We start from the raw sequence: 51,990 nt of genomic DNA, 5'->3' as shown, positions 1-51,990 counted from the left end.
CCACGCACCCGCCTCCTTCCCGTCGGCAACCAGCTCCCGGCGTACCTGGGCGATGCGCTCATCAACCCGCTCATCCCAGCGGCGCGCCAGGTGCAGCGGCGCCCTGGAATGGGCGACCAGCGCCGCCCCCGGGCCCTCCTGCTTGGCCCGCTTACGGATCCGGTAGAACGAGGACTTCGAGACCCCCACCTGCCGGCAGAACTCCTCCACGCTCACACCCGCAACCCGCGAGTCGAACTCAATGATGCGCTGACGCTTGAACGGCGAAACTGCATAACCCATCCCCCAACCCAACCCCACCCACACCGCCCCAGAATCTCACGACTTCTGACACTCCCAGAAGTCATGAGATCCAACAGTCCCAGAAGTCATGAGACAACACAGTGGGGTAGGTGTACGTACCGTCGTGGTTCATGCCGAATCGTTGGTGCTACCTGACGAACCGTCAACCAAACACACGAACCGTCCGCCCCGCGACGCCGCCCTGACGCCGCACCATGACGGCCCGCGAGTCAGAGTCCTCCGACGCCGCACTCGGCAGTCCACCTGGTCCGCGGCCGGCGGTGTGGGCCGGGCTTCAGGTACGGGGACCTGGCCCTGTGCCCCGGGGTTGGTGGGGCCCGTGTTCTTCGGCCGGCTGTGCTTCGCAAGACGGCCGTCATGTCGATTTACGACCTTGGGGTGCGATTCACGACCACCCCGGGGGTCGTAAACCACACCCCAAGGTCGGAAACCAGCACTGACCAGCGCTTCGCACTTGAGCTTGAGGATGCGGCCGCACGGAACAGCGCTGCCAAATCGGAACAATCGGTTGAGGCTCGTGTCTTGGCGCTCCACTTCGACCGACCTCGGCACGTAACTTCGACCGACCTCGGTACGTAAGATCTACCGACCTCGGTGGGGTGCGGGAGCCGGTCCCGGCAAGGCTAGGCGAGCAGGTCCCGGCAAGGCTAGGCGAGCAGGTCCCGCAGGGCGGGAGTCAGGGCACGCAGGGCCTGGCCGCGGTGGGAGATGGCGTTCTTCTCCGCCGCACTCATCTGCGCCGTTGTCCGCCCGGAACCGCCCGGGGCATCCTCCTGAACCGGCACGAAGATCGGGTCGTAGCCAAAGCCGCCGGCACCGACCGGTGCGTGCAGCAGCCGACCGGTCATGGAGCGCTCCACCACGGTCACTGATTCCGGCTCGCCGTCCCGGCCCGGCACTACCAGCACCGCGGCACAGGTGAAGCGCGCCGTACGATGCGGGTCGGCGACGTCGGCGAGCTGTCCCAACAGCAGTTGCAGGTTGGCCTCGTCGTCGCCGTGGCGGCCCGACCAGCGGGCCGAGAAGATGCCCGGCGCGCCACCTAGCACATCCACGCACAGCCCGGAGTCGTCGGCTACCGCAGGCAGCCCGGTGGCCTGGGCCAGGGCGCGCGCCTTGAGCGTGGCATTGGCGGCGAAGGTCAGTCCGTCCTCCACCGGCTCGGGGGCGCCGAGTCCGGCCGAGGAGATGATCTGCTCGGGAGCCAGTCCGTCCACCAGCGGCGTCAGGATTGCGCGCAGTTCGGCCAACTTGCCGGGATTGTGACTGGCCAGCACCAGCCGGGCACCTGCGGGCACGGCCACCGAACCGTCGGCCGACGGCGTCGCGGCCTGCGCCGGGTCGAGCTGAGGCGCCACGGTCAGCCCTCCTCGACTCCGGCCACCGGGCCGGTCCCGGCGGGGGACTGCACCGCCCGCTCGGATGTGGACACGGTGAAGGGAACATCGTCGGGACCGGCCAGCACGCGGGCCTGCAGCGCGGCCAGCTCGGCGTTGCCCTTGGTGGCCAGGTCGAGCAGGGTGCCGAGCTCGGTGCGGTCGAAGGGAGCGTGCTCGGCGGTTCCCTGCACCTCGATGAAGTTGCCGGCGCCGGTCTGGACCACGTTCATGTCGGTCTGGGCGCGCACATCCTCCTCATAGGGCAGGTCAAGGCAGGGGACGCCGTCGATAATCCCCACCGACACCGCCGAGACGGAGTCGGCAATGACCGGCTTACCGGCGCGAGCCTTGACGTAGCCGCGGCGCGTGCCCCAGGCGACGGCGTCGGCCAGCGCCACGTAGGCGCCGGTGACGGCGGCGGTGCGGGTGCCGCCGTCGGCCTGCAGCACGTCGCAGTCCAGGGTGATCGTGTTCTCTCCCAGCGCGGCCACGTCCACCACGCCGCGCAGGGAGCGGCCGATCAGCCTGGAGATCTCGTGCGTGCGGCCGCCGATCTTGCCGCGCACGGATTCGCGGCCGGAGCGTTCGGAGCCGGCGCGCGGCAGCATCGCGTACTCGGCCGTTACCCAGCCCTCGCCGCCGCCCTTGCGCCAGCGCGGCACGCCCTCGACGAATGAGGCGACGCACAGCACGCGCGTGCGGCCGAACTCGACGAGGACCGAGCCCTCGCCGTTGACCTGCCAGTTGCGGGTGATGGAGATGGAGCGCAGCTCGCTGGGGGAGCGGCCGTCCTTACGGGTCTTGGTGTCAGTCACGCGCCCCAGGTTACCCGGGCCTGGATTCGGGCCCGGGACCGGCGTCCGGCCGGCACGGACGAGCGGCAGCCCGGCATTTGTCACCGCTCGGCCGACACCGCTGGTCGAGGTAGGCAACCGGTGCGCGAGAAGGGACTCGAACCCTCACGCCCGAAGGCACCAGAACCTAAATCTGGGGCGTCTACCAGTTCCGCCACTCGCGCTCGCAGCCGCATCCGGCCGAACGTGCCCGGCACCGTGCGGTGCCAGTCGGAGCGTTCGGTCGACGGCCGGGCACAGCCTAGCAGTGGCCGGGCCCCGGATGAGACACGGCGCCGCCGGCGGTGCCGGGCTCGTCATCGGCCCCGTCGGCGCCATCGGGCTCCACACGCACCTGCAATCGGCGGCGCCGGTCCCGCAGCGGGTGTGAGGTATGGCGCTGAGGTTTCGGCGCGGCCTAGAGTTTCGACATGGCGCAAGACAAATCCATCCGTACCACCGATCAACTTCCCGCCATCCCCACCCCCATACGCGACGCCCTGGTCGCGGCCGGCGCCCCCTTCAACCCGGCCGCCGCCGTCCCCGAGCCGCAGGACGCGCCCGCACTGCGCTGGGGCATTCTCGGCGCGGGCGGCATCGCCGCCACCTTCGCCACCTACGTGCCCGCCTTCTCCTCCGGGCGGATCGTCGCCGTCGGCAGCCGCGATCGGACTCGGGCACAGGCCTTCATCGACGCCCACCCCGACGCCGGCAAGGGGCAGTCGGTGCGCGCCCACGGCTCCTACGAGGCGCTCGTGGGCGACCCGGACGTGGACGCCGTCTACATCGCCACCCCGCACAACTTCCACTGCGAGCAGGCGCTGCTGGCGCTGGAGGCGGGCAAGCCGGTGCTGGTGGAGAAGTCCTTCACCCGCAACGCCGCCGAGGCGCGTCGGGTCTTCGACGCCGCCCGCGCGGCGAACCTGTTCGCCATGGAGGCCATGTGGACGCGCTTCCTGCCCGGGCAGGTGCTGCTGCGGGCACTGGCCGGCAGTGGCGCGCTGGGGGAGCTGCGCTACGTGCGCGCCGAGCACCTCCAGTCGCTGGAGCATGTTGAACGCCTGAACCGGCCCGAACTGGCCGGTGGTGCTCTGCTCGACCTGGGCGTGTACTCGGTCAGCTTCGTGCACTCACTGCTGGGCGCCCCGACGGCGCTGACGGCGGTCGGGCGACTGTCGGAGACGGGCGTGGACTTGGACGAGTCGGTTTCCATGACCTACCCGGGTGCGCTGGCGGTGGCCGTCTCGAGCATGTCCGCCGCCTCGGAGACGGCCGGCGAGGTGGTCGGCACTCGCGGCCGGGTGGTGCTGCCCACGCAGTTCTACCGGCCCGCGCCGCTGGAGGTCGTCCTGGGGGAGGGGCCGGACGCCCAGCGTCACGAGTGGGACGCCACCGTGCCCGGTGGTTTCCAGTTCGAGGCCGCCGAGGTGGCCCGCTGCATCGCCGCCGGCAGGACGGAGTCGGAGACCATGCCTTGGAGCGAGACGCTGGCGGTGCTGGAGACCATGGACGAGGTGCGCCGTCGGCTCGGCGTCACCTACCCCGGGGAGTAGCCGCCGGTCGTCGGGAGTTCAGTCGTCCAGGCCGAGTTCGCGGCGCAGGCGGTCGACGTGGCCGGTGGCGCGCACGTTGTAGCGGGCCAGGGTGACGTCGCCCTCGGCCCCCACGACCACGGTGGAGCGGATCACGCCGGTGGTGGTGCGACCGTAGTTCTTCTTCTCCCCCCACGCGCCCCAGGCCTCCATCACGGCATGGTCGGGATCGGACAGGAGCGGGAAGGGCAGGGACTGCTTCTCCGCGAAGCGCGCCTGCGCGGCGGGCGGGTCGGGGGAGATGCCGACGACGGCGTAACCGGCGCGACGCCACCCCTCCAGCGAGTCGCGGAAGTCGCAGGCCTCCTTGGTGCAGCCGGCGGTGCCGGCCCGCGGGTAGAAGTAGACGACCACGCCGCGCGCGGCGCCATCTCGCAGGGAGGCCAGGGACACCGGGGTGCCGGACTGGTCGGGGAGAGTGAAGTCGGGGGCGGTGTCGCCGACGGATAGCTGAGGCACGGCGTCCTCCTGTTGCCTGCGGAGCTGGTGCGGACCCCGCAAATGTAGTCCGTCGCCGACGCGTTGGGTACGACGAGGGCCGCCACCGCGGTGTTGCGGTGGCGGCCCAGGCGTGTTCAAGGCATATCCGACGGCGTCCGAGGCCTTGCGCCGAGTCGAACGCCGCCGGTTGTTTGAACCGGCCTGTGTGTCACGACAGCCGGTCTTGGCGCGGGATCAGTGCCGGTTTTGTGGGACTGGCGCCCGCGGTTTACGGGCGGCGCGAGAACAGTTCAGGCGGCGAGCGCCAGAGCGTCCTGCGCGGCCTGCAACCGCTCGAGTGCGCGCTCCAGACGCGACGGCGAAGCGGTGTTGTCCAGCGACGCCAGTTCGGTGCGGGCGGCGGCGAGTTCGCGCTCGGCCGCGGCGCGGGTGTTGTTGGAGTTGATCAGGTACATCTCATCCTTCCCTTCATGGCCCCTGTGGGCCCCTCTGTGCCGGGCGGATGGCAGGTGGTTCCTGCGACCCGGCGTTGTGATCTGGTCTGTGCGGTCCGGGGAAGTTGCGCGTCCGCGCGACGGCTTCCGTTCGGCCCGTGGTCGGCGGGCTGCTCGCCTCGCAAGTGGTGCGTGACCGCTCGAAGGGACTTGCCTACCGGCCGACGCATAAGCAACACCGCTGGCGGTGAAGGGTATTCCCACGACCGGGGGACGGAGTGGGCATGGACCGCACGGATCTCCGCGGTGGCGGGAACAATGCTCACCGGATCCGGTACGGCGCCGCAGCCATGTGCTGCTCTGCGTGGTACCCCCTCAGGGACTCGAACCCTGGACACCCTGATTAAGAGTCAGGTGCTCTAACCAACTGAGCTAAGGAGGCTTAGCCGGTCAGGCGCTTCCGCCTGGCGACGAGGAAGACTTTACGCGTCCAGCGTCGCCGAGTCCAACCGAAATGGGCTCAAAACGCCGTTGTGTGCGTGAAGTCTCAGGGCTGTCAGCTGCGTCTCGGCGCTCCGCCGTGCCCGGACGGCGCGGTGAGCAGGGCCGCGAACTGATCGGTGGCGGTGATCAGTGTGGAGAGGGTCTCCGGTTCGGCGAAGGAGTGACCGGCTGCGGCCGAGACGTGCAGCTCGGCCTGTGGCCACGCCCGGTGCAGGGCCCAGGCGGTTCCCATCGGGCAGACGACGTCGTAGCGGCCCTGGACGATCACGCCCGGAATGCCGTGCTCGGCGAGCACGTGCGCGTCGGCGATCAGCTGCCCGTCGTCCATCCAGCCGGCATGGTGGAAGTAGTGGTTCTCGATGCGCGCGAAGGTGATGGCGAAGGCCGGGTCCTGCACCTCGTCGATGTAGGCCTGGTCGCGCAGCAGCGTGGAGGTGGCCGCCTCCCAGGTGGTCCAGGCGCGGGCGGCGGGGCCGTGCACCGCCGGATCCGGGTCGGTCAGCAGCTTGTGGTAGCGGTCGATGAAACCGCCCGGGGCGGCGCCCTCGCCGGCTCCGGCCACATACGCCTCCCACTCGTCGGGCCAGATCATGTCCGCGCCGTCGCCCTCGTAGAACCAGTCGAGCTCGCGCTTGCGCAGCGTGAAAATGCCGCGCAGTACCAGTGCCAGTACGTGGCTCGGGTGCCGTTCGGCGTAGGCCAGCGCCAGCGTGGAGCCCCAGGAGCCGCCGAATACCAGCCAGGACTCGATGCCCAGGTGCTCGCGCAGTCGCTCCATGTCGGTCACCAGGTGCCAGGTGGTGTTCGTGCTCAGGTCGGCATTCGGCTCCCAGGCGTGCGGCAGGGAGCGGCCGCAGCCGCGCTGGTCGAACAGGATGATGCGGTAGCGCGCGGGGTCGAAGCAGCGGCGGTGCTCGGGGGAGCAGCCGCCGCCGGGCCCGCCGTGGACGAATACCGCGGGAATGCCGTCCGGGTTGCCGCAGGTCTCCCAGTAGATGCGCTGCCCGTCGCCGACGTCGAGCAGACCCGAGTCGTAGGACTCAATGGGCGGATAGAAGGTGCGTGGCCGGTCTGCCGTAGAGAGGGACGGTGCGGCGGTGTCGTGCATGGGCTCATTGTGCTTGATCGCCGTCGTGACTGTTCCACGCGGACCCTCGGCGGGCGGTACCGTAGACACGTGAACGCCCCGATCGTGACTCTTGCGACCTCAGCCGACTACGCGGACCTCGATGAAGACGACCGCGGGCTGCCCGACGCGCTACGCGAGCGCGGCATCGAGCCCCGGATCGCGGTGTGGAATGACCCCGGCGTGAACTGGGCCGACGCCGGCGTGGTGGTGCTGCGCTCCGTGCGTGACTACGCCAAGAACCGCAATTACACGGACTTCCTCGCCTGGGCCCACTCAATCAAGCGGCTGATCAACCACGCCGACGTCGTCGACTGGAACTCGGACAAGCACTACCTCAAGCGCATGGCCGAGCTGGGCGTCCCCATGATCCCCACCACCTGGCTGGAGCCGGAAGCCGGCTACTCCAAGCACCAGGTCCACACCCGCTTCCCTGCCCACGGTGACTTCGTGGTCAAGCCCGCCATCTCCTCCGGCGGCCGCGGCACCGGCCGCTATACCGCCACCGACGCCAAGTCCCGCGCCGACGCCATCAACGACACCATGCACCACCTCGGTCGCGGCCGCAGCGTCATGGTGCAGCGCTACCTGGAGGAGGTCGACCGCAAGGGCGAGCTGTCCCTGGTGTACTTCAACGGCGTGCTGTCACACGCTGTGGAGAAGGCGCCCATGCTGCACCCGTCCTTCCGCTCCGTGGACGAGGTGCACGAGGAGATTGTCACCGCCCGCGAGCCCAGCGAGCAGGAGTGGCTGTGGGGCGAGCGGGTCCGCAAGGCCATCCACACGATCATCAAGGAGCGTTCGGGTCGGGACATCCAGCTGCTGTTCAACCGGGTCGACGTCGTCGGCGACGGACAGGGCGGCTTCTACCTGATGGAGGTCTCCCTCATCGACGCCGGCCTCTACCTCGGTTCTGCGCCCGCCGCCCTGGACAACTTCGCCGACGCCATCGCCCAGCGCGTCTTCTGGTAAGGCCGCGGCCACTTGGGCGGCGGCCGCGCGGCCGCCTAGGGGTGAATTCGGGGGTGAATCAGGGTCGTCTCCTGCGTGAGGATGAGGCGCCGGCGGTTTGCGTCGGGTAGACATGGGTTCATGCGCACACTGCTCAACATCATCTGGGTGGTTTTCGGCGGTTTCTGGCTGTGGCTGGAGTACATGTTCTTCGGCATCATCGCCTGCCTGTTGATCGTGACGATCCCCGCCGGCATCGCCTCCTTCCGCATCGCCTCCTACGCCCTGTGGCCCTTCGGCCGGGAGGTCGTGGAGATGCCGCATGCCGGGGTGATGAGCGGGCTGTCCAACGTCATCTGGTTCCTCGTCGCCGGGATCTGGCTCGCCATCGGGCACATCACCACCGCGGCCGCGCAGGCGGTCACGATCGTCGGCATCCCGCTGGCCGTCGCCAACCTGAAGATGATCCCGGTGACCTGCTTCCCCTTCGGCAAGCAGATCGTGCCCGGCCGCGGCATCATCTGAGCCGCCGGTATTGCCGCCTCTCAGCTCTGCGGGCCGACCCGCAGCAGATGCACAACGGCGGTATCGGCCTGGTCGCATTCGGCCAGGTCCACCAGGGCCGTCAGCCGCCAGTCGTGGTCGCCCGCCGAGTCCTCCAGGATCTGGGTGGCCAACCACACGCGCCGCCCCGAGCCGGCCAGCGCCTCGCGCAGCCGCTCCGACACCCCGGCCGCCGCCAGGGCCGCCTCATCCGGCGCCTCATCCAGCGGCGCCAACGCCACCGCCCGGGCCGATGTATCCGTGCTGATCCAGTCGTACTCGTCCCAGTAGCGGCCCAGCGCCTCATCCCAGCGGTCCTCGCCCCAGCCGGAGGCGGCATCCAGCCGTCCCAGCCCCTCGACGTCGTCGCGCGCCATGAGCTCCACGCGGCGGAACATCTCCCGGCGCACCGCCACTCGGAAGGCGTGCAGGTTGCGGGTGAACGGCAGCCTGCCGTCGGCGTCGGCCCCGAAGGCCCGCTCAGCCCCGGCCGCCCCGTCGGCGGCCTCCCGCTCCAACAGCGCCGCGCCCTCCTGGGCGTGACCGGCCTGGGCGGCACCCAGCGCCTCCCATTCGTCCAACAGGGAGGAGTCCACGGCGCGCACCAGGTCGCCCAGCCAGTCGGTCAGTTGCTCCACCTCCTCGGTGCGGTGCTCCTCGGGCACCACCTGCCGCAGCGCCCGGTAGGCGTCGGTCAGATAGCGCAGCACCACCCCCTCGCTGCGGCCCAGGTCGTAGCGGGAGATCAGGTCGGAGAAGGTCATGGCGCTCTCCACCATGTCCCGCACCACCGACTTCGGGCTCAGCTCGTACTCGGCCGCCCACGGGTTGGACTGCTTATACATCTCCAGCGCCGGAGCCAGCAGGTCCGCCAGCGGCTGCGGCCAGGTGATGTCCTCCAGGGCCGCCATGCGCTCCTCGTAGTCCATCCCCTCGGCCTTCATGGCGGCCACCGCCTCGCCGCGGGCCTGCCGCTGCTGGGCGTACAGCAGCGGCCGTGGATCGTCCAGGGTCGACTCCACCACCGAGACCACGTCGAGCGTGTGCTCGGGCGAGTCCAGGTTCAGCAGGTCCATGGCCGCCAGTGCGAACGGGGCCAGCGGCTGGTTCAGGGCGAAGTCGTCGGGCAGGTCCACGGCCAGGCGCAGCCGGGGGCGGCCGTCGGCGGCGGCCTGGGCGGAGGAGACGTGCTCCAGCACCCCGGCGGTGCGCAGGGACAGGTAGATCTCAATCGCCCGGCGCACATGCCTGCGTCGGGCCGCCTCCGGCTCGTGCACGCGCTCCAGCAGCTGCGCCATGGCCCGCACCGGATCGCCGTCGCGCTCCATCAGGTTCAGCACCATGGTGGTGGTGACCTGGAACTGACTGGTCAGCGTCTCCGGGGCGGCGTCGCGCAGCCGCTCGAAGGTCTTGTCCGTCCAGTTGACGCGCCCCTCGGGCGCCTGCTTGCGCACGATCCGGCGGCGCTTGCGCGGGTCATCGCCGGCCTTGGCCAGGGCGCGGGCGTTCTCGATCACGTGCTCGGGCGCCTGCACGATCACATACCCGTGAGTGTCGAAGCCGGCCCGCCCGGCCCGCCCGGCGATCTGGTGGAACTCACGGGCGGTCAGGTGCCGTTCCTTGGCGCCGTCGAACTTCACCAGGCTGGTCAGCGCCACCGAGCGGATGGGCACGTTGATGCCCACGCCCAGGGTGTCCGTGCCGCAGATCACCGACAACAGGCCGGTGCGGGCCAGGCGCTCCACCAGCCGCCGGTAGCGGGGCAGCATGCCGGCGTGGTGCACGCCGATGCCGGAGCGCAGCAGCCGCGACAGGGTGCGCCCGAAACCGGGCCCGAAGCGGAAGTCGCCAATAGCCGCCGCCAGCTCCTCCTTGCGCCGCTTGGCACCCAGGTCCACGCTCAGCAGCGCGGAGGCCCGCTCCACCGCCTCCTTCTGGGAGAAGTGCACCACGTACACGGGCGCCTTGTCCTGCTCCACCAGCCGCTGCAGCAGGTCGCCTATCGGCTCAATCGCATACTCCCACTCCAAGGGCACCGGCCGCACGGCGTCGTCGACGACGGCGACCTCCCGGCCCGTGCGCTCGCGCAGGTCCCGCACGAAGAACGACACGTCCCCCAGCGTGGCCGACATGAGCACCATCTGTGCCTGCGGCAGCTCCAGCAGCGGCACCTGCCAGGCCCAGCCGCGCTGCGGGTCGGCGTAGTAGTGGAACTCGTCCATCACAACCGTGTCCACATCCAGCGCCTCGCCCTCCCGCAGCGACTGATTGGCCAGGATCTCCGCCGTGCAGCAGATGATGGGCGCGGCCGCATTGATTGAGGTGTCGCCGGTGACCATGCCGACGTTGTCCGCCCCGAACAGGCCCACCAGCTCGAAGAACTTCTCACTGACCAGCGCCTTGAGCGGGGCCGTGTAGTAGGAGCGGCCGCCACGCGCCAGGGAGGCGGTGTGCGCGGCCAGGGCGATCATCGACTTGCCCGAGCCGGTGGGGGTGGCGGCGATGACGTGCCGACCGGACAGGATCTGGCTCAGGGCCTCGTCCTGGTGCGGGTACAGCGGCCGCCCAGTGGACTCGGCCCACTCGGCGAAGGCCACATAAACCTCCTCCGGCTCCGGGACGCGCTCCGGGTCGTCGGCGGGGATGAGGGCGTCGAGCATGACGTTGAGCGCGGGCGCGGAGGCGGAGGGCATGGCCCCATGGTTTCATACACGTGCTCAGCACAGCGGCGGCGCCGAGCTGCTCGGGGAAGTGGAGCGGCCCGGAGCGCCGAGGAGAAGCGGCAACGCGTACGAACATGCGGACGAATACCGGGTCGCGGCCCGGATTGTGACATGATGCCGCGCGTTCCCGTCTCCCCACGCGGAAGGCCAGGTCCTTCATGGATGCACTCGCCGCCAGCCTGCTTTCGATCGCCGACTGGATCACCGCCCACATCACCATGTGGGTGCTGGTCGGCACCGGCCTGTTCCTGACCATCCGCACCCGCGGCGTTCAGGTACGCCACCTGCCCGACATGTTCCGGGCGGTGACCTCCTCGCGCGCCGGCGCTCACGGCGGCATCTCCTCCTTCCAGGCCTTCGCCATCTCCCTGGCCGCGCGCGTGGGGGTGGGCAACATCTTCGGCGTGGCCGCCGCCCTGCTCATGGGCGGGCCCGGCGCCGTGTTCTGGATGTGGGTGGTGGCCCTGGTGGGCATGGCCACCGCCTTCTTCGAGGCCACCCTCGCCCAGATCTTCAAGGTCCGCGCCGGCGACGGCTCCTTCCGCGGCGGCCCCGCCTACTACATGCGTGCCGGCGTGGGCAGCCCCGCGTTGGCCGGCGTCTACGCCGTCATCACCCTGGTTACCTGCGGCTTCGTCATCACCTCCGTGCAGTCCAACGCCGTGGCCGGCACCCTCCTGGGCGCGATCGGCGACGACGGCTCCGCCATCGAGGGCTTCGGCGGCTTCTCCGCCGCCCAGCTGGTCATCGCCGCCCTGGTCTTCGTGTTCACCGCCATGGTGATCTTCGGCGGCATCCGCACCGTCGCCCGCGTGACAGAGTGGATGGCCCCGATCATGGCGGGCATCTACATCGTCCTGGTGTTCATCATCTGCCTGATGCACCTGGGCCGCTTCGTGGAGGTGCTCGGCCTGATCATCTCCTCCGCCTTCGCCCCTCAGCCGCTGGTCGGCGGCCTGGGCGGCGGCATCCTCGCCGCCGTCGTCAACGGCACCAAGCGCGGCCTGTTCTCCAACGAGGCCGGCCAGGGCACCGCCCCGAACGCGGCCGCCACCGCCACCGTCGCCCACCCGGTGCAGCAGGGCCTGATCCAGTCCCTGGGCGTGTTCATCGACACGATCGTGGTGTGCACCGCCACCGCCTTCGTCATCCTCATCGCCGGACCCGAGGTCTGGGGCGCCGACGGCGCGAACCCCTCCACCCTGACGATCATGGCCGTCTCCCACGAGCTGGGCGGCTGGACCATCCTGCCCATCGCGGTCCTGATCTTCGTGCTCGCCTACTCCTCGATCATCGCCGCCTACGTGTACTCCGACACCAACATGTCCTTCCTGACCGGCGGCAAGACCTGGGCCACCTGGACGGTGCGCGTGGTCTCCGTCGTCTCCGCCACCGCCGGCGCCGTGCTGTCGCTCGACGTCGTCTGGAACGCCGTCGACATCGCCATGGCCGTGATGACCGTGACCAACCTCGTCGCCCTGATCCTGCTGTCCAAGTGGGGGGTGGGCGCCCTGCGCGACTGGGAGGCCCAGCGCCGCGCCGGGGTTGAAGAGCCCGTCTTCGTTGGACACGACAACCCCCACCTGCCCGCCGACGTGCCCGGCGACGTCTGGAACTGACCGCCTACCGCCACCCAGCCACCGCCCCTAGAGCCCCACCCGCAAGGAGCCCCGATGCCTCAACCCGTCATGAGCCTCGCGAACCTGGAGAACACCCTCAACCAGGTCGACGACATCTTCTACACCTACTTCCTGGCCGCCCTGCTGATCGCCGTCGGCATCTACGTCACCATCCGCACCCGCGCCGTGCAACTGCGCCATTTCGGCTCCATGCTGCGGGCCGTGGCCTCCTCCCGGTCCGGCGCCCAGGGCGGCATCTCCTCCTTCCAGGCCTTCGCCGTCGGCCTGGCCGCCCGCGTTGGGATCGGCAACATCGCCGGGGTGGCGCTCGCCGTCGTCGCCGGTGGCCCCGGCGCCCTGTTCTGGATGTGGGTGGTGGCCCTGATCGGCATGGCCACCAGCTTCACCGAGTCAACCCTCGCCCAGATCTTCAAGGAGCGCGGCCGCGACTTCACCTTCCGCGGCGGGCCCGCCTACTACATCAAGAACGGGCTCGGCTCCAAGACCTGGGGCGCCATCTTCGCCGCCATGTGCATCGTCAGCGTCGGCGTCACGGTGGTGATGGTGCAGACCAACTCCCTGGCCGGCGTCGTCTACGCCACCGTGCCCACGGTTGAGCCCTGGATGGTCGGCGTGGCCCTGGTGCTGCTGACCGGGCCGGTGGTGCTCGGCGGGCTGAAGTCCGTGGCCCGGGTAACCGAGGTCGTCGCGCCCCTGATGGCCCTGGCCTACGTGCTGGTCACCATCGTGGTGATCCTGATGAACCTCGGTGAGATTCCCACCGTCTTCGGTGAGATCTTCCGCGGCGCCTTCGGCCGGGACCAGGCCCTGTTCGGAACCGCCGGCGGCATGCTCGCGGCCGTACTCAACGGCGTGCGCCGCGGCCTGTTCTCCAACGAGGCCGGCCTGGGTACCGTTCCCAACGCCGCCGGCACCGCCACCACCAGCCACCCCGTCCGCCAGGGCCTGATCCAGTCCTTCGGCGTGTTCGTGGACACCGGCCTGGTGTGCACCGCCACCGGCCTGCTGATCCTGCTGGCCACCGACACCTACCAGCCCGGCAACGAGGGACTCGTCGGCGCCGTCCTCACCCAGCAGGCCGTCGCCGAGCACCTGGGGCAGTGGACCACCTGGCCGATCGTGGTGCTGATCTTCGTGCTGGTCTTCTCCACCGTGCTCGGCTGCTACTCCTACTCCCAGGTCAACGTCAACTACCTGGGCGGCGAGCGGCGCGCCGAGCAGGCCTTCGGCATTCTGCTCACCGCCGCCGCCTTCGCCGGCACCGTCCTGACCCTGCCGATCGTGTGGGCCCTGACCGACATCGCCCTGGGCCTGCTGGGCGTGATCAACCTGGTGGTGATCGTGCGCCTGTTCCCGTGGGTGCGCGGTGCCCTGCGCGACTACGAGGCCCAGCGCGCCGTCGGCGCCATCCCCGTGTTCGTCGGCCACGGCAACCCGCTGATGCCGGGGGACACCCTGCCCGGCGTGTGGGAGGAGCCCGCCGCCACCGCCGACGGCCGGCTCGACGCCGTCGACGACGCCCGACTGATGGGGAACTGAACCATGGACGCCCTGAACGAACTACTCACCGGTGCCTCCAACCTGCTGTTCGGCACCATTCTGATCTGGCTGCTGCTGGGGGCGGGCGCCTGGTTCACCATCCGCACCCGCGGCCTGCAACTGCGGCACCTCGGCTCCATGATGCGCTCGGTGGCCGGCTCCCGGTCCGGCGCTCGCGGCGGCATCTCCTCCTTCCAGGCATTCGCCGTGGGGCTCGCCTGCCGCGTGGGCACCGGCAACATCGTCGGCGTCGCACTCGCCCTGGTCCTCGGCGGTCCCGGGGCCGTGTTCTGGATGTGGGTGGTGGCCCTGCTCGGCACCGCCACCGCCTTCGTGGAGGCCTCCCTGGGGCAGCTGTTCAAGGTGCGCCGCGGCGACGGCACCTACCGGGGCGGCCCCGCCTACTACATGGCCCGCGGCATGCGCCTGCCGGTGCTCGGCGGCGTGTTCGCCGTCGTCTTCATGGTGGCCAACGGCCTGGCCATGCCCATGGTGCAGGCCAACGCCATGACCGCGGCGCTGGGCGCCTCCACCGGCCTCAACCCCTGGCGGGGCGCGGCCATCGTCACCGTGCTGGTCGCCCCCGTGCTGCTGGGCGGGCTGCGCTCGGTGGTACGGGTGACCGAGTGGCTGGCCCCGATCATGGCGACCCTGTACCTGCTGCTGGTGCTGGTCATCATCATCACCCACCCGCTGCAGGCCGCCGAGGCGATAGGCGACATCTTCGCCGCCGCCTTCAACCTGCGCGCCGGCCTGGCCGGCACCGCCGGCGGCATCACCGCGGCACTGCTCAACGGCGTGCGCCGCGGCCTGTTCTCCAATGAGGCGGGCCTGGGCGGGGCCGCCTGCGCCGCCGGCTCGGCGACGGTCGCCCACCCGGCTCAGCAGGGCTTCGTGCAGGTCTTCGGCGTGCTGGTGGACACCCTGTTCGTGTGCACCGCCACCGCCCTGGCCATCCTGATCGCGGGCCGTTCCGACGGCGCCGTATACACCCCCGGCGTCACCGGCGCCGGCGACTCGGACGTCTCCGGCACCCTGACCCAGACCGCGATCGGGGCCACGCTGGGGGATTGGACCAGCTGGCCGATGACGCTGCTGGTGTTCGTGCTCGCCTACTCCACCATCCTGGGTGCCTTCTCCTACGCGGAGGTGTGTCTTGATTATCTGACCCGCACGCCCTGGGTGACGACGGCGCTGCGCGTGGCCGCCGTCGCCTGCGCCTTCATCGGCGGCGGGGCCGCCCTGACCACCGTGTGGACGCTGGCGGATGTGCTGCTGGGCATCGGCGCCGTTCTGAACCTGCTTGCCCTGGTGGCGCTGACCCCCTGGGCGGTCGGCGTGCTGCGGGACTGGGAGGACCAGCGCGCCCGGGTCGCCGCCGGGGCCCAGGCCGCCGGGGACATCCGCTTCGTAGCCCTCGACAACCCCTACCTGCCCGGGCCGCTGCCCGGTGACGTATGGGACGACGACGCCGTGAGATCGCCAACATTACGGGCGGATGACGCCGTGAACTCAATACAGTGAGGGCAGTTCCGCCTCATCCGCAGGCTTTGGCGCCTGCGGTTCTGGGACGGCTCAAACCGTCAAGGGGCGGTCCACGCGACCAGCCCCCGCGCCCTCCCGCCGGCGCATCCCGACTACGTCCGGAGACCCATGAATCCCACCGTTCTGCCGACCGCCGGCTTCTTCGACGGCCCCGCCAAGGTACTGGAGAACATCTCCGATCATCTCTACGGCGATTTGCTGGCCTGGCTGCTGATCGCCGCCGGCCTGTACTTCACCTGGCGCACGCGCGCGCTGCAGCTGCGACTGTTCGGGCAGATGCTGCGGACCATCACCTCCTCCCGGGGCGCCGTCGGTGAGGGCATGTCCTCCTTCCAGGCCTTCACCGTGGGGCTGGCCTCCCGCGTGGGCACCGGCAACATCGTCGGCGTGGCCATCGCCATCACCATGGGCGGGCCGGGCGCCGTGTTCTGGATGTGGTTGGTGGCCTTGGTGGGCATGGCGACCGGATTCGTGGAGTCCACCCTCGCCCAGCTGTTCAAGGTCGCTCACCCCGACGGCACCTTCCGCGGCGGCCCCGCCTACTACATCCACAAGGGCCTGGGCTCCAAGACCTGGGCGAGCATCTTCGCCGTGGTGATCACCTTCGTGTTCGGCTTCGCCTACGAGGCCACCCAGGCCAACGCGATCTCCAACGTGCTCAAGGGCACTTTCGACATCGAGCCCTGGGTCACGGCCATCGTGCTGGTGCTGATCACGACGCCCGTCGTCTTCAAGGGCATCAAGCGGGTTGCCGCCATCACCGAGTGGTTGGCCCCTCTCATGGCCCTGATCTACGTGATCATCGCCGTAGTGATCCTGGTGCTGAACGCCGGCGCCATTCCGGGCGCCCTGATGTCCGTGTTCGAGGGCGCCTTCGGGGCGAACCAGGCATTCTGGGGGCTCAGCGGCGGCTTCATGGCGGCGGCCCTGAACGGCATTAAGCGCGGCCTGTTCTCCAACGAGGCCGGCGAGGGCTCCGTGCCGAACGCGGCCGCCACCGCCACGGTGCACCACCCGGTGCAGCAGGGCTTCATCCAGTCCATGGGCGTGTTCGTGGACACCATCGTGGTTTGCACCGCCACCGCGCTGATCATCCTGCTGTCGGGCGTCTACGACCCGGCCACCGCCGACGTTGACGCCGCCGGCACGCTGACCGTCAACTCCGTCAGCAATGTGCTCGGCCCCTGGGCCCAGTACCTCATGGCCGTGGTGGTGTTCGTCTTCGCCTACTCCTCGCTGCTGGGCAACTACGCCTACGCGGAGGTCAACATGGACTTCCTGCGTGGCATGGGCCGGCGCCACTACGGGGTGCGCGCCATGATTGTGGTCGCCGCTGCACTGGGCGCGGTCGCCTCGCTGACCTTCGTGTGGAACCTGTCCGACGTCGTCATGGGACTGATGGCGATCATCAACATCATTGCGGTCCTCAGCCTGGGCAAGTGGGCCTTCGGGGCGCTGCGCGACTGGGAGCAGCAGCAGGCGGAGCTGCAGGCCGGGCTGCGGGACAATATCTACTTCGTGGCCACCGACAACCCCTTCCTGCCCGGGCAGCTGCCGGGCGACATCTGGACCGAGGAGTCCGCGGTCCAGCGCGACCTGGACGCGGTCGAAGTCTCTGCCGAATAGGCGGGCGGATCCGACCGGTCCGCGCGGCACAACGGTGTTCGCGGGCCCTCGCGGCGCGACGGTGCTCGCGGGCCCGTGCGGTACCGCCGCACTCGTCCGCCCGCGCGGCGCGACGGTGCTCGTCCGCCCGCGCGGCGTCAATCATCTAGGGTCATGCCATGAAGATCGCACGCTTTTCCACGGGAGACGAGCTCCGCTACGGCATTGTTGACGGCCTGCCCACCGATGAGGCGACCCCCTCGGGCGAGTCCGCCGGCCGCCTGCTGGTGCTCAAGGGCGACCCGCTGTACACCGTCCCCGAGGCGACCGGCGAGGTGGTGCCCCTGAACGAGGCGCGCCTGGTCTCCCCGGTGATCCCACGCTCCAAGGTGGTGGGCATAGGCAAGAACTACGCGGCCCACGCCGCCGAAATGGGCGGGGAGGCCCCGGCCGACCCGATCGTCTTCCTCAAGCCCAACACGGCCGTCATCGGCCCGGACATGCCCATCGTGCTGCCCGACTGGTCGCGCGAGGTCCATTACGAGGCCGAGCTCGCCGTGGTCATCAAGACGGTCGTCAAGGACGCCTCCCCACGCGATGCCGCCGCCGCGGTCCTCGGCTACACGGTCGCCAACGACGTCTCTGCCCGCGACTGCCAGCGCCAGGACAGCACCTGGACGCGCGCCAAGGCATTCGACACCTCCTGCCCGCTCGGGCCCTGGATCGAGATTCCGGAGCCCGCGGGCGAACGCCCCGCCTTCGACCCCGCCGACGCCGTGGTGCGCGCCCGCGTGGATGGGCGGGTCGTACAGGAGGGCAACACCGCCGACATGATCCATTCGGTTCCCGAACTGATCGCCTACGTCTCGCGCATTTTCACGCTGCTTCCCGGCGACGTCGTACTCACGGGCACGCCCGCCGGCGTCGGTGAGATCCACGCCGGCCAGCGGGTGGAGGTCGAGGTCGAGGGAATCGGCTCCTTCGGCAACCCGGTCGTGCGGCGCTGAAGCGGGCGTCCCGGCTCAGGAGCGCAGGCGGGCGACGGCGTCGACCAGGCGCTGGAGCGCCTGCCGCATGATTCCGCGCCCGGTGGCCAGGTTGAGCCGGCAGAACGACTCGTAGCCGGCCCCGAAGGCGGCCCCGTCGTTCATGACGACCCCCGGCTCGCGGCGGAAGTAGTCCGCCGGGGTCACGCCGTCGGGCAGCTCCAGGCCGGAGCAGTCCAGCCAGGCCAAGTAGGTGCCGGACGGGACCGTGAGCTCGAGGCCGTCAACCTCGGCGAGTGTCTCGGCCACCAGCCGCCCATTGTCGCGGATGTATGTGCGCACGCAGGCGTTCCACTCCTGCCCGTCGCGCAGTGCGGCCACGGTCGCCTGCGCGCCGAGCAGCGACGCCTCATTAGCCAGGTGCTTGGACAGGGGGCTGTCATTCCAGGCCCGTCGGGCTCCGGCGGAGGCGATCAGCTGCGCGCACTTGAGGCCGGGCGTGTTCCAGCCCTTGGAGGCGGCGGTGGCGGTGAAGGTCAGGTCGGGGTCGGTGCCCGGGCGTGAGGCGTAGGGGACGTGCACGGCCTGCGGGTCCAGGATCAGCGAGTTGTGGATCTCATCGGCGAAGACCGGCACCCGGTAGCGGGCGGACAGCGCGGCGACGGCGTCCAGCTCGGCGGGCGACAGCACCCGCCCCACCGGGTTCCAGGGGTTGCACAGCACCAGCAGGCCGGCGCCGGCGGCCATCGCCGCCTCGATACCGTCCAGGTCCAGCGCCCAGGTCGTGCCTGCGGCGGCGTCGGCGGCCGCGGTGCGCAGGGACGGCACCTGCACGCATTCGCGTCCGTACAGGCCGGGGTAGGAAAGGAAGGGCATGTAGGCCGGGGTCGGCACGATCACGGCGCTGCCCGGTCGGGTGTGGTAGGCGATCACCGCGCCCAGGGCGGACAGCACGTCCGGCAGCAGGCTCACGTCCTGCGCGTCCACCCGCCAGCCGAAGGCCTCACCCTGGAAGCGGGCTGTTTCCTCACGGACGGACTCGGCTACCTGCGGGGGCAGGTAGCCGTAGGAGCCGTCCGTCACCGCGCGCTGGAGGACGGCGGTTACCGAGGGCGCCGTGCCCAGGTCCATCTCCGCCACCCAGGCGCCGATCACGTCACCGGGGTACATGGTCCACTTCAGTGAGCCGCGCCGCCGCATCACGTCGGGCGTCAGGGCGTCGAAGGCGGCCGTGGTGGCGGCGGCATTGAAGACGGGCGGGACGGCGTCGGGCGCAGGGCTGGCGGTACTCATGCGGGCAGTCTATGAAGACCGCCCGCTGCGGTGGTGTGACGGGCAGTGGCAGCAGCGCCGTCGGCGGGCGCGGGTGGGAGCCGGGCGTGGCGTGAACCATTGCCGGCAGCGCCGTCGGCGGGCGCGTGTCTGAGCCGGGCGCGCGGGCGGCTAGGGTTGGCCCATCATGAGTGACGACACCGCCAAGGCCCCCGCCTTCACCCCGCCCGCCCCCGGATCCTCACCGATCCGCGTCCGCTTCTGCCCCTCGCCCACGGGCACGCCCCACGTCGGCATGGTGCGCACCTGCCTGTTCAACTGGGCATATGCGCGGCACACCGGCGGCACCTTCGTGCTGCGCATCGAGGACACCGACGCCGCCCGCGACTCCGAGGAGTCCTTCGAGGCGATCCTCGACTCGCTGCGCTGGCTCGGCCTGGACTGGGACGAGGGAGTGGCCAAGGGTGGCCCGCACGCCCCCTACCGCCAGTCCCAGCGCACCGAGCTGTACCGGCAGGTCGCCGACGAGCTCCTGCAGGCCGGCTACCTGTACGAGTCCTTCTCCACACCCGCCGAGATTGAGGCGCGCCACCGCGCCAACGGCGAGGACCCCAAGCTCGGCTACGACGGCTATGACCGCGACCTGACCGAGGCGCAGAAGGCGGCCTTCCGCGCCGAGGGGCGCCGGCCCGTGCTGCGCATGCGGATGCCGGACGAGGACATCACCTTCCACGACCTGGTGCGCGGCCCGGTCACCTTCAAGGCGGGCTCCGTGCCCGACTACGTGGTGGTGCGTGCCGGCGGCGACCCGCTGTACACGCTCGTCAACCCCGTCGACGACGCCGCCATGGGCATCACCCACGTGCTGCGCGGGGAGGACCTGCTGTCCTCCACGCCCCGCCAGGTGGTCCTGTATCGCGCCCTGATGGAGATCGGGCGCGCGCAGCGGGTGCCCGAGTTCGCCCACCTGCCCTACGTGATGGGGGAGGGGAACAAGAAACTGTCCAAGCGCGACCCGGAGTCGAACCTGCTTATTCACCGCTTCCGCGGCATGGCGCCGGAGGGGCTGCTCAACTACCTGGCCCTGCTGGGTTGGTCCCTGTCAAAGGACGAGGACGTGTTCACCCCCGACCAGTTGGTGGCGGCCTTCGACATCCGCGACGTCAACCCCAACCCGGCGCGCTTCGATCCGAAGAAGTGCGAGGCCATCAACGCCGAGCACCTGCGCCGTCTGGAGGGCGAGGACTTCCGCAACCGGCTGGTGCCCTACCTGGCGGACGTCTACCCCGACCCGGCCGATCCCGACTGGACGGCCCGGCCCCTGGTCAGTGCCACTACCTTCGCCGAGTTGACGCAGCGCGAGCAGGAGATCCTCACCGCGGCGGCCCCACTGATCCAGACCCGTATCCAGCTGCTGCGCGAGTCCCGCGACATGCTCGGCTTCCTGCTGGTTGACGACGCCGACCTGGAGCTCGAGGAGCGGGCCGTGTCTCGGCTGAAGGACTCGGCCCCGCAGGTGCTGGACACCGCCATCGCCACGCTCGAGACGCTGCCCGAGCCGTGGCGCACCGAGGTGCTGGAGCAGGCCCTGCGTGCCGCCATCGTTGACGGCATGGGGATCAAGCCGCGTCTGGCCTTCGGGCCGCTGCGCGTGGCCGTCACCGGTCGGCAGGTCTCCCCGCCGCTGTTTGAGTCCATGGAGATCCTGGGGGCGGAGGCCTCCCTGGCGCGTCTGCGCGCCCTGCGCGCCCGCCTGGGCTGACTGGGCTGGAACCCGCGGAGCCCACGCATACACGAGTTCTTGGCGTTGACACGAGTTTTAGAGATTTGCGGGCGCTGCGCACGTGCAAACCTCTAAAACTCGTGTACGCGACGTGAACGCGTGTACTTGCAGGCTCCTCAGTCCCATAGTCCCCGGCGTCGTCGGGCATTGGCGGCGACGGCGGGCGGGAACATGCTCAGGACGTCCTGACAAAGTCGGGCCGCGTCGCGCAGGTGTTCGGCGGTGAACCGTTTGAAGGTCCAACCGGATGACTCCTGGATGAGATCCTGGCGGACCTTTTCATCCCAGGTCGTCCCCGTAACGGTGTACTTTTCGCGGCCGTCGTACTCCACGGCGATCCGCAGCGCAGGCCAGGCGAGATCGAGGAAGAAGTGGCGCCCCTGGCTAGGAATGTCGACCCGTTGCTGCAGCGTCGCGGAGGGCAGCCCGAGGGCCTCGACCTGCCAGCGCACCACGCTCTCACCTGGGGACTCCGAGAAGGGACTGGCGATTCGGGCCACCGCCCGCGCACGGACGGCGCCCTTCCGGCCGGCCTGCTCCTCCACCGCCTGCAGAAACCTGATGCGAACCTCCTGCCAGCGATGCTGCGATCCAGCAGGGTCGCGACGATCCGGACGGACCAGGGCGCGCATGGCCGAGTCCACGATGGTGATGGATTGGCATGCCGGCAGATCGAAAGCACAGTCGACCGCGGTGCGCATGAGGTCGGTCACCATGATGCCCTGGATCATGACCAATTGCTCGCTCGGGATCTGCAGTCTGCGTCTGCGCAGGTGCACCGCTCGCACAGCCGCACCCCTCGGCGCTAGGCGGGGAGTTCTTCCGCGGCGGAATTCCATCGCAGGCAGGACGATGGTAGGTGCCGAGGGACGTCTGGGAACGGCGGTCCAAACATCTGGTTCGGCATCGCGCACCCACGGACCGTGCACCAGCGCGGCGGACTCGTGAGTGAGGGCAATGGCGGATCGGCGCGTCTCCCATGCGCCCCGACAACGCGCCAGGCTGACCTCGTGTCTTTGCCGCCACACTTCGGTCTGCTCGGAGGGGCTGAAGTACACGCCACGCATGAGGCGCATGAGGCCGGGGCGGCTCGGCAGATGTGGCAAGTTACTTACCGCCGACAGGATGACCGGTGGGAGAGACGGCGGCGTCGGATAAGCGTCCATGCGCCGATCCTGCGGTCGGGGTGTGCGCAGTGCCACCAGGGGCGGCGAGTTCTGTGGACAAGGGGTGCACGAACCGCACCTGTGGACGCCGGTGAAGAGACCGGCGACCGGCCGATGCTCCGGCCCGTAGTCGACATACACGAGTTCTCGGCATTGACACGAGTTTTAGAGGTTTGCAGGCGCTGTACACGTGCAAACCTCTAAAACTCGTGTTCATGAGCCAAACACGTGTGTGTGCGGGCGGGTGCCGGCGCGGTGGGGCGCCATGGACTACGCCCTGGACGCTGTGGCCCGGGGCGGGGCGCACGCGCACGGCACGGCTGCCCGCCGTGGTGGCGAACAGGTCCGGGCGGGGCGCACGCGCAGGGTGTGGCTGCACTCACGGCGATCTGACTTGGCGTTGGCGGGGAGGCCGTGTAGATTACCGATCGCTGCCCGGGCGTTAGCCGCGCGGGTGCACCAATCTCTTGGGGTATGGTGTAATTGGCAACACAGGTGATTCTGGTTCATCCATTCTAGGTTCGAGTCCTGGTACCCCAGCCGAGTGCTGAAAGCCGCCAATCAGCCCATCGTTATTGATGGGCAGAGTACGGCCTCAGTGCCTCGAACAATTCAATATGCAGGCCCCGTTCGTCTAGCGGCCCAGGACACCGCCCTCTCACGGCGGCAGCGCCGGTTCAAATCCGGCACGGGGTACGAGCCACGGCTCCTCGCGGAGTCAGTTGGCAGGCCCCGTTCGTCTAGCGGCCCAGGACACCGCCCTCTCACGGCGGCAGCGCCGGTTCAAATCCGGCACGGGGTACCACCGAGCGCCGAGGATCCCCTCCGGAATTCAAACTCCCGAGGTCGGCGCTCTTCCCGACCCGGCCCACGTGGCCGGGTTTTTGTTTATCCTCCCCGCAATACCGGCGATAACCAAGCCCTGCGGCGCAGGGCCTTGGCGCGGCGGGTGCCCCGCATCCGGCGCCGATCCCCCGAAAACTCCGTGCGGAAGACCCCCGATGGCTCACCCCGGCCGGGCGAGTGGCTACACTCGCCGCCGTGACCAACTTCCCTAAGCTCAGCGCCCCCGGCCCGCTCCAGGACGGAGCGATGCGCATCACCCCTCTGGGTGGCCTCGGCGAGGTCGGGCGCAACATGACCGTCTTCGAGGTCGACGGCAAGCTGCTCATCGTCGACTGCGGCGTGCTCTTCCCCGAGGAGGACCAGCCCGGCGTCGACCTGATCCTGCCCGACTTCACCTACATCGAGGACCGCCTCGACGACGTGGTCGCCATGGTGCTCACCCACGGGCACGAGGACCACATCGGCGGTGTGCCCTACCTGCTGCGTCTGCGCGAGGACATTCCCCTGATCGGTTCCGACCTCACCCTCGCCTTCGTGGCGGCCAAGCTCTCCGAGCACCGCATCCACCCGGTGCTGCGCGTGGTCTCCGAACACGAGGAGGTCTCCTACGGGCCCTTCGACCTGGAGTTCGTGGCCGTCAACCACTCCATTCCGGACGCCATGGCGGCGATGATCCGCACCGACGCCGGCTCGGTGCTGATTACCGGAGACTTCAAGATCGACTCCCTGCCCATCGACGGGCGCATCACCGACCTGCGCTCCTTCGCCCGCTTCGGCGACGAGGGCGTGGACCTGTTCTGCGTGGACTCCACCAACGCCGAGGTCCCCGGCATGATCGGCCATGAGAACCAGATCGGCCCGGTCCTGGACGGCGTCTTCGCCGACTCCGAGCAGCAGATCATCGTCGCCTCCTTCGCCAGCCACGTGCATCGCGTCCAGCAGGTGCTCGACGCCGCCGCCCTGCACGGGCGCCGCGTCGCCTTCATCGGTCGCTCCATGGTGCGCAACATGGGCATCGCCGCCGAGCGCGGCTACCTGAAGGTACCCGAGGGGGTGCTGGTCAACGCCCGCGACCTCAGTTCCCTGCCGCCCGAGGAACGCGTGCTGATGGTCACCGGCTCCCAGGGCGAGCCCATGGCCGCCCTGTCCCGCATGGCCCATGGCGAGCACCGCTCCGTCACCGTGGAGCCCGGTGACACGGTGATTTTCGCCTCCTCCCTGATTCCCGGCAACGAGAACTCCGTATACCGGGTCATCAATCAGCTCATGCGCCTGGGGGCCCGCGTGGTCCACCAGGGCAACGCCAAGGTGCACGTGTCCGGCCACGCCTCCTCCGAGGAACTGCTGCACGTGTACAACATCGTCGGCCCCCGCAATGTCATGCCGATTCACGGCGAGATCCGCCACCTGGTGGCCAACGGGGCCCTGGCGGTCAAGACCGGCGTCGACCCCAAGCGGGTGATGCTGTGCGAGGACGGCGTCGTGGTCGACCTGGTCGACGGCAAGGCCCGCATCGCCGGCTCCGTGCCCTGCGGCTACGTCTACGTGGACGGCTCCTCGGTCGGCGAGATCGACGAGACCGAGCTCAAGGACCGGCGCATCCTCGCCGAGGAGGGCTTCGTGTCCGTCTACGCCGTCGTCGAGACCTCCACCGGCACGATCCTGGCCGGCCCGGACATTCAGGCGCGGGGCGTGGCGGAGGACGACTCCGTGTTCGACGAGGTCCTGCCCGACGTCACCAACGCGCTCGCCGATGCCCTGGACAAGGGCAACGCCGACGCCCACTCCCTCCAACAGGCCATGCGCCGCACCCTGGGCCGGTGGATCGGCCGCCGGCTGCGGCGCCGGCCCATGATCGTCCCGGTGGTCATCGAAGCATGAGCGCGCTCCGCAGCACCCTGATCAACCAGGGCGACGGTCAGCGGGCCATGCGCCGCCCCGCCTGCTTCATCTCCACCGGCTCCGTGCTGATCGACCTGCCGCTGCACGTCGAGCGCGTCCCCGCGCCGGGCGGCGCCGTCACCGCCACCTCGTCCGGCCCCACGGTCGGCGGCGGCTACACGGTCGTCTCCGCCGTCGCGCGCCAGGGACTGCCCGCCGCCCTGGCCGCCACCCTGGGCACCGGCCCCAACTCCGCCCAGGTGCGCGAGACGATGATGCACGACGGCGTGGAACTGCTGGTGGACGAGTTGGTGGGCGACATCGGCACCTGCACCACCCTGATTGAGCCCAGCGGGAGGCGCACCTTCATCACCACCGAGGGGGTGGAGGCCGAACCCCAACTGGAGGACCTGCAACGCATCGAGTTGCGGGAGGGCGACTGGGTTTACGCCACCGGCTACGACCTGGTGCACCGCTCCAGCCGGGACGTGCTCACCTCCTGGCTGCTGAGTCTGCCCGAAGGCGTCGGGCTGGTCGTCGACCTCGGCCCCGTGCAGCCGGAGATCCCCGACCACGTGCTGTTGCCCGTCCTGCGCCGCACCACCCTGCTGACCGGGAATCACTTCGAAACCACCCAGCTGACCGCCCGCCTGGGCAGCCCCGAGGCGCTGCGCCGCGCCTGCCCCGACGGCCTGCTGGTGCGTCGCACCGGCGTGCACGGCTGCGTCATGTGGCCCGTGGGCGGCGACCGCATCGAGGTGCCCGGGTTTGCCCGCGACGTGGTGGACACCACCGGCGCCGGCGACACCCACACGGGCGTGCTGGTGGTCGGCCTCATGGACGGGCTCGACGTCGTCGCCGCCGCCCGCCGGGCCAACGCCGCCGCCGCTGAGGCCGTCAGCCGGGTCGGGCCGGCCCGCGCCCCGCGGCGAGACGAGATAGACGCGTTCCTGCGCGCCTAGCCCGGCGTGGCAGGCCCGCCGCCCGCCGAGCGCGCGGGTAGCGTTGACGGCACCATGGCCAATTCTCGCACCAAGACTTCGCCGCCCCCCGCTCAGCCCGCCGGCGGACGCTACCGCCGTACCGGCTGGGCGTTCGTCGTGCTGGCGCTCGCCGTCGTGATCGGACTGCGCGAGTGGTTCGGCATCTCCGGCGCCGCCGGCGGCGTGCTGCACCACATCGCTGCCGGGCCGCTGGGGGTACTCGGAATCGCCGTGCCCGTGCTGCTGGCGGTCCTGGGCGTGGCCATGCTGCGCGCCCGCAGCTTCGCCGGCACGCCGGTGCGCGTGGCGGTCGGCTGCCTGGGGGTGCTCACCGGCGTGGCCGGCATCATCCACGTGACCTCCGGCAACCCCGCCCTCGACCACGGGATCGCCCCCCTGGAGCAGGCCGGCGGCCTGCTCGGCTGGGTGGTCGGCTACCCGCTGGCCACCCTGTTCAGTGCGGTCGGCGCGGTGATCCTGTTCGTCCTGCTGATCGTCTTCTCCGCCCTGGTCATTTCCGGCAAGACGGTCGCGGAGATCCGTGAGCGCCTGAACGAACGCCGCGCCGGCGTCGACGACGCGGGCCAGACCGCCCCCAACCTCGCCACTCGCACCCTGGGGCGGGTGCGCCGCGCCGTCGCCGGTGCGGACGAGGAGGCCCCCACCACCCGCTTGGACGCATACGACGGCGACGAGGCCTTCCGCAGCGCCATCGAGACCGACAAGCGCCCGCGTGGCAGCGGGCGGCGCAAGCGCACCAGCGCCCCCGCTGAGCTGCCCGCCGCACCGACGCTGGCCGGCGACGACTCCGCCACCAGCGTTCTGCCCGATCCGCCCGTCGACGTGCCCCTGGACGACGACGTCCCCGCCGTCCCCGCACGCCGGCCCAAGGCGGCCAAGGCCGCCAAGGGCAACAGCAAATCCGGCAAGGCCGCCAAGGCCGCCGGCTCCAAGCCGAATGCCGTCCCCGCGCCCCGGAGTGAGCCCGACGCCGTCACCCAGGAGACCCCCGCCGTCGCCGAACAGGACGAACAGGACTTCGCCGACGCCATCGCCCTGGGGCAGATGCAGCTGCCCGACGGCTCCACCTACCGTCTGCCCGCCGAGTCCCTGCTCGAGCCCGGCCATGGGCACGCCACCCGCACCGACGCCAACGACGCCATCGTCAACAAGCTGCAGGACGTGTTCACCGAGTTCGGCGTGGACGCCACCGTCACCGGCTACACGCGCGGCCCACAGGTGACCCGCTACGAGGTCCACCTGGGGCGCGGCGTGAACGTCTCCCGGGTCACCAGCCAGGAGAAGAACATCGCCTACGCGGTCGGCTCCGACGAGATCCGCCTGCTCACGCCCATCCCCGGCAAGAGCGCCATCGGCGTGGAGATCCCCAACTCCGACCGCGAGATGGTCAAGCTCGGCGACGTGCTGCGCTCCCAGGCCGCCAAGAAGCAGACCCACCCGCTGGTGGTGGGCCTGGGCAAGGACGTCGAGGGCGACTACGTGGTCACCAACCTGGCCAAGACCCCGCACCTGCTGGTCGCCGGCCAGACCGGCTCCGGTAAGTCCTCCTTCGTCAACTCCATGATCACCTCCATCATGATGCGGGCCACCCCGGAGGAGGTCCGCATGGTGCTGGTAGACCCCAAGCGCGTGGAACTGACCATCTACGAGGGCATCCCGCACCTGATCACCCCGATCATCACCTCCCCGAAGAAGGCCGCCGAGGCCCTGGAGTGGGTGGTGCGGGAGATGGACGCCCGCTACGACGACCTGGCCTCCTTCGGCTTCAAGCACATCGACGACTTCAACAAGGCGGTGCGCGCCGGCGAGGTGCAGCCCCTGCCCGGGTCGCAGCGGGTGATCGCCCCCTACCCCTACCTGCTGGTGGTGGTCGACGAGTTGGCGGACCTGATGATGACCGCGCCCAAGGACGTCGAGGCCTCCATCCAGCGCATCACCCAGCTGGCCCGCGCCGCCGGTATCCACCTGGTGCTGGCCACGCAGCGGCCCGTCGCCCAGGTGGTCACCGGGCTGATCAAGTCCAACGTGCCCTCCCGCCTGGCCTTCGCCACCGCCTCCCAGCTCGACTCGCGCGTCATCCTGGACCAGAACGGCGCCGAGACCCTCACCGGCCAGGGTGACGCCCTCTACCTCGGTCCGGGCGCCTCCACCCCGGTGCGCGTGCAGGGCTCCTGGGTGACCGAGTCGGAGATCCGCGCGGTCGTCGAGCACGTCAAGGGGCAGTTGCAGCCCGACTACCGCGAGGACGTGATCGTCCCGGAGGTCAAGAAGCAGATCGACGAGGAGATCGGCGACGACATGGACCTGCTGCTGCAGGCCGCCGAGCTGATCATCACCAGCCAGTTCGGCTCCACCTCCATGCTTCAGCGCAAGCTGCGAGTCGGCTTCGCCAAGGCCGGCCGACTCATGGACCTGCTCGAGACCCGCGAGGTGGTGGGGCCCTCGGAGGGCTCCAAGGCCCGCGAGGTGCTGGTCCAGCCCGAGCAGCTGGAGGAGACCCTCGCATGGATCAAGGGCGAGGGCGCCGCCCCCGGCAGCGAGGCGGATGCGGAGGCGGCCGCGCCCGCCGCGGACGCTGACGGCAGCGCCGACGCCACGACGACGCTGCCCACCGGCCGCTACGGCTCCGACCCCCTGGAGGCCGACCGGGGCCTGAGCGAGTCGGAGTCCTGGGACGACCTGGCCGCCGAGGAGGACTCCGAGGACGCCTGGAGCCTGACCGGTCGCGGCGCCTCCTGGTGAGGTGTGCGGCGGGGATCATCTAGGCTGGAGGGCGATGAACACCACACCCGGCGAACCGGCCGCCGCCCCGCAGGCGAGCGCGCCCCCATTGTTGAACATCGCCAACGTCTTGACGGTGCTGCGGCTGATCCTGGTCCCCGTTTTCATCTGGCTGATGCTCCAGCCGGGTGACGGCATGCGGCTGGCGGCCACGATCGTGTTTGTCGTGGCGGCGATAACGGACAAGCTGGACGGTCAGCTGGCCCGCTCCCGGGGCCTGATCACCAGCTTCGGGAAGATCGCCGATCCCATCGCCGACAAGGCGCTGACCCTGTCCGCATTCATCCTGCTGTCCGTGGCCGGGCGCCTGTGGTGGTGGGTGACGATCATCATCGTGGTGCGCGAGCTGGGCATCACCGTCATGCGGTTCGTGATGCTGCGCCGCGCCGTCATGGCAGCCTCCCGCGGCGGCAAGCTCAAGACCACGCTGCAGATGACCGGCATCATTGGGCTGCTCCTGCCCTGGACGATGTTCCTGCCGGGTGGGCTCGCCAATGTGCTGGTGGCCCTCGCCTATGCCGCCATCGGTGCCGCCCTGGTGGTCACCGTGGTCACCGGCGTGGATTACGTGCTGCAGGCCCGCCGCATCGCGCGTGGGGAGGAGACCGCATGAGCACCACCCCCGCCGACCAGAACACCTCCGCGGCACCCGCTCCCGACGGCGATCACAGCACCCTGGTGGAGGCGGCGCGCTTCCTGCTGGCCAAGGCGGAGGAACGCGGTCTGACGCTGTCGGTCGCCGAGTCGCTCACCGGCGGCCAGGTCGCCTCCACGCTGGTGAGCGTGCCCGGGGCCTCGGCCGTCGTCGTCGGCGCCGTCGTCGCCTACGCCACCCGCATCAAGGAGCAGGTCCTGGGGGTGGATGCCGCCCGCCTGGCCGCAACCGGGCCGGTCGACGGCGAGGTGGCCAAGCAGATGGCCGCGGGCGTGGCCCGGCTCATGGACACCGACCTGGGCCTGGCCACCACCGGGGTGGCCGGGCCGGGCGCGGCCGACGGGCACCCGGTCGGCACCGTGCATGTGGCCGTCGCCTCACCCTGGGGGACGCTGGCGCGTGAGCTGCACCTGTCCGGTGACCGGGAGACGGTGCGTGACGGCGCTACCACCGCGGTGCTGGCCCTGGCGGGCGCGCTGCTCGAGGCCGCCCCGCCGCCCGGCGCGGACGCCGTGGAGTAGTGCGGGCGAACCGACGGCCGGATAACCTGGGTCTTACCGACGGAACCCCCAGGCTTCTTCCAGACTTGTCGGGAAGGATCGTCTCAACGCCGCCGGGGGAGGACCCGCCGGAGGCGGGAATGAAACCGCCACACGAATGGTTGTGCCACACGATGAACAACGTGACTCACCCCCGCACCACCCGTCCCGCACGCCCGGCGGGCCGCGCACCGATGCGGCAAGCACCCGCGGCGGGGCATGGCACCGTCGTGGATAACGCGACGAACAAGCACGAGAACATCCTTCTGCGCCGCGAGATCGGCGAGGTACTGCGCTCGGTGCGTCAGCACCAGGGACGCACCCTGCGCGAGGTTTCGAGCCAGGCCCGCGTCTCGCTCGGCTACCTCTCCGAGGTCGAACGCGGTCAGAAGGAAGCCTCCTCCGAACTGCTGGCCTCGATCTGCCAGGCCCTCGACGCCCCGCTGTCCGCGGTGCTGCGTGAGGTCTCCGACCGTATCGCCATCGCCGAGGGCGTGGTCGTACCCGACACCGTCCCCGACGAGCTGGTCCGCCAGCAGGGTCTGACGCTGCGCTGAACCCGTTCCGGCGAACGCCTACGTCTTCAACATCGTGCCCGGTTGTGGGCCGCCGCGGCGGCCCACAACCGGGCACGATTGCGTCCCGGAGCCGGCCCTGCGCCATACTGCCCACGGCACTGTCCACGCCGCGTTCCGCCCGCCGGGGCGTTGTCGGTGCCGCGCCGACGGCGCCGGCCCATGTCCATCCCGGCGGTGCGAATCCGCCCCACTCGTCCCCTAGGAGCCGCATGAAACATTCAGAGTTCTGGCGCGCCGTCGACACCGTGTTCGGCTCCGCCTACGGGCGCTCGCTGGCGCAGGACCTGGTGCTCTCCGGTATCGGCCGCACCAGCGCGGAGGCCCTTGAGGCCGGCGTGCCGCCGCGCGATGTCTGGCACGCCCTGTGCGATGACACCGACCGCAGTGAGGCGGACCGCTGGGTATTCCGCGACGACACGCGTCGGCACCGCCGCGACACGCGGTGAGCACCGCTCGCATTCGAACAACTGTTCGCCTACTGTGGTCCACAGGCGACGTTCGTGCACCCCGCGGCCACAGCGGTCGCGGAGGGGTGCTGATTCATGTCAGTGGTCCGGCATAACGTCGTTCGCGAGCCCCGGCGAGGGGTTCTCGCAATCAGGACCAGCCGTATCCGCCGCGGCGGCGAGCCGCATTAGAACAGAGGAATACCAATGCCCACCGCAACTCAGACACAGGACCGCTCCAAGGCTCTGGCCACCGCCCTGGCCCAGATCGACAAGTCCTTCGGCAAGGGCTCGGTCATGCGGCTCGGCGACGACGTCCGCCCGCCCGTCTCCGTGATCCCCACCGGCTCCGTCGCCCTCGACGTCGCCCTGGGCATCGGCGGGCTGCCCCGCGGCCGCATCGTGGAGATCTATGGTCCCGAATCCTCCGGTAAGACCACCGTGGCGCTGCACGCCGTCGCCAGCGCCCAGAAGGCCGGCGGCAACGCCGCCTTCATCGACGCCGAGCACGCCCTGGACCCGGTGTACGCCAAGGCCCTGGGCGTGGACACCGACAACCTGCTGGTCTCCCAGCCGGATACCGGTGAGCAGGCCCTGGAGATCGCGGACATGCTGATCCGCTCCGGCGGGCTGGACATCATCGTCATCGACTCCGTCGCCGCCCTCGTGCCCAAGGCGGAGATCGAAGGGGAGATGGGTGACTCCCACGTCGGCCTGCAGGCGCGGCTGATGAGTCAGGCGCTGCGCAAGATCACCGGCGCCCTGTCCTCCACCGGCACCACCGCCATCTTCATCAACCAGCTGCGTGAGAAGATCGGCGTCTTCTTCGGTAACCCCGAGACCACCACCGGCGGCAAGGCCCTGAAGTTCTACGCCTCCGTGCGCATCGACGTGCGCCGCATCCAGACCCTCAAGGACGGCGACCAGCCGGTCGGCAACCGCACCCGCGCCAAGGTCGTCAAGAACAAGATGGCCCCGCCCTTCAAGCAGGCCGAGTTCGACATCCTCTACGGCCAGGGAATCTCCCGCGAGGGCGGCATCATCGACCTGGGCGTGGAGAACGGCATTGTGCGCAAGTCCGGCGCCTGGTTCACCTACGGCACTGACCAGCTGGGGCAGGGCAAGGAGAACGCCCGTGCCTTCCTGAAGGACAACCCCGAGTTGGCCGATGAGATCGAGCACAAGATCCTGGCCACCCTCGGCATCGGGGAGCCCGGCCGTGAGGCCCGTGAGGCCGCCGCGCAGGAGGAGGCGGAGAAGGCCGCCGCTGCCGCCGCCCCGGCGGGCGCGAAGACCGCCGCGAAGGGCGCCGGTGCGAAGTCCGGCGGGCGCAAGTCGAAGGCGGCCGCGGCGGAAGAGGCCGACGCCATGTTCGGTGAGGACGCCGGCGGCTTCTGATGCCCTGGCTCACCCCGGACGCCCACACCGAGCAGGTCGAGGCGGCCAGGGACATCGTCCTGCGCCGCCTCGACCGCTCCGCCGCCCCACGCGCCGTCCTGGCTCAGCTGCTGGAGCGCAAGGAGGTTGATCCCGCCGTCGCCCAGGAGGTGTTGGACCGCCTGGAGGCCGTCGGCGTGATCGACGACGCCGCCTATGCCGCCCGCCTGGCACGCACCCGCTTCGCGGAGAAGGGCGCGGCCCGCCGCGCCATCGCGGAGGAGCTGCGTCGCAAGGGGCTGGGGGAGGGGCACATCCGTGCCGCCCTTGAGCAGATCGACGGCGAGGACGAGGCCGCTGCCGCCCTGGCGCTGGCGCGCAAACGGCTGGCGGTCAGCCGGGGCCTGGAGCCGAGCGTGCGCCGTCGGCGGGCCCTGGCCGCGCTGGGACGCAAGGGCTACTCCGCCTCCGTGGCCGCGGGCGCCGTCGAGCGGGCCCTGGCGGAGGAGTAACTCCGGCGTTGCCCCGCCGAGCACCGAGGCGGAGGCCCTGTCCGGGACCGACTGGGGCGCCTAGCCGGGAGCGACGGACCGGGGTTACTCCTGCGGCAGCGTCAGGTCGCGGTAGTCGTAGACGTCTACGATCGTTGCCTCCGAGCCGTCGACGGCGTTCACGATGTGGTCGGAGTGAACCTCGACCGGGCCGAGGCTGTCCAGCTCCACTGCCTCTGAGCGGTCCGCCGGGACCAGCCAGGTGCCGCGCGTCTGCGCAGATGAAAGCGTGGAGGTGAGCAGTAGGGCGCCGTCGGAGAACTCCCCGACGATCTCGGCGTCCGGGGTGGGGGCGATGTCTGACAGGCACTCCACGGACATGTCGCCGAGGGTGACGCGAGCGAGGCCGGCAAACAGTGCCGTGTCGGAGATTGTCGGGTACTGGTGGTTGTTGCCCAGCTCGCAGGCGCTGGTGTCGACCTCGACGACGGCGCCCGTCTCATCCACCAGCCACAGGTCCTCGTCGTGCTTCAGCCCCAGGTGCGTGGGGCCGGGGACGAACCGGATAGTGTCACTGTCGGCGGTCAGCAGCTCGGCGGAGCCGAACTGCACGATGTTATTGCTGCCGTCATTCTTGTCGGTGAGCGTGAACAAAGGCACGCTGTTCCACTGGGATACGCCACTCAATTGGAAGTCACCCTCAGCCGAGATCAGGTCGCCCCAGGCCGAGCCGGCCAAGGTGAGGTCGGCGTCGACATGCAGCACGCCGGAGGTCGTCGAGTCGTCCTCCATGACGATAGCGCCCACGAAGTCCTCATTCGTGCGCACGGACACCCCTGCAAGATCGGATGCGGTGACCATCAGATCCTCGGAGACGGCCCTACCGGTCTCCACGTCCAGCCAGGTGACCTGACCGGACATGGCGTCGGTGTTCCTCAGGATGATGGCGCCGTCCTCACTCGGCGCGTCCGGGCCGGAGAACCAGACCGAGATGACCCCGATTGCCGGGTCTAGGCTCAACTGCACCTGCATGTCGGCGGCGCCGTCGGGCACCGCCACGGCTGTGGACCAGGCCTCGGTGCCGTCCCACAGGGTGCGACGTACCGTCAGGTCCGCGGAGTCGTCTGTGCGAGGGTCGATGTAGGTGATTCCGAGCTCGTCCGCGCGGACCGTGCCCGATTCGGCCTTGAAACTGAACGTGGTCGCGGTCAGACCTACCGCCTCGAAATTCGCGTTACCCACCAAAGGGGCCTGCGTGCCGTAGGTGGCGCGGCTCGGCGAGGCGGCAGCGGAGGAGTCGGCCTCCGTCACCGTGGGGGAGGAGCATGCCGCCGCGGCGGTCAGGGCGGAGACGGCGACCAGTGCGGTCATACGGCTGGGAAGACTACGAAGTCGCATCACTCAAGCTCCTGGGTCAATGGCTGAGACAATGGGCAGTAAAACAGGCGTGTCACGGCTTCGCAAGCATTATTTGCTCGGACATTGGTGGAGGTGCGGCAAGGTATTGCGGCACGTGACTAGTGCTGGTCTCGGCGCGTTTGGGCGCGGGTGTGAGGCGAATCATGCGTAGCGGCGCCGAGGCCGCTTTCTCCTTACGTAAGGCAACCCTTACATTTTCCCTATGAGACGTCCCGTCGCCATCACCCTCGGCGCTGCTGGCCTGGCGGCCGCAGGCGCCGCCCTCGCCGTCACCATCCGCTCGCCGCGTCCGCACGTGCCCGCCGTCGCCGTCGACCAGGGCCGCCACCGCCCGCCCCGCGTGGTCATCGCGGGCGGCGGATACGTCGGCTTCACCGCCGCCCGGGCGCTGCGCCGGCGGCTGAACACCGACGAGGTCGAGATCGCCGTCGTCGACCCGCGCCCATACATGACCTACCAGCCCTTCCTGCCGGAGGTCGCGGCCGGTTCCATCCAGCCGCGCCACGTCGTCGCCTCCCACCGCCGCGGCCTGGACGGCATCACGATCCTGACCGGCTCCGTCACCGGCATCGACCACGCCAACCGCAACATCACCATCACGCCTCCGACCCCCGAATCCACGCGCGTGGTCCCCGAGCCCTACCAGCTCGCCTACGACCACCTGGTGCTGGCCCTGGGTGCCGAGGCCCGCACCCTGCCGATTCCCGGCCTGGCCGAGCAGGCCCTCGGATTCAAGCAGGTGGAGGAGGCCCTGGCCCTGCGCAATCGCGTCCTGTCCAACATCGAGGAGGCCGCCTCCACCTGGGACCACGACCGTCGCCGGCGGCTACTGACCTTCGTGTTCGTGGGCGGCGGCTTCGCCGGCGTGGAGGCGATCGCCGAACTGGAGGACATGGCCCGGGCCGCCGTCGCCAAGATCCCCAGCGTCGAGCAGAGCGACGTGCACTTCGTGCTGGTGGAGGGCACCCGCCGCATCCTGCCGGAGCTGACCGAGGAGCTGTCCGGCTACGGCCTGCAGCAGCTGCGCGAGCGCGACATCGACGTGCGCCTGTCCACCTTCCTCAACTCCTGCGTGGATGGGCACGTGGTCCTGTCCGACGGCACCGAGTTCGACGCCGACACCATCGTATGGACCGCCGGCGTCAAGGCCGCCCCGGTGCTGGCCGACTCCGACCTGCCCATCGAGGGGCGCGGGCGCGTCACCACCCTGCCCACCCTGCAGGTGGCCCGCGACGGCGTCGTCGTAGACGGCGCCTGGGCCGCCGGGGACTGCGCGGCCGTGCCCGACCTGACCAGCGCGGACCCGGCCGCCACCTGTGCCCCCACCGCCCAGCACGCCGTTCGCCAGGCGAAGGTACTGGCCGACAATCTGGCCGCCACGCTCGCGGCCGGCCCCGATGCATCGGTGGAGTTGACCGGTTACCGCCATGAGAACCTCGGCACCGTCGCCTCCCTCGGCATCGGCAAGGGGGTGGCTCGCATCCTGGGCCATAACCTGCGTGGTCTGCCGGCCTGGACCGCGCACCGCGGCTACCACGTCTACGCCATGCCCACCCTGAACCGGAAGGTGCGCATCATGATGGACTGGTTCGCCGCCGCCGTATTTCGCCGCGACCTGGCCAGTTTCGGTTCAGTGGCCGCACCGGGCGCCGCCTTCGCGGCCGCCGCGGAGCACGACGCCCAGCTGGCCCAGCAGCGCGCGCGGGATGGTGAGCGCTAACGGATCTGGCTCAGCCCGACAATCCGTTTGAGTCCGCGGTCAGGAATGTCCAAATCCGGCAGAAACGCCGCCGATACCCACGCGAGCCGATATGGCAGCCGCATGATTTCAACGTTTTGTTCGCAGCTGCTGACCCGGCCAACACGGTTCGTGCCGAATTCGGACATTCCGTCGGGGCCTACGCCGGGGTGGGGACGTCGGCCACGTCCGCGGCGGTGGCAATACCGGTGACTGTGCTCATCTGCTCGCTGGTGCGGCGGGAGAGCCGGTCGGCCAGGCGCTGCGCCGCCCAGGACATGCCGAAGTTGAGCGCCACGAAGATGACGGCCGTGACGATCAGCGACGGGATCAGGTTCGCCTTGGCGCTGCCCAACAGGCTGCCTGCGGCCAGCAGCTCGGAGTAGGTGATGATGTATCCCAGGGCCGTGTCCTTCAGCGCCACGATCAGCTGACTGATCATGGCCGGCATCATCGCCACCAATGCCTGCGGCAGCTCGATGAGCCGGCGCGAGCGGGCCGGGGTGAGCCCAATCGCCAGGGCTGCCTCGCGTTGCCCGGAGGGCAGGGAGTGAATGCCGGAGCGGACCAGCTCGGCCACCACCGACCCGTTGTACAGGGTCAGTGCCGTGACCACGCCCCAGAACGCGGCCGAGGTGGCCGGCACGAAGGACGCCTGGGAGAACATGAAGTAGAAGAACAGCATGAGCACCAGGACGGGAACCGCCCGGAAGAACTCCACCACCACGGTGCTGATCCAGCGCACCGGGCGGGCGTCGGCCAGCCGACCCAGCCCGAAGACCACCCCGAAGACGAAGGCGGCCACCAGCGCCACGGCGGCGGCCCGCAGCGTCGCCCACAGGCCCGGCAGCAGGTAGTCGGTCCAGGCGGAGACGGTCAGGAAGGGCGCCCAGCGAGCGGCGGTGAACTGGTCCTTGGCGGCCAGGGCGGCGATCACCCAGGCCCCAAGCGCCACCAGCACCACGATGCCGATCACGTTGCCGATGCGTTCGCGACGCCGGGCCCGGGGACCGGGCAGGTCGAACAGGAGGGACTGGTCGTTCATCGGGCCACCGCCAGCTTCCGGGACAGAGAGGTTGTGAGCAGTCCGATCGGCAGGACGATGATGGTCCAGCCGATCGCGAAGACGGCGAAGATCGCCAGCAGGTGCTGCGGGGAGAACTCGAACATGTCCGACATCACCGAGGCCGCCTGGGACACGCCCGCGGCCGAGGCGACCGTGGTGTTCTTGGCCAACGCGATCAGGGTGTTGCCCAGCGGCGCCACCGCCCCGCGCAGGGTCTGCGGCAGGATGATCGACCCCATGGTCTGCCCGAAGCCAAGACCGATCGCACGGGCGGCCTCCGCCTGCCCGGGTGGGACGGTGTTCAGCCCCGAGCGCAGCGCCTCGCACACGAAGGTGGCGGTGTACACGCTCAGCCCGATGACCGTAAGCCAGAAGGAGTTGCGGGCCAGCCACTGGTCGCCCCAGCGGCCCGAGACGACGATGCCGAGCTGCCCGTACACCCCCAGCGAGCAGGCCAGGATGATCAGGGTCAGCGGGATGTTCATGACGATGTTGGTGAAGGCCGCGGCGAAGCCGCGCAGCGAGCCCATCGGGCATACCCGCATGATCATCAGGATGGTGCCGAGCAGGGCGGCGCCGATCGCGGAGAAGAAAGTCAGCTCAATGTTTACGAGGAACGCGCCGAGGACGTCGTACTGGGATAGCAGCTCACCCAATGGCTCTTCCTTTCCTTCCTGCCGATTCCGGGCCGCCTACTCGCACAGCGAGTCGTCGACCGTTGGCGGGTTGAGGGTGGCGTCGGGGTCGAAGGCGGTGCCGACGTTGTCCTGTAGCAGCCGGCTCCAGGTGCCCTCGGCGATGATGTCGGTGATCGCCTGGTTGACGGCCAGGCAGCGGTCGGGGTTCCCCTGGGGCAGGCCGACGCCGTAGTGCTCCTCGGAGAAGGCGTTGCCGACCACCTGCACCTTGCCCGCGTAATTGTCTTGGGCGGCGAATCCGGCCAGGATGATGTTGTCGGTGGTCACGGCGTCGACGGTGCCGGCGGCCAGGAACTCCACGCACTGGGAGTAGGAGCGTACGGGGAACAGCTGGAGGGTGCCCGTGGAGTAGTTGTCGCGGATCGTCTGGGCGGAGGTGGAGCCCTCCACCGAGCACAGGATGTGGCCATCCATGTCATCGGGACCGGAGATGTCCGAGTCGGAGCGCACCAGCAGGTCCTGCCCGGCGATGAAGTAGGGGCCGGCGAAGGTGATCTTCTCCCGGCGCGCATCCGTGATCGAGTAGGTGCCGATGACCATGTCCACCTGCCCGTTGCGCAGCATGGTCTCTCGCTGGGCGGAGACGGCCTCCACCCATACGATCTCATCCTCCTGATAGCCCAGTTTGGCGGCGATGGCCCGGCCCATGTCGACGTCGAAGCCGGTGTACTCCGAGCCGTCCTTGAGGCCCATACCGGGCTGGTCGTACTTGATGCCGATGCGGATGGAATGCGCGGGGGTGTCGTCGCCGGAGCAGGCAGCCAGTCCCGTGACGCCCAGGGTCAGTCCCAGGAGGACGGCGAGCAGGGCCCGGGTGCGGCGCGCCGGCCGGGAGCGGGGGTGCCGCCGTGCGGGCACATCGCGCGGGCTGCGGCGGCGTGAGTGGTTGAGGGGGAGCATGCCGACCTCCTATCGGTGGGCGGTGCTAGTGCTGAGCGGATGCGGGACTTCAGTGCGTGATCAGTTTGGACAGGAAGTCCTGGGCGCGCTCGGTGCGCGGGCTGGTGAAGAACTCGTCGGGGGCGGCCTCCTCGACGATGGCGCCGTCGGCCATGAAGACCACCCGGTCGGCGGCCTGGCGGGCGAAACCCATCTCGTGGGTGACGATGATCATGGTCATGCCCTCCGCGGCCAGCTCCGCCATGACGTCGAGGACCTCCTTGACCATCTCCGGGTCCAGGGCGGAGGTGGGCTCATCGAAGAGCATCACCTTGGGGCGCATCGCCAGGGCGCGCGCGATGGCGACGCGCTGCTGCTGCCCGCCGGAGAGCTGCGCCGGGAACTTGTTCGCCTGGGAGTCCACCCCCACGCGCTGCAATAGTCGGTGCGCCTCCGCCTCGGCCTCCGGCTTGGAGGCGCCCCGCACCTTGATGGGACCCAGCGTGACGTTGTCCAGGATCGTCTTGTTGGCGAACAGGTTGAAGGACTGGAAGACCATGCCGACCTCGGCGCGCAGCCGGGCGAGTTCCTTGCCCTCCTGCGGCAGTTCCTGGCCGTCGATGCGGATGGTGCCGGAATCGATCGACTCCAGCCGGTTGATGGCGCGGCACAGGGTCGACTTGCCGGAGCCGGAGGGGCCGAGCACCACCACGACCTCCTGCCGGGTGACCGACAGGTTGATGTCCTTGAGCACGTGCAGGTCGCCGAAGTGCTTGTTGACGCCGACGAGTTCCACGAGCACGTCGTTCCCGCCCGCGGCGGTCGGCGCGGCATCCGTGATGAGTGCGTCGGCGGGGCCGGCGTCGGCGGGGCGGTTGGGCGCGGGCGACGGGGAGGTGCTCATGCGGCTCATGACATACCGCGACCGTGTCGGGAATGGTCCGGCCACGTTTCCAACCTGTAACAGGCACTGAGCGATGGTGTTACAAATCTCACGGCTGGGGCCCGAGGTGCAGGCCCGGGGCGGCCTGGTTCTGCGGTGGGCGCCGCGGCTTCTAGACTGCGCACGATGACCATGCTTGATGTTCCCGCCACCGCCGCCCGCGCCGGCGACGACCTGCGCACCTACCACGTGCGCACGCTCGGCTGCCAGATGAATGTCCACGACTCCGAGCACATGGCCGGCCTGCTGGAACAGGCCGGATATCGCCGCGCCGAGGACGTGCCCGAGGTGGCGGCGCGTGCTACCGCGGCCGGTGACGGCGGTGCGGACGTGGTGATCATTAACACCTGCTCCGTGCGGGAGAACGCCGCCACCCGCCTGTTCGGCAACCTCGGGCAGCTCGCCGCCGTCAAGCGGGAGCGCCCCGGCATGCAGATCGCCGTCGCAGGCTGCCTGGCCCAGCAGATGGGGGAGGGGATCGTCGAGAAGGCCCCGTGGGTCGACGTCGTCTTCGGCACCCACAACATTGACGTGCTGCCCGCGCTGCTGGACCGCGCCCGCCACAACGCCGAGGCGGCCGTGGAGATCGAGGAGTCCCTGAAGGTCTTCCCCTCCACTCTGCCGACCCGGCGCGAGTCGCCCTACGCCGCCTGGGTGTCCATCGCGGTGGGCTGCAACAACACCTGCACCTTCTGCATCGTGCCCTCCCTGCGCGGCAAGCAGCGCGACCGGCGCCCCGGGGACGTGCTGGCGGAGGTGGAGGCCGTCGCCGCCCAGGGGGCCATCGAGGTCACCCTGCTGGGTCAGAACGTCAACTCCTACGGCGTCGGCTTCGGTGAACGCGGCGCCTTCGCCGGCCTGTTGCGCGCAGCCGGGAGCGTGGAGGGCATTGAGCGGGTGCGTTTCACCAGCCCGCACCCGGCTGCCTTCACCGATGACGTCATCGACGCCATGGCCGACACGCCGACGGTCATGCCCAGCCTGCACATGCCGTTGCAGTCCGGCTCGGATCGGATCCTGCGGGCCATGCGCCGCTCCTACCGCACCAAGCGGTTCTTGAACATTCTCGAGCGCGTGCGCGAGCGGATGCCCGAGGCGGCCATCACCACCGACCTGATCGTCGGCTTCCCCGGCGAGACCGAGGCGGACTTCCAAGCGACCCTCGACGTCGTGGAGCAGGCCCGTTTCGCCTCCGCCTTCACCTTCGAGTTCTCTCCACGTCCGGGCACCCCGGCCGCAGGCATGCCCGACCAGGTGCCGATCGAGGTGGTCAAGGAGCGCTACGCCCGTCTGGACGAACTGGTGCGCTGCATCACCCAGGAGGAGAACGAGCGCCAGGAGGGCCGCGTCGTCGAGATCCTTGTGGCCGAGGGGGAGGGGCGCCGCGACCAGGCCACGGCGCGCGTCTCCGGACGCGCCGACGACAACCGCCTGGTGCACGCCGCCCTGCCGGCCGGACTGGCTGCGGACGACTACGCCGGCGGCGCCCCGCGGCCCGGCGACATGCTCACCGTCCGCGTCACTCACGGCGCCCCCCACAACCTCATTGCCGACTCCGCCCGCTGCGGTACTGTGCCCGACGGGGCGGCCGTGGACGGTGCGGGCCGAGGCGCCGGGGACCGCATCTGGCTGGACGGCGGCCCCGCCCTGTTCGAGGTGCGGCGTACCCGGGCTGGGGACGCCTGGGAGCGGCGCCGCCGTGAGGCGCACACTGCGCCCGAGCCGGATGCGGCGCCCGTGGCCATTGGTATGCCGACGCTCCGTCCCGGGGCGCATGGGGCGAGGTAGGTCGCCTGCACCGTTTCGCGATCACGAATAGTGATGCCTTGAGGGTGCGCATCGTGAGCGACTCGGAGTCGCTGGGCGGACCCGCGGGAGTTGACCGTCTCGAGTGTACTGATACACTGAGTGTGTTGGTACACCGAGTGGGAGGTCGAGATGTCGACATTCGTCGTTTGGGTGCTCATCGCCGCCGTCGTATTCCAGCTGCCCGCCGCGAGCGCACTCCGGGACGGCCCCGGCCGGGATCAACACACCGAGGAGTACCTCGACGGACAGGGGCTCGTGCTGCCGCCCGACCTTCGACAGCAGGTGCTCTCGCGCCTGCATCTGCGGTCCCATACCGCCGTCGCCTGGGGCTGGGGCGGGTGGGCAGTGGGTGTCGCGATGGCGGCGGCGGCCCAGGCGGTCGGCGCCGTCCACCTCGTACCGCTCATCACGCTCCTGGCCACTGCTCTTGGGCATGCGACCGGCGCGATCGTCGGCCTGATGCGGGAGGTGGTCGATCCCCTCCCAGTCGCACCCCGGGTGGCCCGCACCCGGGCCACGACGTGGAGGGATTACTGCGACCGCTGGGACCGTCGTGCGGCGTTCCTTGCGGTCCTGTCCACCGCTGTCGCCTGCATCGCCGCCCTGGGCGTGTGGGCAATGACTCCGCTGCGCCCGGACGGCGGGTGGCTGGTGCTCGCGGCAGTCATCGCCGCGGGGGCGTGTGTGGGGGTCGCGGAGATGCTCTGCCTGCGGCTCGCAGTGGTCCTTGCTGATCGTCCCCAGCGGGCACACAGCGACCTCGAGCTCGCCTGGGATGATGCGCTGCGCTCGGGCGCCGTTAGGGGAGTGCTCGACGTGGTTGTTGGCACCGGGCTCCTGGCGACCCTGGTCATTCTCGGGACCTCTGCCACGTGGCTGATCGCCCCGGAGGTGCGTGCCCGGGGCATGGAGCTGACCGCATTCCTGGGGTTGGCCGCCCTTCTTGTGGGGCTCGCCTGCTGGGCGGCGATTCTCGTGCCGTGGCAGCGCGGACGGCGGGTGCGCAACCCCTCCCTGGGGCTGTGGCGCGACCATGACCTCTCGGTGCATGCGCAGGAGGGCCGGGCGTGCTGACGGTCGACGTCTCCGGTCGGACGCCCCCCTTCGAGCAGATCCGGGACCAGTTGAGGGCGCAGATCGTCGCGGGGGATCTCGACGTCGGGACGAGGCTGCCCTCGGTACGTCGGCTCGCAGCGGACCTCGGGGTCGCTCCGGGGACGGTTGCCCGGGCATACCGAGAACTCGAACAGGCCGGCCTGGTCCGTACCAACCGGCGCACCGGCACGATCGTTGCGCCGCCAGCTGCCGTGGGCGGGCGCAGTGCGGCCGAGTTCGCGGCGTACTGCGTCGCCGGGATGCGGGGGCTCGGGCTCACCGACGAGCAGATTGTGGCGGCCGTGCAGGACTGCCTGCGGCGTGATCCTCGACCGCCGACCGATCTGGGTACGTAAGTTCCACCGATCTCGGTGCGTAAGTTCTACCGACCTCGGCGAGGGGCGGTGAAGAGTTCGGCGGGCAGGTCGCGCCAGGTGCGTGAGGTGGCCGCCGAGCCGTCTGCACGCAGCAGGGCGAAGTCGTAGTCGAACCCCGCGGCGGCCAGCCGGGCCGGGTCGGCCACGAACAGCGCCGTGGCCAGCCCGTCGGCGACGGCGCAGTGGTCCGCCACCGCCCAGGCGGCGACGACGGCGCTCGTCCCCGTCACGGGCAGGCCGGTGTGTGCGTCCAGGATGTGGTGCAGTCCCGGCCCCCAGGCGCGGCGGGAGACGCCCGAGGCGCATACCGCCCCGGCGGTCAACTCCACGACGCCTACTACCGTGCCGTCCGGGTCGTCGCCCGCGCTCGCGGGCCGCTCCAGGCCGATGCGCACCGGCTGCTGGCAGCGCACCAGCAGGTCGCCGCTGGCGTCGATCACATACTCCTCATGGTCGGCCGCGCGCAGCCAGGCGGCCAGCAGGTCGGCCAGGAATCCCTTGCCGGCGGCACCGACGTCGACCAGGGCCGGCCGGCGCAGCAGCAGCTGATCGCCGTCGCGGCGAGCCCAGGCCGCCCAGGTCGGACGCCCATGGATGGCACCGAGTCGGTGAGCGGCGCCGTCGCGCACCACGAAGCTGTAGTCGGCGTCGTAACCGAGCTCCACCAGGTCCGCGCCGGCCAACGGGTCGATGCGCCCGCCGGTGGCCGCATGCAGCCGGTCGTACAGGTCCAGCAGGGGCGTCGAGCCGGTCGGCAGTGCGAGCGCGACCGCGCCGTCGGGCTCCGGCGCGAGCCGCCCGGCGGCGGCCCGACGCACCAACGACCCCGGCCGAAAGCGGGACCAGATGTCCTCGAAGGCGTCGATGCGCGCCGTGATCTGTCGACGCAGTGCGGCGGGCAGGGGGGAGCGGGTGTGGACGGTCCACCGGCAGCCGGTGGCCTCGAACCGCCAGGCGTGCGCGAGCCCGCCCGGAGCGTGCAGAGCACTCATTGCGTCTCCCCGGATCGATGCGACTGGTGGATCATGACGGCCTGCCAGGTCTTAATACAACAGCTTTTGACGAATCTATTTATGTAAGCCTAGTCTTTCGTTTGCAGGTCAGGCTCATCTACTATGTAGAAGGCTTGACTAACGTATCCAGTATGTGAAGGAAGCCGCCAGCATGGCCCATGCTCCGTTTCAGGACCGCCCCGCGCCCCCGCCGGTCCGCGGCGCCGTCGCGCTCGGTGCGCTACTGCTGCTGCTGACCGGGCTGGTATCCGGGCTGTGGCCGACGGCGCGCGCGGCCGAGTCCGATACGGACTACGACTCCTGGTCGGCGGTGGCACAGGCCATTTCCGCCGAGCTCGACGCCGCCGCCGACTCCTACGCCTCGGGTGACACCTCCGGGGCCGCCGCCGCCTTCCAGCGTGCCTACAACTCCGGCTACGTCGCCTCCAACCTGCAGGTCGTCACCACCGACAACCTCGGCGCCGACGTCGTGTCCGAGCAGCAGCAGGCCTTCACCGACCTGCGACAGGCGGCCTACGCCACCGGCAACCAGGAGACCATCGACTCCGGCGTCACCGACCTGTCCGACTCCCTGACGGGCACCACCGCCCAGCTCGACGAGCTGGCCGACCTGGCCGACCCGCGCACCTACGCCGCCGACCAGGCCGCCACCATCGCCACCCAGCGGGCCGAGCTACAGGCAAACAAGACCCGCGTCAACGAGGGGCGCGGAGAGCGCAGCTGGGCCGAGGTCGCCGCCGAGATGAACGAACTTATCGACGCCGGCGTGGACAAGGCCGCCGCCGGCGACCGCGAGGGCGGGGCCGCCGACGTCAACAACGCCTACTACGGCTACTACGAGAAGCTCGGCTTCGAGAAGACCGTTATGTCCGCCATCTCCGGCGACCGCGTCTCCGAGGTGGAGAACCAGTTCAAGGTCGTGCGCAAGGCCATGGTGGGTGGCGGCGACATCGAGACGATCACCGCCGACGCCGAGACCCTCAAGGGCTACCTGACCGAGGACGCCGCCGCCCTGGACGGCGGGGCCGCCGAGAACATCAGCCCCGTCAAGGCCTTCCTCACCGGCTCCTTCGGGCAGGCCTTCCTGATTCTGCTGCGCGAGGGCCTGGAGGCCATCCTGGTGGTCGCCGCCGTCATCGCCTACCTGCTCAAGGCGGGCATGCGGGACCGGGTCAAGTACATCTACGCCGGCCTGATACTGGGGCTGGCCGGCTCCGGCGTGGTGGCGCTGCTGTTCGCCTGGCTGTACGACTCCGCCTCCGCCCACCAGGAGATCCTCGAGGGCGTGGTGGCGCTGATCGCCATGGTCATGCTGCTGTTCACCTCCAACTGGATGCTGTCCAAGTCATCGGTGGCCTCCTGGAACCGCTACATCAAGGACAAGACCGAGGCCTCCATCTCCGACGGCGGCTTCTGGGCGCTGGCGTCCCTGTCATTCCTCGCGGTCTTCCGCGAGGGCGCGGAGACGGTCATGTTCTACGAGGCGTTGTTCACCATGGACCCCTCCGGCTCGGCCAGCATCTGGCAGGGCTTCGCCGCCGGAGCGGCGGTGCTCGTGGTCATCTTCCTACTCATCCGCTTCACCAGCGTGAGGATTCCGCTGCGGCCCTTCTTCGCCATCACGAGTTTCCTCATGGCCGTCCTCGTCGTGATCTTCGCCGGCGGCGGCGCCCACGCCCTCATCGAGGGCGACATCATCCCGGCAACCTACCTACCGGGGTGGCCCACGTACGACTACCTGGGCCTGTACCCCTACCGGGAGACCCTCCTGTTCCAGGCCTTCATGGCCGCGCTCGTCATCGTCCTGTCCGCCGTGTCCGTGCTGCGTCACCGCCGGGTCGACGCCGCCCGGGCCGCCGCGGACGCGGACACCGACGCCGCGGCCGAGACGGCCGGGGCAACCGAATAAGAAACCCACCAACCGCAAAGGAAGACACCCCATGCGATCCCTTAAACTCGTCAGTGCGGCGGGCGCGCTCGTCCTCGCCGGGACCCTCGGCCTGGCCGCCTGCTCCTCCTCCGACGACGCCGCCGACACCTCTACCGACGCTGCTACCGAGGCGGCCGCGGACGCCGGCAACGACGCCGGATTCGAGGAGTTCAACGTCAACGACTCCCAAGTGGACCAGGAGGCCGAGGGCCAGATCAGCGTCAACCTGGTCTACTTCCAGCCGGTCGACATGGAGCCCGCCGGCGCCGCCGGGCTGCCTGCCTCACAGGCGGACCTGCACCTGGAGGCCGACGTCAGCGCCCTGGCCGACAACACCCTCGGTTACGGCGCCGGCGACTTCGTACCCGGCCTGACCGTGGACTACTCCATCGCCCCCGCCGACGGCTCCGGCGAGGCCGTGGAGGGCACCTTCATGCAGATGAACGCCTCCGACGGCCCTCACTACGGCGGCAACATCGCCCTGCCGGACGCCGGCCAGTACACCGTCACCATCACCATCCACAGCCCGGAGGAGAACGGCTGGGTGCTGCACACCGACCCTGACACCGGCGTCAAGGGCCGCTTCTGGACCGAACCCATCGAGCTCACCTGGGACTGGGACTACACCCCCATGGAGTGGTGAGCCCGCGGTGACGGCGCCGCCGTCACGTGGCCCGCAGGCACGGGCGAACAGACATAGGTAACCGATACCGAGAGGAGCACCTGCGGAGTGTTGGAGCGCTTTGTTTCCGTTGTTGGAGGGGCCACTCTGCCCTTCCTGCTGTACGCCGCTCTGGCCGTCCTGCTGACGCCCGCCGTCGTTGAGGGCTGGACGCGCTCGGCCCGCTGGCGCCTGGCCTCCGCCCTGACCGGTACCGCTGCCGGACTCGTCTTCGCCGTCCTGCGGGCCACCTCCGTGATCGACCGGCGCACGGTCGTCAACATCCCCACCCTCATCGCCTGTGTGGCGATCGACGCGGCCCTGATCGTCGTACTCGTCCTGCTGGCGCGCCGGCCCACCTGGGGTGCGGACGGTCGGCTCGGTGCGGTCGCCCATCCGGTCGCCTGCCTGGCGGTCGGCCTGGCCTTCTTCCGCGCCGTGCCGAACGTGGTGCTGGGCCTGACCGCCTTCATCGAGCCGGGCGAGGAGGTCCTGTCCTCCGAAATGCTGCTGCGCGTCCTCGGATTCCTTGGCGGCTGGGTGGCCGTGGCCCTGCTCGCCTTCATCTACTACCGCGCGGCCCGCCGCGCCCCGGTGCGTCCCACCCGCGTGACCCTGCTGGTCTTCGCGGTCGTGTTCGGGGCGATGCACCTGGCGGAGCTGGCGCGGGTACTGCAGTCCACCCACCGGATCCGCCTGAGCGGATCCGCCTTCCGCGCCATGACCTGGGCCACCAACAATGCGGGCGGGATCATCCTGCTCGCGGCGGCCGCCGTGTGGCTCGTGCCAATGGGCTTCGCCCTGGCCCGAGCGGTCGGGCGCACCCCGGCGCAGTCCAATCCGGCCCGCACCCGCGCCCTGCGTGCCGAGCGGCGCCGCTCGCGCCGCTGGGTGCTCGCCTCGGGGCTCGGCTTCGCCGCGCTGGTGGCCACCCGGACCGTCGCCGTAGCCAAGGTCAACGAGGTCCCCACCCTGTCCGATCCCGAACCCTACGAGCGCTCCCACGATGCCGCCGTCGTGTCCGCCACCCTCCTGGCCGACGGCCACCTGCACCGCTTCGCCTACGAGGCCTCCGGCGGCACCGAGGTCCGCTTCATCATGATTCTGAAGAACGGCGGCGCCTATGGGGTGGGACTGGACGCCTGCGAGTCCTGCGGGCCGGCCGGCTACTACGAGCGCGACGGCAAGATCATCTGCAAGCGCTGCGATGTGGCCATCAACCCCGCCACCATCGGCTTCAAGGGCGGCTGCAACCCCATCCCCATTGACTTCACCGTCACCGACGGCGCCGTATCCGTGCCCCTTTCCGCCCTGGAGGACAGCGCGGAGGTGTTCGCCTGACGTGTTCTTCGCCCGCCTACTGCACCGCTCCTTCACCCGCCAACTGTGGCGCCGCTCCCTGGTCGGCCTGACCGTGGCGCTTTGCGCCTCCATCTCCGTGGCCATGCTCGGCGTCGTGCTCGACGTCGGCGACAAGTTGAACGCCGAGCTGACCGCCTACGGCTCCAACATCGTGGTCCAGCCCAAGGCCGACGCCGTCGTCTCCAGCCTGTACGAGACCGAGGAGACCACCGAGGCCACCGCCTTCATCGACGAGGCCGAGGTGCCGAACATCAAGACGATCTTCTGGGCCTACAACATCGTCGACTTCGCCGCCGAGCTCACCGGCCGCGTCGACGTGGCCTCCGCCTCCGCCCAGGCGCAGGATCTGGCCATCACCGGCACCTGGTTCGACAAGGAGCTGAATCTGTCCACCGGGCAGACCACCACCGCTGGAGTCACCACCCTGCGCTCCTGGTGGACCCTGGAGGGCGCCTGGCCCGCCGACGACGCCGACGAGGCGGTCGTCGGCTCCACCCTCGCCCAGCGTCTGGGCGTCACCACCGGCGACACCCTCACCCTGTCCACCGCGACCGGCGAGCGGGCCCTGACCGTCACCGGCGTGTACACCTCCGGCGACGATGACGACGACTCCCTGTACGCCCCGCTGGCGGTGGTCCAGGAGCTCACCGGGCACGTCGGTCAGGTCGACGAGGTGGAGGTCAAGGCGTTGACCACCCCGGAGAACGACCTGTCGCGCAAGGCGGCCCGCAACCCCAATGTGCTGTCCGCCTCCGAGTGGGAGACCTGGTACTGCACGGCCTACGCCTCCTCCATCACCTACCAGATCGAGGAGGTCATGCCCGGCGCCGTCGCCAAGCAGGTGCGCCAGGTGGCCGCCGTCGAAGGCAAGGTGCTGGAGAAGACCCAAGCGCTGATGATCCTCATGACCGCTCTCAGCCTGGTCGCCGCGGTGATTGCCGTCGCCTCCCTGACCAACGCCTCCCTGGTGGAGCGCACCAGCGAGTTCGCCCTGCTCAAGGCGGTGGGCGCCTCCTCCGCCTCCATCAACCGGCTGATCCTGGCCGAGACCGCCGTCATCGGGGTTATCGGCACGGCCGTCGGCGCGGCGGCCGGATCCGGGATCGCCCAACTGATCGGGCGGGTGGTCTTCGGCTCCTCCATCACCATGCGGCCCATGGTGTACGTGCTGGTGGCGGTGCTGGTGGCGCTGGTGCTGGTGATCGCCACCGCCTCCTCAATGCGGACCATCCTGCGGATTCAGCCGGCGACCGCCCTGCACAAGCGGTGAGGAGGAACATGAGTACTCGCTCCGGCATCGGCCGGCCCATGACCAATCGACGCATGTTCGCCACCATGCTCATCGGCGCCATGCTGCGGCGCCGCTCCCGCGCCCTGTCCGCGATCGGCTCATCCGTGGTGGGCGCCGCCACCCTGTTCTGCCTGGCCTCCATCTGCCTGGCCGTACCCGCCCAGATGAGTGCCGAGATGCGCCAGTACGGCGCCAACCTGATCGTCACCCCCATCGACGCCGAGGCGGCTTCAACCACGAATGACTCCGCCACGACAGTCGCCACGGACGCGGCCGCCGCGACGGCGAACGCCGACGGGGCGGGGGAGAGCCCGACCTCGACCGCACGCATCAGCGCCGCCGACTTGGCGCTGGTGGACGCCGCCGTCGCCGCGGCCACCGACACCACCACCGAGCAACTGGCCACCGCCGCCTACCGCTACGAGACCATCCGCATCAACCGTTCCCCCTACCTGCTGGCCGGCATCGACGTCGACGCCGTGCGCGCGCTCAACGGCCACTGGGAGATCGACGGCGACTGGCCGCAGGCAGGGCAGGTGCTGATCGGGCTCAATGTGGCCGAGAACGCCGGGCTGAAGCTCGGCTCCACCGTCAACGCCGAGTACCTGTCCAGCGACAACCTCGCCTCCGTCGGGGAGGGCGACGGCGATGCCGGGGCCTCGGCCTCCAGCTCGGCGACCGCCGCCACCGGCGACCCGGCCAAGTCCGATGAGACCGCCGCGGGCCAGGCCCAGTGGCGGGTGTCCGGCATCGTCGACACCGGCGGGGAGGAGGACGACATCGTCTACGTCCCCACCGCAGCGCTCGAGTCGCTCACCGGTACCATCGACGCCGGCTACGACGTGGTGGAGTTCTCCGTCGACACCTCCGCCGCCACCGTGGATGAGGCCGCCGCCGCGGTGGCCGATTCCGACGCCGCAGGACGCGTGGCCGCCCAGCCGGTCTCCAAGATCTCCAGCGGGGACACCCGCATCATCACCATGCTCAACACCCTGTTCTGGGTGGTGGCCGTGGTGGTGCTGGGCCTGACGCTGGTGGGGGTGTCCACCACCATGACCGTCGTCGTGGCCGAACGCCGCAACGAGATCGGCCTGCGCAAGGCGCTGGGCGCCTCCGGGGGATCCATCGCCACCGAGTTCTTCGCCGAGGCGGCCCTGCTGGGACTGATCGGCGGGCTGGTCGGCACCGCCATCGGCTACGGGCTGGCCGTCGCCGTCGGCCTGGGTGTGTTCGACCGCCCCATCGGCTTCAGTTGGTGGCTGGCGGCCGCCTCCGTCGCATTGACTACGCTGGTCGCCGTCGTCGCCTCATACTCTCCGGTGCGCCGCGCCTCGCGCATCGATCCCGCGCTCGTCCTCAGAGAGGAATGACATGACCGACACGCTCACCGCGCCGCGGACCGGCTCGCCGGACCAGGGCGCCGATGTGCTGCTCGAACTGCAGCACGTGTCCAAGATCTACGGCGACCTGCACGCCGTCGACGACCTCAGCCTACAGGTGCCGCGCGGGCAGTGGCTGTCCGTCGTCGGCTCCTCCGGCTCCGGCAAGACCACCCTGATGAACATCATCGGCTGCATGGACACGCCCACCCGCGGCTCCGTGCTCCTGGACGGGCGCGAACTCGGGCGACTCAACGCCTCCCAGCTGACCGACATCCGTAAGCACGTCATCGGCCTGGTCTTCCAGCAGTTTCATCTGATCCCGCACCTGACCGCCATTGAGAACGTCATGGTCGCGCAGTACTACCACTCCATGACCGATGAGAAGGAGGCGCTGGCGGCCCTGGAGAACGTGGGCCTGGGGGAGCGCGCCCACCACCTGCCCTCCCAGCTGTCCGGCGGCGAGCAGCAGCGCGTGTGCATCGCCCGCGCACTGATCAACCACCCGCAGCTCGTACTCGCCGACGAGCCCACCGGCAACCTCGACGAGGCCAACGAGCAGCTGGTCCTGGACATCTTCGCCCGCCTGCACGCCGCCGGCACCACCCTGATCGTGGTCACCCACGACGCCCACGTCGCCTCCTGCGGACAGCGCCAGATCCTGCTCAACCACGGACGGCTGGTGGGGGAGAAGCACAACGTCGGCGGTGCCGGGCGCCGCGAGAGCGACATGCTCGACTTCGGACAGGGAGAGCCGGACACCCGGGCGGGCGACGCCTCCGCGCTCCGCGGCGAGGAGACGCAGTCATGAGGCGGCACGCGCTGGCCGCCGTCGGCGCCGTCCTGGCCACCGCCGGCCTGGCCGGCTGCGGTGGCGGGGAGGTCACCCCCGCGCAGGACGAGTACGCCGGCCGCGCCCAGACCGAGAACCCGACGGCGCAGCCCGCCGCCACCGCCGGATCGGAGGTGCCCACCGCCTCCGCCACCCCCACCGGGGGCCCCTACGCCGACGGCGAGTACACCGTCAGCGAGGCCTACGGGGTGGTGGACGACGTGGTGGAGGAGGACTCCATCGACGTCACCCTCAGCCTGCAGGGCGGCTACATCACCGGCGTGTCCGTCACCGGGCACGCCCTGACCGGCACGTCCAAGAACTACATGGCCGGCTTCGTGGAGGAGATCGACGACGCCGTGGTCGGCCGCAGCATCGAGGACGCGCACGTGACCGCCCTGGCCGGGGCGTCCAAGACCTCCGCGGCCTTCAACGACGCCGTCGACGCCATCGCCGCCCAGGCCGCCGAGGCCTACTGACAACGAAACGTGGGCGGCGGGAGAGGTTGGGGCTCGGCTTACCATCCGCGGCCCTC

At 70.1% G+C, this 51,990-nt stretch carries 44 protein-coding genes and 5 tRNA genes; 32 read left to right on the top strand and 17 right to left on the bottom strand.

The features are described from left to right. The 4 genes from BN1056_RS08580 to BN1056_RS08565 form a co-directional block, all read right to left on the bottom strand. Positions 1–282: helix-turn-helix domain-containing protein (locus BN1056_RS08580; protein WP_210580392.1), on the bottom strand; the 282-nt coding region annotated here is incomplete at its 3' end. Positions 283–950: 668 nt separating this feature from the next. Then, positions 951–1,661, bottom strand: a complete 711-nt coding sequence (gene rdgB / locus BN1056_RS08575; protein ID WP_244671596.1) for an RdgB/HAM1 family non-canonical purine NTP pyrophosphatase — start codon at positions 1,659–1,661, stop codon at positions 951–953. Between the two features lie 2 nt (positions 1,662–1,663). Continuing rightward, the gene (gene rph / locus BN1056_RS08570) at positions 1,664–2,497 is read right to left on the bottom strand and encodes a ribonuclease PH (RefSeq protein WP_210580390.1); all 834 of its coding nucleotides are present in this window, start codon (positions 2,495–2,497) and stop codon (positions 1,664–1,666) included. A gap of 121 nt (positions 2,498–2,618) precedes the next feature. Further along, a tRNA-Leu gene (locus BN1056_RS08565) sits at positions 2,619–2,700 on the bottom strand. Positions 2,701–2,946: 246 nt separating this feature from the next. Between BN1056_RS08565 and BN1056_RS08560 the strand changes: the two genes are divergently transcribed. Next, entirely contained in the window at positions 2,947–4,068 is a 1,122-nt protein-coding gene (locus BN1056_RS08560) for a Gfo/Idh/MocA family protein (protein ID WP_210580388.1), read from the top strand. 18 nt (positions 4,069–4,086) lie between these two features. Here the strand turns inward: BN1056_RS08560 and BN1056_RS08555 are convergent, their stop codons facing one another. The 4 genes from BN1056_RS08555 to pip form a co-directional block, all read right to left on the bottom strand. After that, positions 4,087–4,566: a peroxiredoxin gene (locus BN1056_RS08555; RefSeq protein WP_210580386.1), complete on the bottom strand. Its 480-nt coding sequence runs from the start codon at positions 4,564–4,566 to the stop codon at positions 4,087–4,089. Between the two features lie 272 nt (positions 4,567–4,838). After that, positions 4,839–5,003: a hypothetical protein gene (locus BN1056_RS08550; RefSeq protein ID WP_170866494.1), complete on the bottom strand. Its 165-nt coding sequence runs from the start codon at positions 5,001–5,003 to the stop codon at positions 4,839–4,841. A 344-nt stretch (positions 5,004–5,347) separates the two neighbouring features. Next, a tRNA-Lys gene (locus tag BN1056_RS08545) sits at positions 5,348–5,424 on the bottom strand. 114 nt (positions 5,425–5,538) lie between these two features. Further along, positions 5,539–6,594 (bottom strand): prolyl aminopeptidase, encoded by a 1,056-nt coding sequence (gene pip, locus BN1056_RS08540; RefSeq protein ID WP_210580384.1) that lies wholly within the window; start codon positions 6,592–6,594, stop codon positions 5,539–5,541. 69 nt (positions 6,595–6,663) lie between these two features. Between pip and BN1056_RS08535 the strand changes: the two genes are divergently transcribed. Both BN1056_RS08535 and BN1056_RS08530 read left to right on the top strand, forming a co-directional pair. Next, positions 6,664–7,584 (top strand): ATP-grasp domain-containing protein, encoded by a 921-nt coding sequence (locus BN1056_RS08535; protein WP_210580382.1) that lies wholly within the window; start codon positions 6,664–6,666, stop codon positions 7,582–7,584. A 120-nt stretch (positions 7,585–7,704) separates the two neighbouring features. Beyond that, complete coding sequence (locus tag BN1056_RS08530) at positions 7,705–8,088, top strand: YccF domain-containing protein (protein WP_073330672.1); 384 nt, start codon at positions 7,705–7,707, stop codon at positions 8,086–8,088. Positions 8,089–8,108: 20 nt separating this feature from the next. On the opposite strand, the gene BN1056_RS08525 is transcribed toward BN1056_RS08530, so the two are convergent. After that, positions 8,109–10,799: a DEAD/DEAH box helicase gene (locus BN1056_RS08525; protein WP_210580380.1), complete on the bottom strand. Its 2,691-nt coding sequence runs from the start codon at positions 10,797–10,799 to the stop codon at positions 8,109–8,111. Between the two features lie 188 nt (positions 10,800–10,987). Between BN1056_RS08525 and BN1056_RS08520 the strand changes: the two genes are divergently transcribed. The 5 genes from BN1056_RS08520 to BN1056_RS08500 all read left to right on the top strand — a co-directional run bounded on the left by BN1056_RS08520 (position 10,988) and on the right by BN1056_RS08500 (position 18,165). Next, on the top strand, positions 10,988–12,448 hold the full coding sequence (locus BN1056_RS08520) for an alanine/glycine:cation symporter family protein (protein ID WP_210580378.1): 1,461 nt from the start codon (positions 10,988–10,990) through the stop codon (positions 12,446–12,448). Between the two features lie 69 nt (positions 12,449–12,517). After that, positions 12,518–14,008: an alanine/glycine:cation symporter family protein gene (locus BN1056_RS08515; protein ID WP_210580405.1), complete on the top strand. Its 1,491-nt coding sequence runs from the start codon at positions 12,518–12,520 to the stop codon at positions 14,006–14,008. A 3-nt stretch (positions 14,009–14,011) separates the two neighbouring features. Then, entirely contained in the window at positions 14,012–15,532 is a 1,521-nt protein-coding gene (locus BN1056_RS08510; protein WP_210580376.1) for an alanine/glycine:cation symporter family protein, read from the top strand. A gap of 129 nt (positions 15,533–15,661) precedes the next feature. Further along, a complete protein-coding gene (locus BN1056_RS08505) occupies positions 15,662–17,179 on the top strand; it encodes an alanine/glycine:cation symporter family protein (RefSeq protein WP_210580375.1) in 1,518 nt (505 codons plus the stop codon). 158 nt (positions 17,180–17,337) lie between these two features. Next, complete coding sequence (locus BN1056_RS08500; RefSeq protein WP_210580372.1) at positions 17,338–18,165, top strand: fumarylacetoacetate hydrolase family protein; 828 nt, start codon at positions 17,338–17,340, stop codon at positions 18,163–18,165. A gap of 15 nt (positions 18,166–18,180) precedes the next feature. Here BN1056_RS08500 and BN1056_RS08495 read toward each other — a convergent pair whose 3' ends face one another. Then, positions 18,181–19,437, bottom strand: a complete 1,257-nt coding sequence (locus BN1056_RS08495; RefSeq protein WP_210580370.1) for a MalY/PatB family protein — start codon at positions 19,435–19,437, stop codon at positions 18,181–18,183. 166 nt (positions 19,438–19,603) lie between these two features. Between BN1056_RS08495 and gltX the strand changes: the two genes are divergently transcribed. Further along, on the top strand, positions 19,604–21,178 hold the full coding sequence (gene gltX, locus BN1056_RS08490; RefSeq protein ID WP_210580368.1) for a glutamate--tRNA ligase: 1,575 nt from the start codon (positions 19,604–19,606) through the stop codon (positions 21,176–21,178). A gap of 137 nt (positions 21,179–21,315) precedes the next feature. Here gltX and BN1056_RS08485 read toward each other — a convergent pair whose 3' ends face one another. After that, positions 21,316–21,930: a hypothetical protein gene (locus BN1056_RS08485; protein ID WP_210580366.1), complete on the bottom strand. Its 615-nt coding sequence runs from the start codon at positions 21,928–21,930 to the stop codon at positions 21,316–21,318. A 903-nt stretch (positions 21,931–22,833) separates the two neighbouring features. Here BN1056_RS08485 and BN1056_RS08480 point away from each other — a divergent pair. The 12 genes from BN1056_RS08480 to BN1056_RS08425 all read left to right on the top strand — a co-directional run bounded on the left by BN1056_RS08480 (position 22,834) and on the right by BN1056_RS08425 (position 32,984). Next, positions 22,834–22,905, top strand: a tRNA-Gln gene (locus BN1056_RS08480). Positions 22,906–22,988: 83 nt separating this feature from the next. Then, positions 22,989–23,061 (top strand) — tRNA-Glu (locus BN1056_RS08475). Positions 23,062–23,094: 33 nt separating this feature from the next. Continuing rightward, positions 23,095–23,170 (top strand) — tRNA-Glu (locus BN1056_RS08470). Positions 23,171–23,457: 287 nt separating this feature from the next. Further along, the gene (locus tag BN1056_RS08465) at positions 23,458–25,092 is read left to right on the top strand and encodes a ribonuclease J (RefSeq protein WP_073331347.1); all 1,635 of its coding nucleotides are present in this window, start codon (positions 23,458–23,460) and stop codon (positions 25,090–25,092) included. 47 nt (positions 25,093–25,139) lie between these two features. Further along, positions 25,140–26,054, top strand: coding sequence for a PfkB family carbohydrate kinase (locus BN1056_RS08460; RefSeq protein WP_210580404.1), 915 nt, complete (start codon positions 25,140–25,142; stop codon positions 26,052–26,054). Positions 26,055–26,108: 54 nt separating this feature from the next. After that, positions 26,109–28,838 (top strand): FtsK/SpoIIIE family DNA translocase, encoded by a 2,730-nt coding sequence (locus BN1056_RS08455; protein ID WP_210580364.1) that lies wholly within the window; start codon positions 26,109–26,111, stop codon positions 28,836–28,838. Positions 28,839–28,872: 34 nt separating this feature from the next. Continuing rightward, the gene (gene pgsA, locus BN1056_RS08450) at positions 28,873–29,490 is read left to right on the top strand and encodes a CDP-diacylglycerol--glycerol-3-phosphate 3-phosphatidyltransferase (RefSeq protein ID WP_210580363.1); all 618 of its coding nucleotides are present in this window, start codon (positions 28,873–28,875) and stop codon (positions 29,488–29,490) included. Beyond that, on the top strand, positions 29,487–30,053 hold the full coding sequence (locus tag BN1056_RS08445) for a CinA family protein (RefSeq protein ID WP_210580362.1): 567 nt from the start codon (positions 29,487–29,489) through the stop codon (positions 30,051–30,053). The genes pgsA and BN1056_RS08445 overlap by 4 nt, the downstream gene beginning before the upstream one ends. A 152-nt stretch (positions 30,054–30,205) precedes the next feature. Continuing rightward, positions 30,206–30,628: a helix-turn-helix domain-containing protein gene (locus BN1056_RS08440; RefSeq protein WP_210580361.1), complete on the top strand. Its 423-nt coding sequence runs from the start codon at positions 30,206–30,208 to the stop codon at positions 30,626–30,628. 230 nt (positions 30,629–30,858) lie between these two features. Further along, positions 30,859–31,095 (top strand): DUF3046 domain-containing protein, encoded by a 237-nt coding sequence (locus BN1056_RS08435; RefSeq protein WP_210580360.1) that lies wholly within the window; start codon positions 30,859–30,861, stop codon positions 31,093–31,095. Positions 31,096–31,302: 207 nt separating this feature from the next. After that, on the top strand, positions 31,303–32,493 hold the full coding sequence (gene recA, locus BN1056_RS08430) for a recombinase RecA (RefSeq protein ID WP_210580359.1): 1,191 nt from the start codon (positions 31,303–31,305) through the stop codon (positions 32,491–32,493). Beyond that, positions 32,493–32,984, top strand: coding sequence for a regulatory protein RecX (locus BN1056_RS08425; protein WP_210580358.1), 492 nt, complete (start codon positions 32,493–32,495; stop codon positions 32,982–32,984). Before recA ends, BN1056_RS08425 begins: the two co-directional genes overlap by 1 nt. An 84-nt stretch (positions 32,985–33,068) precedes the next feature. On the opposite strand, the gene BN1056_RS08420 is transcribed toward BN1056_RS08425, so the two are convergent. Then, the gene (locus BN1056_RS08420) at positions 33,069–34,334 is read right to left on the bottom strand and encodes a hypothetical protein (protein ID WP_210580357.1); all 1,266 of its coding nucleotides are present in this window, start codon (positions 34,332–34,334) and stop codon (positions 33,069–33,071) included. A 250-nt stretch (positions 34,335–34,584) separates the two neighbouring features. Here BN1056_RS08420 and BN1056_RS08415 point away from each other — a divergent pair, with 250 nt between their 5' ends. Next, the gene (locus BN1056_RS08415) at positions 34,585–36,102 is read left to right on the top strand and encodes an NAD(P)/FAD-dependent oxidoreductase (RefSeq protein WP_210580356.1); all 1,518 of its coding nucleotides are present in this window, start codon (positions 34,585–34,587) and stop codon (positions 36,100–36,102) included. Positions 36,103–36,280: 178 nt separating this feature from the next. Here the strand turns inward: BN1056_RS08415 and BN1056_RS08410 are convergent, their stop codons facing one another. Genes BN1056_RS08410 through BN1056_RS08395 form a run of 4 tightly spaced genes read right to left on the bottom strand, consistent with a single transcriptional unit; the run spans position 36,281 to position 39,667 of the window. After that, positions 36,281–37,165 (bottom strand): amino acid ABC transporter permease, encoded by an 885-nt coding sequence (locus BN1056_RS08410; protein WP_210580355.1) that lies wholly within the window; start codon positions 37,163–37,165, stop codon positions 36,281–36,283. Continuing rightward, complete coding sequence (locus BN1056_RS08405) at positions 37,162–37,842, bottom strand: amino acid ABC transporter permease (RefSeq protein ID WP_244671595.1); 681 nt, start codon at positions 37,840–37,842, stop codon at positions 37,162–37,164. The genes BN1056_RS08410 and BN1056_RS08405 overlap by 4 nt, the downstream gene beginning before the upstream one ends. 36 nt (positions 37,843–37,878) lie before the next feature. Then, entirely contained in the window at positions 37,879–38,784 is a 906-nt protein-coding gene (locus tag BN1056_RS08400) for a glutamate ABC transporter substrate-binding protein (protein ID WP_210580353.1), read from the bottom strand. Positions 38,785–38,833: 49 nt separating this feature from the next. Then, positions 38,834–39,667, bottom strand: coding sequence for an amino acid ABC transporter ATP-binding protein (locus BN1056_RS08395; protein WP_425306116.1), 834 nt, complete (start codon positions 39,665–39,667; stop codon positions 38,834–38,836). A gap of 165 nt (positions 39,668–39,832) precedes the next feature. Between BN1056_RS08395 and miaB the strand changes: the two genes are divergently transcribed. The 3 genes from miaB (at position 39,833) to BN1056_RS14975 (ending at position 42,966) form a co-directional block, all read left to right on the top strand. Further along, a complete protein-coding gene (gene miaB, locus BN1056_RS08390) occupies positions 39,833–41,494 on the top strand; it encodes a tRNA (N6-isopentenyl adenosine(37)-C2)-methylthiotransferase MiaB (protein WP_210580349.1) in 1,662 nt (553 codons plus the stop codon). Between the two features lie 150 nt (positions 41,495–41,644). Beyond that, positions 41,645–42,589: a hypothetical protein gene (locus BN1056_RS08385; protein WP_210580348.1), complete on the top strand. Its 945-nt coding sequence runs from the start codon at positions 41,645–41,647 to the stop codon at positions 42,587–42,589. Further along, complete coding sequence (locus BN1056_RS14975) at positions 42,583–42,966, top strand: GntR family transcriptional regulator (protein ID WP_210580346.1); 384 nt, start codon at positions 42,583–42,585, stop codon at positions 42,964–42,966. The genes BN1056_RS08385 and BN1056_RS14975 overlap by 7 nt, the downstream gene beginning before the upstream one ends. A 26-nt stretch (positions 42,967–42,992) precedes the next feature. Here the strand turns inward: BN1056_RS14975 and BN1056_RS08375 are convergent, their stop codons facing one another. Next, the gene (locus BN1056_RS08375; protein WP_210580345.1) at positions 42,993–43,979 is read right to left on the bottom strand and encodes an FAD:protein FMN transferase; all 987 of its coding nucleotides are present in this window, start codon (positions 43,977–43,979) and stop codon (positions 42,993–42,995) included. Between the two features lie 172 nt (positions 43,980–44,151). On the opposite strand from BN1056_RS08375, the gene BN1056_RS08370 reads away from it, so the two are divergent. The 7 genes from BN1056_RS08370 (at position 44,152) to BN1056_RS08340 (ending at position 51,934) form a co-directional block, all read left to right on the top strand. After that, entirely contained in the window at positions 44,152–45,909 is a 1,758-nt protein-coding gene (locus tag BN1056_RS08370; RefSeq protein ID WP_210580344.1) for an FTR1 family iron permease, read from the top strand. A 31-nt stretch (positions 45,910–45,940) separates the two neighbouring features. Continuing rightward, the gene (locus BN1056_RS08365; protein ID WP_210580343.1) at positions 45,941–46,573 is read left to right on the top strand and encodes an iron transporter; all 633 of its coding nucleotides are present in this window, start codon (positions 45,941–45,943) and stop codon (positions 46,571–46,573) included. A gap of 87 nt (positions 46,574–46,660) precedes the next feature. Continuing rightward, positions 46,661–47,932, top strand: coding sequence for a DUF2318 domain-containing protein (locus tag BN1056_RS08360; protein ID WP_210580342.1), 1,272 nt, complete (start codon positions 46,661–46,663; stop codon positions 47,930–47,932). Between the two features lies 1 nt (position 47,933). Further along, positions 47,934–49,223, top strand: a complete 1,290-nt coding sequence (locus tag BN1056_RS08355; RefSeq protein WP_210580341.1) for an ABC transporter permease — start codon at positions 47,934–47,936, stop codon at positions 49,221–49,223. Positions 49,224–49,231: 8 nt separating this feature from the next. Continuing rightward, positions 49,232–50,614, top strand: a complete 1,383-nt coding sequence (locus tag BN1056_RS08350) for an ABC transporter permease (RefSeq protein ID WP_210580340.1) — start codon at positions 49,232–49,234, stop codon at positions 50,612–50,614. 1 nt (position 50,615) lies between these two features. Further along, positions 50,616–51,434: an ABC transporter ATP-binding protein gene (locus BN1056_RS08345; protein ID WP_210580338.1), complete on the top strand. Its 819-nt coding sequence runs from the start codon at positions 50,616–50,618 to the stop codon at positions 51,432–51,434. Continuing rightward, positions 51,431–51,934 carry an FMN-binding protein gene (locus tag BN1056_RS08340; protein WP_210580336.1) on the top strand — a complete coding sequence of 168 codons (504 nt, stop codon included), beginning with the start codon at positions 51,431–51,433 and terminating at the stop codon, positions 51,932–51,934. The genes BN1056_RS08345 and BN1056_RS08340 overlap by 4 nt, the downstream gene beginning before the upstream one ends. Positions 51,935–51,990 lie beyond the last annotated feature (56 nt).

It is taken from the genome of Actinomyces succiniciruminis (assembly GCF_900002405.1).
GTDB classification, from domain to species: Bacteria; Actinomycetota; Actinomycetes; order Actinomycetales; family Actinomycetaceae; genus Actinomyces; species Actinomyces succiniciruminis.
Note: the sequence above shows the minus strand (reverse complement) of the source record. Positions and strands in the feature narration are given on the sequence as shown.

Bases quoted from the DNA above. Each gene is read 5' to 3' on its own strand.
- BN1056_RS08410 (WP_210580355.1), bottom strand. From the start codon at position 37,165: ATGAACGACCAGTCCCTCCTGTTCGACCTGCCCGGTCCCCGGGCCCGG.
- BN1056_RS08425 (WP_210580358.1), top strand. From the start codon at position 32,493: ATGCCCTGGCTCACCCCGGACGCCCACACCGAGCAGGTCGAGGCGGCC.
- BN1056_RS08495 (WP_210580370.1), bottom strand. From the start codon at position 19,437: ATGAGTACCGCCAGCCCTGCGCCCGACGCCGTCCCGCCCGTCTTCAAT.
- BN1056_RS08455 (WP_210580364.1), top strand. From the start codon at position 26,109: ATGGCCAATTCTCGCACCAAGACTTCGCCGCCCCCCGCTCAGCCCGCC.
- BN1056_RS08525 (WP_210580380.1), bottom strand. From the start codon at position 10,799: ATGCCCTCCGCCTCCGCGCCCGCGCTCAACGTCATGCTCGACGCCCTC.
- BN1056_RS08385 (WP_210580348.1), top strand. From the start codon at position 41,645: ATGTCGACATTCGTCGTTTGGGTGCTCATCGCCGCCGTCGTATTCCAG.
- BN1056_RS08505 (WP_210580375.1), top strand. From the start codon at position 15,662: ATGAATCCCACCGTTCTGCCGACCGCCGGCTTCTTCGACGGCCCCGCC.
- recA (WP_210580359.1), top strand. From the start codon at position 31,303: ATGCCCACCGCAACTCAGACACAGGACCGCTCCAAGGCTCTGGCCACC.
- BN1056_RS08415 (WP_210580356.1), top strand. From the start codon at position 34,585: ATGAGACGTCCCGTCGCCATCACCCTCGGCGCTGCTGGCCTGGCGGCC.
- BN1056_RS08550 (WP_170866494.1), bottom strand. From the start codon at position 5,003: ATGTACCTGATCAACTCCAACAACACCCGCGCCGCGGCCGAGCGCGAA.
- BN1056_RS08500 (WP_210580372.1), top strand. From the start codon at position 17,338: ATGAAGATCGCACGCTTTTCCACGGGAGACGAGCTCCGCTACGGCATT.
- BN1056_RS08420 (WP_210580357.1), bottom strand. From the start codon at position 34,334: ATGACCGCACTGGTCGCCGTCTCCGCCCTGACCGCCGCGGCGGCATGC.
- BN1056_RS08365 (WP_210580343.1), top strand. From the start codon at position 45,941: ATGCGATCCCTTAAACTCGTCAGTGCGGCGGGCGCGCTCGTCCTCGCC.
- BN1056_RS08370 (WP_210580344.1), top strand. From the start codon at position 44,152: ATGGCCCATGCTCCGTTTCAGGACCGCCCCGCGCCCCCGCCGGTCCGC.
- pip (WP_210580384.1), bottom strand. From the start codon at position 6,594: ATGCACGACACCGCCGCACCGTCCCTCTCTACGGCAGACCGGCCACGC.
- BN1056_RS08530 (WP_073330672.1), top strand. From the start codon at position 7,705: ATGCGCACACTGCTCAACATCATCTGGGTGGTTTTCGGCGGTTTCTGG.
- gltX (WP_210580368.1), top strand. From the start codon at position 19,604: ATGAGTGACGACACCGCCAAGGCCCCCGCCTTCACCCCGCCCGCCCCC.
- BN1056_RS08485 (WP_210580366.1), bottom strand. From the start codon at position 21,930: ATGATCCAGGGCATCATGGTGACCGACCTCATGCGCACCGCGGTCGAC.
- BN1056_RS08520 (WP_210580378.1), top strand. From the start codon at position 10,988: ATGGATGCACTCGCCGCCAGCCTGCTTTCGATCGCCGACTGGATCACC.
- BN1056_RS08435 (WP_210580360.1), top strand. From the start codon at position 30,859: ATGAAACATTCAGAGTTCTGGCGCGCCGTCGACACCGTGTTCGGCTCC.
- BN1056_RS08560 (WP_210580388.1), top strand. From the start codon at position 2,947: ATGGCGCAAGACAAATCCATCCGTACCACCGATCAACTTCCCGCCATC.
- BN1056_RS08350 (WP_210580340.1), top strand. From the start codon at position 49,232: ATGAGTACTCGCTCCGGCATCGGCCGGCCCATGACCAATCGACGCATG.
- BN1056_RS08460 (WP_210580404.1), top strand. From the start codon at position 25,140: ATGCGCCGCCCCGCCTGCTTCATCTCCACCGGCTCCGTGCTGATCGAC.
- BN1056_RS08445 (WP_210580362.1), top strand. From the start codon at position 29,487: ATGAGCACCACCCCCGCCGACCAGAACACCTCCGCGGCACCCGCTCCC.
- BN1056_RS08440 (WP_210580361.1), top strand. From the start codon at position 30,206: ATGAACAACGTGACTCACCCCCGCACCACCCGTCCCGCACGCCCGGCG.
- BN1056_RS08345 (WP_210580338.1), top strand. From the start codon at position 50,616: ATGACCGACACGCTCACCGCGCCGCGGACCGGCTCGCCGGACCAGGGC.
- BN1056_RS08510 (WP_210580376.1), top strand. From the start codon at position 14,012: ATGGACGCCCTGAACGAACTACTCACCGGTGCCTCCAACCTGCTGTTC.
- BN1056_RS08340 (WP_210580336.1), top strand. From the start codon at position 51,431: ATGAGGCGGCACGCGCTGGCCGCCGTCGGCGCCGTCCTGGCCACCGCC.
- BN1056_RS08465 (WP_073331347.1), top strand. From the start codon at position 23,458: ATGCGCATCACCCCTCTGGGTGGCCTCGGCGAGGTCGGGCGCAACATG.
- BN1056_RS08395 (WP_425306116.1), bottom strand. From the start codon at position 39,667: ATGAGCACCTCCCCGTCGCCCGCGCCCAACCGCCCCGCCGACGCCGGC.
- BN1056_RS08400 (WP_210580353.1), bottom strand. From the start codon at position 38,784: ATGCTCCCCCTCAACCACTCACGCCGCCGCAGCCCGCGCGATGTGCCC.
- miaB (WP_210580349.1), top strand. From the start codon at position 39,833: ATGACCATGCTTGATGTTCCCGCCACCGCCGCCCGCGCCGGCGACGAC.
- BN1056_RS08375 (WP_210580345.1), bottom strand. From the start codon at position 43,979: ATGAGTGCTCTGCACGCTCCGGGCGGGCTCGCGCACGCCTGGCGGTTC.
- pgsA (WP_210580363.1), top strand. From the start codon at position 28,873: ATGAACACCACACCCGGCGAACCGGCCGCCGCCCCGCAGGCGAGCGCG.
- BN1056_RS08515 (WP_210580405.1), top strand. From the start codon at position 12,518: ATGAGCCTCGCGAACCTGGAGAACACCCTCAACCAGGTCGACGACATC.